51 protein-coding genes and 1 tRNA gene (2 of these 52 running past the window's edge) are annotated in these 55,143 nt (G+C 70.5%); 25 read left to right on the top strand and 27 right to left on the bottom strand.

Annotated elements, in window-relative coordinates; all coding sequences use genetic code 11:
- The 4 genes from AC06FP_RS11400 to AC06FP_RS11385 all read right to left on the bottom strand — a co-directional run.
- Positions 1 to 37: the 5' portion of a DUF1428 domain-containing protein gene (locus tag AC06FP_RS11400; RefSeq protein ID WP_456117977.1), read on the bottom strand. 320 nt of this gene lie to the left of the window's left edge; the window shows 37 of its 357 coding nt (coding positions 1–37); the start codon lies at positions 35 to 37; its stop codon lies off the left edge, out of view.
- Positions 38 to 100: 63 nt separating this feature from the next.
- On the bottom strand, positions 101 to 505 hold the full coding sequence (locus AC06FP_RS11395; RefSeq protein ID WP_478075568.1) for a VOC family protein: 405 nt from the start codon (positions 503 to 505) through the stop codon (positions 101 to 103).
- A 2-nt stretch (positions 506 to 507) separates the two neighbouring features.
- Positions 508 to 942: a VOC family protein gene (locus tag AC06FP_RS11390; protein ID WP_478075567.1), complete on the bottom strand. Its 435-nt coding sequence runs from the start codon at positions 940 to 942 to the stop codon at positions 508 to 510.
- A 22-nt stretch (positions 943 to 964) separates the two neighbouring features.
- Positions 965 to 1,396 (bottom strand): YciI family protein, encoded by a 432-nt coding sequence (locus tag AC06FP_RS11385; protein WP_478075566.1) that lies wholly within the window; start codon positions 1,394 to 1,396, stop codon positions 965 to 967.
- 169 nt (positions 1,397 to 1,565) lie between these two features.
- On the opposite strand from AC06FP_RS11385, the gene AC06FP_RS11380 reads away from it, so the two are divergent.
- Complete coding sequence (locus AC06FP_RS11380) at positions 1,566 to 1,940, top strand: YciI family protein (protein WP_456117973.1); 375 nt, start codon at positions 1,566 to 1,568, stop codon at positions 1,938 to 1,940.
- Between the two features lie 17 nt (positions 1,941 to 1,957).
- Here the strand turns inward: AC06FP_RS11380 and AC06FP_RS11375 are convergent, their stop codons facing one another.
- Positions 1,958 to 4,039, bottom strand: coding sequence for an NHL repeat-containing protein (locus tag AC06FP_RS11375; RefSeq protein WP_478075565.1), 2,082 nt, complete (start codon positions 4,037 to 4,039; stop codon positions 1,958 to 1,960).
- A gap of 92 nt (positions 4,040 to 4,131) precedes the next feature.
- Between AC06FP_RS11375 and AC06FP_RS11370 the strand changes: the two genes are divergently transcribed.
- Positions 4,132 to 4,596: a hypothetical protein gene (locus AC06FP_RS11370; protein WP_478075564.1), complete on the top strand. Its 465-nt coding sequence runs from the start codon at positions 4,132 to 4,134 to the stop codon at positions 4,594 to 4,596.
- Positions 4,597 to 4,675: 79 nt separating this feature from the next.
- Here the strand turns inward: AC06FP_RS11370 and AC06FP_RS11365 are convergent, their stop codons facing one another.
- Positions 4,676 to 5,749 (bottom strand): chitinase, encoded by a 1,074-nt coding sequence (locus tag AC06FP_RS11365; protein WP_478075563.1) that lies wholly within the window; start codon positions 5,747 to 5,749, stop codon positions 4,676 to 4,678.
- A 245-nt stretch (positions 5,750 to 5,994) separates the two neighbouring features.
- On the bottom strand, positions 5,995 to 6,924 hold the full coding sequence (locus AC06FP_RS11360; protein ID WP_478075562.1) for a hypothetical protein: 930 nt from the start codon (positions 6,922 to 6,924) through the stop codon (positions 5,995 to 5,997).
- A 184-nt stretch (positions 6,925 to 7,108) separates the two neighbouring features.
- Between AC06FP_RS11360 and AC06FP_RS11355 the strand changes: the two genes are divergently transcribed.
- Positions 7,109 to 7,951, top strand: a complete 843-nt coding sequence (locus AC06FP_RS11355) for a class I SAM-dependent methyltransferase (protein ID WP_478075561.1) — start codon at positions 7,109 to 7,111, stop codon at positions 7,949 to 7,951.
- Between the two features lie 8 nt (positions 7,952 to 7,959).
- Here AC06FP_RS11355 and AC06FP_RS11350 read toward each other — a convergent pair whose 3' ends face one another.
- Entirely contained in the window at positions 7,960 to 10,641 is a 2,682-nt protein-coding gene (locus AC06FP_RS11350) for a bifunctional diguanylate cyclase/phosphodiesterase (protein ID WP_478075560.1), read from the bottom strand.
- A gap of 738 nt (positions 10,642 to 11,379) precedes the next feature.
- On the opposite strand from AC06FP_RS11350, the gene AC06FP_RS11345 reads away from it, so the two are divergent.
- Entirely contained in the window at positions 11,380 to 11,625 is a 246-nt protein-coding gene (locus AC06FP_RS11345; protein ID WP_456117966.1) for a hypothetical protein, read from the top strand.
- Between the two features lie 64 nt (positions 11,626 to 11,689).
- On the opposite strand, the gene AC06FP_RS11340 is transcribed toward AC06FP_RS11345, so the two are convergent.
- Both AC06FP_RS11340 and AC06FP_RS11335 read right to left on the bottom strand, forming a co-directional pair.
- The gene (locus AC06FP_RS11340; protein WP_478075559.1) at positions 11,690 to 13,582 is read right to left on the bottom strand and encodes a S9 family peptidase; all 1,893 of its coding nucleotides are present in this window, start codon (positions 13,580 to 13,582) and stop codon (positions 11,690 to 11,692) included.
- A 71-nt stretch (positions 13,583 to 13,653) separates the two neighbouring features.
- The gene (locus AC06FP_RS11335; RefSeq protein ID WP_456117964.1) at positions 13,654 to 13,806 is read right to left on the bottom strand and encodes a hypothetical protein; all 153 of its coding nucleotides are present in this window, start codon (positions 13,804 to 13,806) and stop codon (positions 13,654 to 13,656) included.
- A gap of 353 nt (positions 13,807 to 14,159) precedes the next feature.
- Between AC06FP_RS11335 and AC06FP_RS11330 the strand changes: the two genes are divergently transcribed.
- Both AC06FP_RS11330 and AC06FP_RS11325 read left to right on the top strand, forming a co-directional pair.
- Positions 14,160 to 14,681 carry a BON domain-containing protein gene (locus tag AC06FP_RS11330; RefSeq protein ID WP_478075558.1) on the top strand — a complete coding sequence of 174 codons (522 nt, stop codon included), beginning with the start codon at positions 14,160 to 14,162 and terminating at the stop codon, positions 14,679 to 14,681.
- A gap of 81 nt (positions 14,682 to 14,762) precedes the next feature.
- The gene (locus tag AC06FP_RS11325; RefSeq protein WP_456117962.1) at positions 14,763 to 15,050 is read left to right on the top strand and encodes a hypothetical protein; all 288 of its coding nucleotides are present in this window, start codon (positions 14,763 to 14,765) and stop codon (positions 15,048 to 15,050) included.
- Between the two features lie 94 nt (positions 15,051 to 15,144).
- Here AC06FP_RS11325 and AC06FP_RS11320 read toward each other — a convergent pair whose 3' ends face one another.
- Positions 15,145 to 15,651, bottom strand: coding sequence for a YciE/YciF ferroxidase family protein (locus AC06FP_RS11320; protein ID WP_478075557.1), 507 nt, complete (start codon positions 15,649 to 15,651; stop codon positions 15,145 to 15,147).
- 217 nt (positions 15,652 to 15,868) lie between these two features.
- On the opposite strand from AC06FP_RS11320, the gene AC06FP_RS11315 reads away from it, so the two are divergent.
- Entirely contained in the window at positions 15,869 to 17,032 is a 1,164-nt protein-coding gene (locus AC06FP_RS11315; RefSeq protein ID WP_478075556.1) for a zinc-dependent alcohol dehydrogenase, read from the top strand.
- Between the two features lie 33 nt (positions 17,033 to 17,065).
- Here the strand turns inward: AC06FP_RS11315 and AC06FP_RS11310 are convergent.
- The 4 genes from AC06FP_RS11310 to dtd all read right to left on the bottom strand — a co-directional run bounded on the left by AC06FP_RS11310 (position 17,066) and on the right by dtd (position 22,069).
- Positions 17,066 to 17,141, bottom strand: a tRNA-Ile gene (locus AC06FP_RS11310).
- A 65-nt stretch (positions 17,142 to 17,206) separates the two neighbouring features.
- Positions 17,207 to 19,513 carry a GH92 family glycosyl hydrolase gene (locus tag AC06FP_RS11305; RefSeq protein ID WP_478075622.1) on the bottom strand — a complete coding sequence of 769 codons (2,307 nt, stop codon included), beginning with the start codon at positions 19,511 to 19,513 and terminating at the stop codon, positions 17,207 to 17,209.
- A gap of 170 nt (positions 19,514 to 19,683) precedes the next feature.
- Positions 19,684 to 21,537, bottom strand: a complete 1,854-nt coding sequence (gene rpoD, locus AC06FP_RS11300; protein WP_456117951.1) for an RNA polymerase sigma factor RpoD — start codon at positions 21,535 to 21,537, stop codon at positions 19,684 to 19,686.
- Between the two features lie 91 nt (positions 21,538 to 21,628).
- Positions 21,629 to 22,069: a D-aminoacyl-tRNA deacylase gene (dtd, locus tag AC06FP_RS11295; RefSeq protein WP_478075555.1), complete on the bottom strand. Its 441-nt coding sequence runs from the start codon at positions 22,067 to 22,069 to the stop codon at positions 21,629 to 21,631.
- 125 nt (positions 22,070 to 22,194) lie between these two features.
- Between dtd and AC06FP_RS11290 the strand changes: the two genes are divergently transcribed.
- The 4 genes from AC06FP_RS11290 (at position 22,195) to AC06FP_RS11275 (ending at position 26,384) form a co-directional block, all read left to right on the top strand.
- The gene (locus tag AC06FP_RS11290) at positions 22,195 to 23,115 is read left to right on the top strand and encodes a lauroyl acyltransferase (protein WP_478075554.1); all 921 of its coding nucleotides are present in this window, start codon (positions 22,195 to 22,197) and stop codon (positions 23,113 to 23,115) included.
- Positions 23,116 to 23,198: 83 nt separating this feature from the next.
- The gene (gene ribA, locus AC06FP_RS11285) at positions 23,199 to 24,323 is read left to right on the top strand and encodes a GTP cyclohydrolase II RibA (protein WP_478075553.1); all 1,125 of its coding nucleotides are present in this window, start codon (positions 23,199 to 23,201) and stop codon (positions 24,321 to 24,323) included.
- A 55-nt stretch (positions 24,324 to 24,378) separates the two neighbouring features.
- The gene (locus tag AC06FP_RS11280; RefSeq protein ID WP_478075552.1) at positions 24,379 to 24,888 is read left to right on the top strand and encodes a PH domain-containing protein; all 510 of its coding nucleotides are present in this window, start codon (positions 24,379 to 24,381) and stop codon (positions 24,886 to 24,888) included.
- A gap of 11 nt (positions 24,889 to 24,899) precedes the next feature.
- A complete protein-coding gene (locus AC06FP_RS11275; protein ID WP_478075551.1) occupies positions 24,900 to 26,384 on the top strand; it encodes a PH domain-containing protein in 1,485 nt (494 codons plus the stop codon).
- 31 nt (positions 26,385 to 26,415) lie between these two features.
- Here AC06FP_RS11275 and AC06FP_RS11270 read toward each other — a convergent pair whose 3' ends face one another.
- The gene (locus AC06FP_RS11270) at positions 26,416 to 27,474 is read right to left on the bottom strand and encodes a CDP-glycerol glycerophosphotransferase family protein (RefSeq protein ID WP_478075621.1); all 1,059 of its coding nucleotides are present in this window, start codon (positions 27,472 to 27,474) and stop codon (positions 26,416 to 26,418) included.
- Between the two features lies 1 nt (position 27,475).
- On the opposite strand from AC06FP_RS11270, the gene AC06FP_RS11265 reads away from it, so the two are divergent.
- A complete protein-coding gene (locus tag AC06FP_RS11265) occupies positions 27,476 to 28,285 on the top strand; it encodes a glycosyltransferase family 2 protein (protein WP_478075550.1) in 810 nt (269 codons plus the stop codon).
- On the opposite strand, the gene AC06FP_RS11260 is transcribed toward AC06FP_RS11265, so the two are convergent.
- A complete protein-coding gene (locus tag AC06FP_RS11260; RefSeq protein WP_478075549.1) occupies positions 28,276 to 29,541 on the bottom strand; it encodes an O-antigen ligase family protein in 1,266 nt (421 codons plus the stop codon). The genes AC06FP_RS11265 and AC06FP_RS11260 overlap by 10 nt on opposite strands.
- 166 nt (positions 29,542 to 29,707) lie before the next feature.
- Here AC06FP_RS11260 and AC06FP_RS11255 point away from each other — a divergent pair, with 166 nt between their 5' ends.
- Positions 29,708 to 30,646, top strand: coding sequence for a UDP-glucuronic acid decarboxylase family protein (locus tag AC06FP_RS11255; protein WP_456117943.1), 939 nt, complete (start codon positions 29,708 to 29,710; stop codon positions 30,644 to 30,646).
- The gene (locus tag AC06FP_RS11250; RefSeq protein WP_478075548.1) at positions 30,643 to 31,572 is read left to right on the top strand and encodes a glycosyltransferase family 2 protein; all 930 of its coding nucleotides are present in this window, start codon (positions 30,643 to 30,645) and stop codon (positions 31,570 to 31,572) included. Before AC06FP_RS11255 ends, AC06FP_RS11250 begins: the two co-directional genes overlap by 4 nt.
- A 40-nt stretch (positions 31,573 to 31,612) precedes the next feature.
- Here AC06FP_RS11250 and AC06FP_RS11245 read toward each other — a convergent pair whose 3' ends face one another.
- The 4 genes from AC06FP_RS11245 to def form a co-directional block, all read right to left on the bottom strand.
- A complete protein-coding gene (locus AC06FP_RS11245) occupies positions 31,613 to 32,344 on the bottom strand; it encodes a glycosyltransferase family 25 protein (RefSeq protein WP_456117941.1) in 732 nt (243 codons plus the stop codon).
- 223 nt (positions 32,345 to 32,567) lie between these two features.
- The gene (rsmB, locus tag AC06FP_RS11240; RefSeq protein ID WP_478075547.1) at positions 32,568 to 33,905 is read right to left on the bottom strand and encodes a 16S rRNA (cytosine(967)-C(5))-methyltransferase RsmB; all 1,338 of its coding nucleotides are present in this window, start codon (positions 33,903 to 33,905) and stop codon (positions 32,568 to 32,570) included.
- Between the two features lie 3 nt (positions 33,906 to 33,908).
- Positions 33,909 to 34,832: a methionyl-tRNA formyltransferase gene (gene fmt / locus AC06FP_RS11235; protein ID WP_478075546.1), complete on the bottom strand. Its 924-nt coding sequence runs from the start codon at positions 34,830 to 34,832 to the stop codon at positions 33,909 to 33,911.
- A 94-nt stretch (positions 34,833 to 34,926) separates the two neighbouring features.
- Positions 34,927 to 35,442 carry a peptide deformylase gene (gene def, locus AC06FP_RS11230; RefSeq protein ID WP_456117938.1) on the bottom strand — a complete coding sequence of 172 codons (516 nt, stop codon included), beginning with the start codon at positions 35,440 to 35,442 and terminating at the stop codon, positions 34,927 to 34,929.
- Between the two features lie 129 nt (positions 35,443 to 35,571).
- Here def and AC06FP_RS11225 point away from each other — a divergent pair, with 129 nt between their 5' ends.
- The 9 genes from AC06FP_RS11225 to AC06FP_RS11185 all read left to right on the top strand — a co-directional run bounded on the left by AC06FP_RS11225 (position 35,572) and on the right by AC06FP_RS11185 (position 45,486).
- On the top strand, positions 35,572 to 36,702 hold the full coding sequence (locus AC06FP_RS11225; RefSeq protein ID WP_456117937.1) for a LysM peptidoglycan-binding domain-containing protein: 1,131 nt from the start codon (positions 35,572 to 35,574) through the stop codon (positions 36,700 to 36,702).
- Between the two features lie 77 nt (positions 36,703 to 36,779).
- Positions 36,780 to 37,931: a DNA-processing protein DprA gene (gene dprA / locus AC06FP_RS11220; protein ID WP_478075545.1), complete on the top strand. Its 1,152-nt coding sequence runs from the start codon at positions 36,780 to 36,782 to the stop codon at positions 37,929 to 37,931.
- A 44-nt stretch (positions 37,932 to 37,975) separates the two neighbouring features.
- Positions 37,976 to 38,449, top strand: a complete 474-nt coding sequence (locus AC06FP_RS11215; RefSeq protein WP_054668528.1) for a DUF494 family protein — start codon at positions 37,976 to 37,978, stop codon at positions 38,447 to 38,449.
- A 255-nt stretch (positions 38,450 to 38,704) separates the two neighbouring features.
- The gene (locus AC06FP_RS11210; RefSeq protein ID WP_478075544.1) at positions 38,705 to 39,415 is read left to right on the top strand and encodes a GYF domain-containing protein; all 711 of its coding nucleotides are present in this window, start codon (positions 38,705 to 38,707) and stop codon (positions 39,413 to 39,415) included.
- Between the two features lie 33 nt (positions 39,416 to 39,448).
- The gene (locus AC06FP_RS11205; protein WP_478075543.1) at positions 39,449 to 40,378 is read left to right on the top strand and encodes an RDD family protein; all 930 of its coding nucleotides are present in this window, start codon (positions 39,449 to 39,451) and stop codon (positions 40,376 to 40,378) included.
- A gap of 184 nt (positions 40,379 to 40,562) precedes the next feature.
- Complete coding sequence (locus AC06FP_RS11200) at positions 40,563 to 43,070, top strand: DNA topoisomerase I (protein WP_478075542.1); 2,508 nt, start codon at positions 40,563 to 40,565, stop codon at positions 43,068 to 43,070.
- A 134-nt stretch (positions 43,071 to 43,204) separates the two neighbouring features.
- Positions 43,205 to 43,765, top strand: coding sequence for an L-threonylcarbamoyladenylate synthase type 1 TsaC (gene tsaC / locus AC06FP_RS11195; RefSeq protein ID WP_478075541.1), 561 nt, complete (start codon positions 43,205 to 43,207; stop codon positions 43,763 to 43,765).
- A 117-nt stretch (positions 43,766 to 43,882) separates the two neighbouring features.
- Positions 43,883 to 44,575: a DUF4124 domain-containing protein gene (locus AC06FP_RS11190; RefSeq protein WP_478075540.1), complete on the top strand. Its 693-nt coding sequence runs from the start codon at positions 43,883 to 43,885 to the stop codon at positions 44,573 to 44,575.
- A 116-nt stretch (positions 44,576 to 44,691) separates the two neighbouring features.
- Positions 44,692 to 45,486, top strand: coding sequence for a hypothetical protein (locus tag AC06FP_RS11185; protein ID WP_478075539.1), 795 nt, complete (start codon positions 44,692 to 44,694; stop codon positions 45,484 to 45,486).
- Between the two features lie 119 nt (positions 45,487 to 45,605).
- Here the strand turns inward: AC06FP_RS11185 and AC06FP_RS11180 are convergent, their stop codons facing one another.
- Positions 45,606 to 46,379, bottom strand: coding sequence for an SDR family oxidoreductase (locus AC06FP_RS11180; protein WP_456117928.1), 774 nt, complete (start codon positions 46,377 to 46,379; stop codon positions 45,606 to 45,608).
- Between the two features lie 89 nt (positions 46,380 to 46,468).
- Between AC06FP_RS11180 and AC06FP_RS11175 the strand changes: the two genes are divergently transcribed.
- Entirely contained in the window at positions 46,469 to 46,696 is a 228-nt protein-coding gene (locus AC06FP_RS11175; protein ID WP_478075538.1) for a hypothetical protein, read from the top strand.
- Positions 46,697 to 46,795: 99 nt separating this feature from the next.
- Here AC06FP_RS11175 and sppA read toward each other — a convergent pair whose 3' ends face one another.
- From sppA to AC06FP_RS11155, 4 genes are all read right to left on the bottom strand, one after another.
- On the bottom strand, positions 46,796 to 48,703 hold the full coding sequence (gene sppA / locus AC06FP_RS11170) for a signal peptide peptidase SppA (RefSeq protein WP_478075537.1): 1,908 nt from the start codon (positions 48,701 to 48,703) through the stop codon (positions 46,796 to 46,798).
- Between the two features lie 69 nt (positions 48,704 to 48,772).
- The gene (locus AC06FP_RS11165; protein WP_478075536.1) at positions 48,773 to 50,137 is read right to left on the bottom strand and encodes an MATE family efflux transporter; all 1,365 of its coding nucleotides are present in this window, start codon (positions 50,135 to 50,137) and stop codon (positions 48,773 to 48,775) included.
- A gap of 153 nt (positions 50,138 to 50,290) precedes the next feature.
- Entirely contained in the window at positions 50,291 to 50,866 is a 576-nt protein-coding gene (locus tag AC06FP_RS11160; protein ID WP_478075535.1) for a DUF3106 domain-containing protein, read from the bottom strand.
- Positions 50,853 to 51,860 (bottom strand): hypothetical protein, encoded by a 1,008-nt coding sequence (locus AC06FP_RS11155; protein WP_478075534.1) that lies wholly within the window; start codon positions 51,858 to 51,860, stop codon positions 50,853 to 50,855. The genes AC06FP_RS11160 and AC06FP_RS11155 overlap by 14 nt, the downstream gene beginning before the upstream one ends.
- A gap of 498 nt (positions 51,861 to 52,358) precedes the next feature.
- Here AC06FP_RS11155 and AC06FP_RS11150 point away from each other — a divergent pair, with 498 nt between their 5' ends.
- A complete protein-coding gene (locus tag AC06FP_RS11150; protein ID WP_478075533.1) occupies positions 52,359 to 54,554 on the top strand; it encodes a primosomal protein N' in 2,196 nt (731 codons plus the stop codon).
- Positions 54,555 to 54,742: 188 nt separating this feature from the next.
- Here the strand turns inward: AC06FP_RS11150 and AC06FP_RS11145 are convergent, their stop codons facing one another.
- A protein-coding gene (locus AC06FP_RS11145) for a hypothetical protein (RefSeq protein WP_478075532.1) crosses the window boundary here: on the bottom strand, positions 54,743 to 55,143 show its final stretch. 1,735 nt of this gene lie beyond the right edge of the window; only the last 401 of its 2,136 coding nucleotides appear in the window; its start codon lies beyond the right edge, outside the window; the stop codon is at positions 54,743 to 54,745.

Raw genomic sequence — 55,143 nt, 5'->3', positions numbered from 1 at the left:
GCGGCACCGGCAGTACGAAACCATCGACATAACTCATCGTTGTCTCCTCCACACGGGATTACGAAGGAAGCGGCCGCGCGGGTCGGCGGCCGCCCGTGGCTCAGCCGGGTTCGCCGTCCATGTGGGCGATTTCCCACAGGTGACCGTCCAGGTCCTGGAAGCCGCGCTGGTACATGAAACCGTAGTCGCGCGCCGGCATCGGCTCGCTGGCGCCGGCGGCGAGTGCCTTGTCCACCAGCGCGTCCACCGCCGCGCGGCTGGCCGCCGACAGGCAGGTGATGACCTCGGTGTGGCCGCGCGCATCGCACAGCGGCTTCGGCGTGAACCCCTTGAAGAACGGCTCCGTCAGCAGCATCACGTAGATGGTGTCGCTGATGACCATGCAGGCCGCGTCCTGGTTGGTGAACTGCGGGTTGAAGGTGTAGCCGAGCGCGGCGAAGAACGCCTTGGAAGCGTCGAGATCGCGCACCGGCAGGTTGACGAAGATCATCTGCGGCGAAGCCATCGTCACTGCCCCCCGCCCATCGGCTTCATGCAGTTGACCATCCACGGCTTGCCGTAGCGGTCCACCAGCATGCCCCAGCGTCTGGCCCAGAACGTCTCGGCCAGCGGCATCTGCACCTGGCCACCCTCGGCCAGCGCGGCGAACACGCGCTCGGCCTCCTCGACGCTGTCCACGTCGACGTTGATGGTGGTCGCGCACGGCCCTTCGACCGGCGGGCCATCGGCCGCCATCAGGATCGCGCCGCCGGCCTCGACCTGGCAGTGCGCCACCTGGTCGGGGGTGGGGCTGAAGCCGCCGCAGCCTTCGCCGTCCATGTCGCCGGGCGGCATGTCGCCGTATTTCATTTCCGACACCACCTTGCCGCCCAGCGCCCCGGCGTAGAACGCCATCGCCTCGTGGGTGTCGCCGTTGAAGCCCAGGAAGGGAATCAGTTTCATCGTGCGTCTCCTCGTCGTTGGATCAATCGTTGTGTTCGATGCGGTCGCGCAGACGTTGCTCCTGCGCACGCAGTTCGGGGGTGAAGGCTTCGCCGAAGTCCTCGGCCTCGAAGAACGGGCGGATCTCCACCTCCACCGGCGTGCGGCCGTCGGCATTGAAGGGCGCGCGCTTGAGCCACTCCACCGCCTCGTCCATGGAGCGCACCTGCCACAGCCAGAAGCCGGCGATGAGTTCCCTGGTCTCGGCGAACGGCCCGTCGATGACGCTGCGCCGGGCGCCGTCGAACCGCACTCGCACGCCGCGGCTGCTCGGGTGCAGCCCCTCGCCGGCCAGCATGATGCCGGCCTCCACCAGCCGTTCGTTGAAGGCCCCCATGGCCGCCAGTTCGGCCTCGGTGGGCATGACGCCGGCCTCGGTATCGGCCGTCGCCTTCACGATCACCATCACTTTCATCGCAGTGCCTTTCCGGTTGCGGACCGGATGATCCGCTTCACACCCGGTACGACGAACCGGCGCCGGCGGAATCGACAACGCCGCCGATGTTTTTTATGAACGCGTTAATGATTTCCGCGCCAGCGGTTTCCTGCGCCATCATGACGGCTCACCCGGACCGGCCCCTGCCATGAAATTCCTGCTGCTGATCTACATCGACCCGGAACTGCTGCAGTCGCTGCCGCCCCAGGAGTACGACGCGCAGATGCGCGGCTGCCTGCTCCACGCCGACGCCCTGCAGGCGCAGGGCACCCTGCAGATGGCGCAGAAGCTGCGGCCGCCGGCCACCGCGCGCACCCTGCGCACCCGCAACGGCCAGCCGCGCATCACCGACGGCCCCTTCGCCGAGACCCGCGAGATCCTGGCCGGCTTCAACCTGATCGAAGCCGCCGACGCCGAGGAAGCCATGCGCATCGCCCGGCAGTTCCCCTGGGCGGCCTACGGCAGCATCGAGGTGCGGGAGGTGGAGGACCTGCAGGCGGAGCGGGCGCGGCTGGACGCCTGAGCGCGCGCCCGGCCCGTTCAAGGCACCGCGATCCGCAGTTCGCGGCGCTCGCCGGCTTCGTTGCCGCTGTAGTCCTTCGCGGTGATCCGGATCACGTACTCGCCGGGCGGCAGTTCCTCCACCGGCAGCGCGCCGCGCGCCAGCCGCCCGTCGCGCACGGTGTTGCTGAGCACGTAGCGGAAGCGCGTCACCGCGCTGCCGTGCACGGTGATGCCGCTGTCCTCGGCATACGCCACCCTGGCCGCTTCGGATTGCGGCGGCATGCGGTTGAATTCGATGTTCATGCGCGGCTGCTCATGGCCGGGCAGCGGCCGGCCCGCGGCATCGAGGATCTGGTAGCCCAGCGCGTACAGGCCGAGGCGGCGACGCGGCAGGTTGCCGTCCACCTGGTCCCAGGCTTCGACCACCAGTTGCAGGCCGCCGGCGCCGCGCGGCACCCGCAGGCGGCCGTCGCGGCTTTCGCGCAGGCGCTGGCCGTTGCCGTCCAGCAGGGCGATGTCGTCGATGCGCGGCGCCACGTGGTCGGCGTAGTTGGCGAAGCCCAGCCGCACGGCATTGCGTTCGTAACCGGAAGGGCCGACCGCCAGGTGCACGTGGGCCTGGTTGTTGATGCTGCCCAGCGCATCGCCGGGGTTGAAGCGCGTGCCGCGGCGCACGCGGATGCGTTCGAGCTGCCCGGCTTCGTCGCGCACCAGCTGGAATCGCGCCGGATCGAGCGGCCGGTTGGCCGGGTCGCGGCCGACCTTCATGTGGATGTAGTCCACGGTGTCCAGCGACAGGCCCTCGGCCTGCCCGCCCAGGCTCCAGGTCGCCATCGGGCTGCTGACCTTGGCGGCGGCGATGGCGAGCACGGTCTGGCCCACGTCGCCGCGCACGTCGAAGCCACCGTGCAGGTGGTGCCGGCTCTCGCCGCTGAAGTTGCCGCGCACTTCGCCGAGCGTGCCGACGACCTCGTGCCAGCCGTGTTGCGGCGCCAATGGCCAGCGGCCCTGGTTGCGCGGCAGCGGGTTGTCCATCGAAGGCCCGACCGGCGCTTCGGCCGCCGCCATTCCCGCCACCGGCGGCCGCAGGTGATGGAGGCGGTAGGCATCGGCATCGCCAAGCAGCAGGCTGCCATCGGGCGCCAGCGCGATGCCGGCCGGGCGCGCGAAGCGCTGCGCATCGCCCGCCACCGCCACCACATGCCCCATCGGCGACACCTGCACCACGCGCCCGGTGGCGCGCTCGCCGACATAGGCCACGCCATCGTGGGTGAGCGCCAGCGTCATCGGCCCCCACAGCACGCGCGCGCTCCCGGGACCGCCGGCGCGCGTCGTGACGCGGCCGCCGCGGGTCACGGTGCGCAGCGCGTCGTTGTACAGGTCCGCCACCCACAGCGTGCCGTCGGCGGCGAGCGCGAGGTCGGTGGGGGTGTCGAAGCGCGCCTGGCCGCCCTGCCCGTCGGCCCAGCCGGGGCGGTCGCCGCCGGCCAGCGTCCACACCCGTCCATCGGGTTCGATCACGCGGATGCGGTCGTTCCAGGTGTCGGCGACGTACACGCGTCCTTCCGCGTCCACCGCCACGCCCATCGGCCCGTCGAAACGCGCCTGCCGCCCGACGCCGTCGGCGAAGCCGGCCACGCCGTCGCCAGCCAGCGTGCTGACCTCGCCCTGCGGCGTGACCTTGCGGATCGCGTGGTTGCCGGTGTCGGCGACATACAGGTTGCCGTGCCGGTCCAGCGCCAGGCCGGAAGGCGTGTTGAAGGCGGCGGCCTCGCCGCGGCCATCGGCGAAGCCCTCGCGGCCGCCGGCCAGCACATGGAAATCGCCGTCCAGCCAGCGGTAGAGGATGCGGTTGTTGTCGCCGGCGTCGGCCACGTACAGGGTGCCGCCGGCATCCATCGCCACGCCCCAGGGATCGCTGAAGCGGCTGCGCGCGCCCGCGCCAGTGGCGTTGCCCTCGACACCATCGCCGGCCAGCAGGTCGACCTGCGCGCGCCAGCCCAGCGGCGTCGCCGCGGGCGCTTCCGCCTGTGGCGCGCGCGGCGCCCACAGGTAGCTGGCCGCCAACGCGGCGCCCGTCAGCAGCGCTACCCCCATCACCCAATGTCTGCGTTCCATGTACACCTGCCCCACCGCGGACCCGGCATCATGGACGCTTGCCGGCCCGCGCGGAACCACCTGCCGGGCCGGCGCCCGCCAAGGAGCCCCGCATGACCCTGCGACTGCATCTGCAGGAAGCCACCATCCGCCTGCAGGCGGCGCACGCCGCAGCGGTGGTGCTGCCGCTGTCGCTGGACGATCTGCTGGCCGCGGGACTGGAGCGCTTTCCGCCGCGCGCCGCCGCGCTCGAACAGGCGATCCAGCTCACCGAGGACGCGCTGATGCCCGCGATCCCGGCCCTGCGCCAGCCTCCGGCGACGCTGCTGGAATGCGCGGACCCGGTGCTGGCGCCGCTGCTGCCCGCCACAGGACGCGATGCGGGCGCGACGGCCACGCTTTCCATCGCCGAGGTCGAGGAGGTCTTCGACCGCCTCGCGCGGGTGGCGGCCGGCGTGCCCGCGCACAGTCTGGGCCTGCCCGCGCAACCCGGCTTCGCCGCCGCGCTGGTGGTGGTGCGCGAACTCCTGCACCACGTCGGGCTCGCGGCGCTGCGGGTGATGCCTGCGGCGGACTGAAGTGCGCCGCAGGCCGCGCGCATCGGCCGTGGCAGGGCAGGCAGACCACGCGCGCGGCGTCCGTGCCGCGCCCGCGAGGTCATTGCGCCGCGCGTGCCTGCCGCAGGTGCGTACCGACCGGAAGGGAGAACGCGCCCTTGTCCGCCACGTCCCAGTTGATCGACCAGGTCATCACGCCGCGGAAGTCCGGGTAAGCCTGCGCCGGCTTCACCTCGTCGCAGGCGGTGGCCGTGGTCAGGCAGTCGAAGGCACGGTTGATGTCGGCCGGCGTGGCGTAGCCGTTGCCGGCCGCGCGCGGGCCGGAAGGCAGGGCCAGCGCCACCTGGTCCGGGCGCAGGCCGGCGAAGCGGCCCTTGCCGCCGGCGAGTTCGAAGCCTTCGATCAGCATCTTCGCCGAGCCCACCATCATGTCCACGCTGCCGGCCGGCAGCCTGTCCGCGCGGTAGGGCGTGGGCAGGCCACCGTTGTTGTAGAGCTGCACGTGCAGCAGGTCCAGTTCCTCGCGCAGTCCGTCGATCAGCGGCAGGTAGGCGCCCCAGATGCCTTCCATCGACACCCAGCCGCCCTGCACGTAGGGATGCTCCGGCGCCATCGACACGTACAGGTTCGGATACAGGGCGTGCAGGCGCCTGACCGCGGAGACGAGGTGGCCGGTGACCGGCGCGCCGTGCACGACACCGGCGATCTTTTCCAGGTCGATGTCGATGCCGTCCAGCCCGTAGGCCTCGATGGCCTGCGCGGTGGTGCGCACGAAGTTGTCCTCCTCGCGCTGCGTCCGCAGGGTCACCGTGCCCAGCTCGCCGCCGAAGGACAGCGCCACGATGCCGCCGCGCGCGCGACGCGCGGCGATGTCGGCGACCAGGCGCTCCCGGTCCAGCCCCGGCGCCGGGTTGAACGCGATCCGGCCCTCGCCCATGTCGTCGGCGAAGGCCAGCACGACCACATCCCAGCGTTCGTCCACCTGCCCCAGCGGCAGCACGCCCGAACCGTTGTCGAAGTTGTGCAGGTAGCCGACCAGCGCATGCCGCGGCAGCGGATGGCTGTAGCCCGGGGTCACGCCGGCGCGCGGCACGGCGGCCGGTTCCGGCGCGGCCTGGCAGGCGAAGGAGGTGAGCAGGACAAGCGCGTACGACAACAGGCTGATCGGCTTCATCGCGATCCCATGCGGTGGAGGGAGCCCGATTCTAGACAGGCGCCGGCCGAAAAAATCCTTCCGGAACATGGATTTGGCGAAGTTGTCCGGCAATGGCCGGCGCGGTCCTCGCGTTGTCCGGTGGCAACGGCAGCAGGCTGTCGGCCGGTTGTCGCATCGCCTCCGTGGCGGCGGCGGAGTGGACAGCGCGCGGCCGCCACCGACAGCGCGGCCGGACCTGGGCGGCCGGACGCTGGCGCGCCCGGTCAGCCGCAGGTCTTCATGCGTCGCTCGGCATCCCACAAGGCGCGCCGCGCCAGGTCATAGGCGCTGTCGGCCGCCGAGGGCAGCGTGTGTTCGGCCTCGACCGGATCGGCGCCGTGGCGGTAGCGGTATTCCAGCCGCTCCAGCGCATCGAGGTGCTGCAGCGCGCTGGCGAACCAGCGGCCGCGCAGGTCGCTGCTGCAGCGCGGATAGCGCCGCTCCAGCTCGCCGATGGCGGCGCGGATGCGGCGGCTGGCCTCGCCGTCGAGGCCGGGCAGCGGCTCATGGCGGATCGGCGCGGCCTTGTAGGCATCGCCGGTCGCCTCGCTGCCCAGGTCGGAGGCGCGTTCGTGCAGGGACGGGTTGAACGCGACATCGGGCGGACGCCGCGCTTCCGCCGGCTGGATGTCCTCGCCATAGATCCAGCGCTGCACGCGCGACTGTTTCGTCCCTGCCCGCTGCTTCGCGAACAGGCCGGCGGTGGCGCGCTCGCCCACCCCCGTCGCCAGTTCGTCGCGGTGCTCGAACACCCGTTCGCCGTTTGCGCGCGTGCGGCCCTCGCCGGCGAGTTCCGCGGGCAGGGCGATCTCGCCGTGGCGGTCGTACAACCGCCGCGACCAGTCCGCGGAAGCCGCCGGTGCCTTCGGGGCAGGCGCGGCGACCTCCGGCCGCGCCGGCCGGATATCCGCTGCCGGTGGCACGGTGTCGCGGACCACGGGCGGCGCCGGCCGCGTCGCCGCCGCTGGCGATGGCCGTGGCGTTTCATCGCTTACGCGCGGCAGCCAGCGCACCTGCAGCCGCTGCATGCGGCCATCGGCATCGGCTTCCGGCACCTGCGACAGCACGCGCGCGAACAGGCAGAGGATCGCCGCGGTCGCCACGCCGGCGCCGATGCGGTGGGACAACGGTTCGCGACCACGTGAATCGTGCATGCCTCTCCATCACCGGGTATCTCGGCACGGCGCATCCGGGCCGCCGTGGTGCAGACAATGACAGCAACAGACCGGCCGCGGCGCGATGAGTTCCACGGCCCGCCTGCGCGCTCGCCGTCGCCTGCCACCGTCCGGGTTACGATGGCCGCCCTTTCCGTCACCGGCCCATGGGGCCGCTCCGCGCATGCCCCATTACGCCGGCCCCCTGCTCACTCGTCCGCTGCTGGAGGCCATGCGCGAGGCGCAGCGCGGCGGCAGGGCGGCATGGACAGGTTCGTTGGACCTGGGGCGCGGCCACGACGAAGTGCGGCTGGACGCGGACCACTGGCAATGGCGCGGCAGCGACTACCCCTGGCCCGGACGGCTGAAGGACCGCACCGTCTACTACTGGGACGGCGAGGACTTCGCGCCGGCCTCGCGGTTCGGCAACGGGCTGTACAAGCTGGTGCCGACAGACTGGGGGGTGCCGACCTTCGAGATCGACGGCATCAAGATGCTGGTCAGCGCGCAGCTGTCGCCGATGGAGGACGCGCGCCGCAAGGTCGCGCTGGTCGCGCCGCGCGGCAAGCAGGTGCTCGACACCTGCGGCGGCATGGGCTACTTCGCCGCCTGCTGCCTGGACGCCGGCGTGGCGGCGGTGCGTTCGTTCGAGAAGAGCCCGGAAGTGCTGTGGCTGCGCACGCTCAACCCGTGGTCGCCGGACCCGGAGTCGGAGGCTGCGGGTGGACGCCTGACGCTCACCCACGCAGACATCTCGCAGGCCATAGCGGACATCGCCGACGCCTCGGTCGATGCCGTGCTGCACGACCCGCCGCGCTTCGGCATCGCCGGCGAGCTGTATTCGCAGGCGTTCTATGACCACCTGGCGCGCGTGCTGCGCCGCGGCGGCCAGCTGTTCCACTACACCGGCAGCCCCAACAAACTCACCAGCGGCCGCGACGTGCCGCGCGAGGTCGCCACGCGCCTGGCCAAGGCCGGCTTCCGCGCGCGGCCGGAGCTGGACGGGGTATTCGCCGTGCGCGCCTGAGCGGCGCGCTACGCCTCGCGCCCTTCCGGCCGCTCGGGGTTCTCGCGCTGGAACACCACCCGCTCCGGCCGATGCAGGACGAAGCCCTGCGCGCTGTCCACGCCCAGGTCGCGCAGCAGGTCCAGAGTGTCCAGGTCGTCCACCCACTCGGCCACCACCTTGGCGCCGCGCTGGTGGCCGATGCGGGTGACGGCATCGACGATGGTCCGGCTCATCGGGTCGCGGCCGAGGTCGCGCACGAAACTGCCGTCGATCTTGATCACGTCCACCGGCAGATTCTTCAGGTAGCCGAACGAGGCCATGCCGGCGCCGAAATCGTCCAGCGCGATGCGGCAGCCGGCCGCGCGCAGCCGCTCGATCACCCGCACCACGCGCAGCAGGTCGCGCACCGCCACGGTCTCGGTGATCTCCAGGCACAGGCGCTGCGGCGGCACGCCATTGCGGGCGATGGCGTCGAGGATGAAATCGGCCAGCCCTTCGTCCTCGAGGCTGGCGCCGGAAAGATTGATGGCGCAGTTCTGCAGGCGGTCGCCGCAGGGGTGCAGCCTGGCGAAATTGGCCAGCGCGGTGCGGATCACCCAGCGGTCCACCGCCGGCATCAGCCCGTAGCGCTCAGCCGCCACCATGAACACGCCCGGCGCGATCACGCTGCCATCGTCGGCGCGCATGCGCAGCAGCAGTTCCACGCGCGTGACCGGGTTGGCGCCGGCCGACAGCGGCACGATCTCCTGGTAGTCCAGCAGCAGGCGGTCCTGTTCCAGCGCCCGGCGCAGCTGGCTGGCCCACTCCATTTCGCCCATGCGGCGGGTGGCATCGGCATCGTCGCGGTACACGCAGACGCGGTTGCGGCCGTCTTCCTTGGCCTGGTAGCAGGCGCTGTCGGCCCAGGCCAGCAGGTCCTTCAACGTGCAGCCGGGCCGGTCGACCAGCACCAGGCCGATGCTGGCGCTGACCGTGTAGCTGCGCCCCAGCCAGCAGAACGTCGAACGCTCGATGCAGGCGCGCACCTGCTCGGCCAGGCGCTCGGCCTGCGCCCGGTCCACGCCGGACGCCAGCAGGCCGAACTCGTCGCCGCCCAGGCGCGCCAGCAGGTCGCCGTCGCGGATGTGGCGGCGCATGGCCTGCGACAACTGCACCAGCAACTGGTCGCCCGCAGTATGCCCGGACAGGTCGTTGATCAGCTTGAACTGGTCCAGGTCGATGTACATCAGCGCGAACGACGCGACGCCGGCGTCGCCGCGGTCGAGCAGCGCCTGGCGCAGGCAGCGCTCGAACTCGCGGCGGTTGCACAGCCCGGTGAGCTCGTCGTGCGTGGCCTGGTAGCGCAGGCGCTCGGTCATCTCGCGCTGCGCGCTGGTGTCGCCGGCCACCATCAGCAGGTGCGGCACGTGGTCCATCTCCAGCAGGGCCAGCGATGCATTCACCCACAACGCCGCGTCGGCGCCACGCACCACGAACGCTTCCTGGCTGCTCCACGTCCCCTGCGCGGCGGTGGCGGCGACTGCCGCGCTGGCCTGCGCGGCATCGGCGAACAGGCCCTCCAGCGGCGCGCCGGCCACGTTGCCCAGCTGCGTCCGCGCCGCGCGGTTGGCATAGGTGATGCGCCCGTCGCGGGCGTCGGCCACCAGCACCAGCGCCGGCAGCATTTCGTTCAACGCCTGGAAGCGCGCTTCGCTTTCACCGAAGCGGGCGCTCATGCGCCGCGCGAGCTCGACCGCGCGGCGATGCAGGGTCGCCTGCGACCACAGGAACAGGGCCAGCAGCACGCTGATCGAGCCGCCGCCGATGACGATCAGGCGCAGCTGCCCCCACGCCGCCAGCGGCGCGCGCGGCCACAGGCGCAGCTCCCAGGTGCGCCCGCCGAACTCCATGCGCCGCACCTGCACCGCGCCGGCATCGGCCGGCAACGGCGCGCTGGCGAACACCCGCGCATGCGCGGGCAGGGCGCCCAGGTCGCGGATCTCCACGTCCATGTGGTCGAGGATGCGGCCATACAGCGCCTGGCGGACCATCGGCTCCAGCCGCACGCTGACCGCCAGCGCGCCCAGTTCGCGCGCGCGCCGTTCGTTGACCGTGGCCGGCATCGCGCCCGGCGTGTACGCGGGCAGGCGCACGGTGATGCCCAGGTCGCTGGTTCCCTGCTGGCCGCGGAACTGCAGCAGCGGGAACGGCGCGGACATGGCCGGCGCGTCGGCGTCGCGCGCACGCCGCAGCGCCTCCATGTTCTCCGGCTGCCGGGCGATGTCGAAGCCCACCAGCACCTGGTTGCCTTCCAGCGGCGCGACGTACTGGTAACGGTAGGTGGCCGCCGCATCGTTGCCGGCAGCGCCGCGCCGCTGCGCGAAGGCGATCAGCACATAGCCATGGATCCATTCCTGCGAGCGCAGGTTGCGCTGGTAGCTGTCAAACGTGCCCTGGTCCAGGTGCGGGGTGCCGGCCAGCAGCACGGTCTGCATCGCCCGCAGCCCCAGCGCGGCGCCGGCCAGCGGTTCGCGCAGGCGCGCGGGCGCGGCATCGGCCAGCGAACGCTGCAGGGACTGCACCCGGTCGCGCTCGCCCTGCCACTCGCCGAACGCCATCCAGCCGGTGAGCGCCAGGCCCGACACGAGCACCAGCAGCGCCCACAACGGCGTGGCGGACATGTAGCGCGGCATGGCGCCGTCATGTTCGACGGATGCGTCAGCCTGCATGCGCACATCCCCGGGGAACCACCACGGTGGCCCGCCCCGTTGCCGCTGCATCCGCGTCACCCGTCCTCGTCCCGCTGTCGTCCATACGGCCCCCTGCCCGATATCCGAACACCCGTTCGCCGGCAGCAGGAAGCCGCTCCGGCAATGCACACCACGAACGACCTTCGCCATCCCATCGCCGATCGCCGAAGCGACCCGGCGGGGTCCGCCAGGACGCCACGATTCTACCCACACCGGCCGCGCTGCCCGTCGTCGCTCTGCTGCCCGCCCCCGCGCCGCAGCACCCCACGGCCATGGAGGCCAGCGCACAGACGCACGATCTGCTTCAACCTTCCGCAGGCAGCCCCGGGGAGCCGGTCCACGGCTTCATCCCTTTCTCTTAACCTCGCCCTGTGTATACCTCGACGCAGGATCAAGCATCCCTGCAACCCTCGCGCTGACCTGACAGGCGCCGGGCCATTCCACCGCCGACTTCGGCAAGCAGACATCGCACCGACCTCCACGGGCATCTCCCCGCCCCGTGCCGGGCGGGTGCGCGCCCAGCACGGACACGTCACCGGCGCCCGCAGCAGCGACGCCGTGTCTGTCCCGCGTCCCCGAGACGGGTACGCAAACGGCAATACGTCCGCAGGTTCCGCTTGTTTCCGGAGCGATCGCCCGGCGACGCTGCGCCACGCCGGCGCGGAAGGGAAGCAGTGTTGTTCGCCACAACAGGGGCCATCGTCAAGGAGAGCAGTCTTGAAACAAGTGAACATGTTCCTGCAGGGACCAGGCGGGGAGCGGCGCGCCGTCACCCTGCTGGCGACCGAACAGGTCCCGCTGGAAACATTGGTCTTCCATGGGCCCAATACACGCCCCGGCGTGCTCGTCGACCTGCACATCCTGGTGGACGAGCACGGCAATCTCGCGCGCCAGATCGACCATGAAGGCCTTCGCTACCGTTTCAGCGGCTCGAATGCGTCCTGGGTACTGGTCATCAGCTGACACCGCGCCAGCGGTGCGCCTGCACCGCTGGCCTCGCATGCATGCGTCCCCGGGGCAGCACGGCTCAGCCGCGCGGATTGCCCGGCGCCCTGGCCCGCGCCCTTTCCAGCCAGTCCACCAGCCTGCGGAAGTACGTCGTGCGATGGCTGGGCCGGCCCGTGGAGGACACCTGGTGCGACCCTCCCGGGAACAGCAGCATCTCCACCTCGACGCCGCCCCTGCGGATCAATGCGGCCAGCAGTTCCTCCCCCTGCCCGACCGGGCAGCGTTCGTCGTCCTGCCCCTGCAGGATGAGCGTGGGCGCCTGGATGGCGGCGGCATGGCTGATCGGCGACAGCTCGCGGTAGCGCCCGCGCAGTTCGTCCAGTTCGCCGCACATCGAATAGGGCCCGACGTAATAGCCGCTGTCCGAGGTGCCGGTATGCGATTCGAGATTGATGATGCCGGCGGACACGATGCCCGCGATCAGCGAACGGTCGTGCGCCAGCGCCCACGCGCTCAGGTAGCCGCCATAGGAATGCCCGAAGCAGGCGACGCCGGTGCCGGCGATGCCCTCGCCGCGCAGTTGCTCCACCGCGGCCTGCCACTGCGGAAGATCCCGCTCTCCCCAGTGGCCGCACAGCCGGCTGGCGAAGGCGTCGCCATAGCTGCTCGACCCCACGCTGTTCAGCGCCAGGATCGCCCAGCCGCGGTGCAGCAGCAGCGGCCAGTGCACGCTGTGTTCGAAACCGAAGGACACCATGCTGTGCGGCCCACCGTGCATGTCCAGCAGCAGCGGGAACGGCCCCGACCCACCAGGCACCAGCAGCCAGCCATGGATGTCCTCTCCCCCACCCTCGCCGTCGGGCACCCGGAACGTCCGCTCCCTCACGTCCAGCGACGGGCGGTCGCCGCGCCAGGCGTTGAAGCGGCTGACGCAGGCGACGTGTCCGTTCGACGGATCTCGCACGTGGAACTCCGGCCCGTCGGCGATTCCCATGGCGAGGAAGCCGATCTCGCCGTCGCTGGCGGCCATGTCCGTCGCCTGGCGGCCGGCGCACTCCCAGAGCGGCGTCACCGTGCCGTGCAGGTCGGCCATGACGATGCGCTGCAGCCCGCGGTACGCCTCCAGGGTCAACAGGCGTTCGCCGGCCACGTCCCACTGGATGGCGGTGGGTATCGCCATCTCGATGTGGCCCACGGCTTCGACCGCGCCGGTGGCGAGGGTGAACAGATGCAGGTGGCTCACCGAATCGCCTTCGATCACCGAGGCGGCGAACGCGATCCTCGAACCGTCCGGAGCCCAGCTCAACCCGCTGAGCGAAGGCAGTGCATCGGTGACCTGGCGTGCGGGTTCGTCGCCCTGCTGGATCCACAGGTCCATCCAGTGCTGCTGGCGTCCCCCGCGGCGCCTGATATGGGCCAGCACCCTGCCGTCGGGCGACCAGCATGCCTCGAGCACATCGCCATCGCCACGGACCAGCGGTTCCGTCCTGCCCAAGCGCATGTCGATGCAATGCAGCTGCACTGTCCCTTCCAGGACACCCATCCCGTCCTGCTTGTAGGGAAGGCGCCTGATGGCCAGCGGTTCGTCCCGGTTGCCACCGGGCTTGTCGCGGATGCGCGCCAGCAAGCGGTGGCGACCCATGTCCCACTGTTCGAGGGACGCGATGCCGGACACGCCGTGCGTGACCTGGTGGATGGCGCCATCGACATCATCGTGAACGAACACCTGTGGCGCGCCGTCCACCGATCTGAGGAAGGCGATGCGCAGGCCATCGTCGCTGAGAAGGGGGCCGTAACCGTCGTCGGTGATCTGGCGGACACCGCTGCCCTGGTCGAACGCCCATATTTCGGACCCGGCCTCGTCCTTGTCCCGGTTGGCGGGGCTGGCCACCCAGGCCCAGCGCCGCGCGGCGGCGACCAGCGATGAAAGCGGAACATGCAGGTAAAGATCGTCCACCGATGGCGATGCCATGGTCACTCCCTTGATGGCCATTGAAACGAGAAGGGACCCGATGCCGGGCCCCTTCTCCACCCTGCCGCGCCTCAGCGGCCGCGCTGCTCTTCGCGGCGTTCCTGCTGCTGGTTCTGGTCGTTGCGATTCTGATCATTGCGGTTCTGATCGTTACGATTCTGATCGTTGCGGTTCTGATCATTGCGGTTCTGGTCGTTCTCACGCTGGTTCTGGTTCTGGCCCATTTCGTTTCTCCGTCGCCCAGGCGGGATGCCTCGGTCGACACCATCGTCGGCGGCGGCCTATGTGGAGGATGTGGATGGATGTGCGCGGGTTGTGCAGAAGGCATCGCGATCCACCTGCACCCTGCAGGAGCGGCACAAAGGCGCGCCTGCACCACCGCGCGGCCGGTGCATCGCAACCGGCTCCATGCCGTGCAGAAGTTGCCCGGTCGCGAACGAACTGCAGGCATCGGCCGGTGTACCCGGCCTCCAGGCTGTCGATTGCAGAGGCGCGGGCACTGGCATGTGGTTTGCTGCAGTTTTCCGCACACGCTCCTTCCGGCGACCGGAGGCGGGCGTCCGCATGCGGAGGACCCATGAACGGCAACAGGCGCAGTGACGACAAGCGGAGCGAAGAAAAGGCGGGCCACACGATCTCGGGCGGGCAGCATGAGGACGCGACGTCCAGCGCCAGCCCACGACAGGACGAATCGCAGGAACGCAAACCCGACCTCGACTACCACGGCCTGCTGCTCTACGGCCCGGCCGACCGCTCGCGCAATCCGCCCTCGCCTTTTGCCGGCTCCTCGACGGGCGCCGCGCACAAGGGCGGCAGCGGCAGCGCGGGAACCGAACCACATGAACCGGTGACGGATGCCACGCACCCGTTGCCAGGCGCACCCGCCGACCAGCGGATCGCGCGCGACCTGAACACGCGTCTCGCCGCCGATGCCGCATTCGCCGGCTCGCGCATCGACATCCAGGTAACGGAGGGCATCGTTATGCTCACAGGCACCGTCACCCGGCCCCGGCTGCGCCACCTGGCCGGCGACATCGCCGGCACCTGCGAAGGCGTCCGGGAAATCCGCAACGACATCGTGGTGGAACGGAGCGAATGACGCCGCGCATCGCGCGGCCCGCACCTGCCGTGGCGCGACCATGAAGCCGTGACGCCGCGGGTGCCACACGAGGAACACGCCATGACCAAGGCCGTCCCGAGCCGGCTGCCGCCCCCCTTCCACTGGATCGAGGAGCCCGACCGCAAACGCCTGTGCCTTGGGGGTGTCAGAGTGCTGGAAATCTGCAGGCGCAACCTCGGCTGGATCGTGGAGGTGTACCTGCACGAGCCGTCGCGCCCGCTGCCGATCATCGCCGTCCGCTCGGCCAGCGCCGGGATGCAGTGGGGCGCGCGCTGGGCCAAGCAGCACGTACGGATGCTGACCGCGCTGGCGCGCGACCAGATCGAACCCGGCCATCCCGCTTGCTGAGCCACGGTTCCGGCAGCGAAAGCGGAAATGGAAAACGGCCGCCCCGCGCATCACCACGGGACGGCCGGACGTTGCGTACCGGAATACGAAGGGCTCAGCCCCGCTCGTCCGCCTGGGCAGCCTGCTGGTTGCCGCCGCCTTCGGCGATCCGGGTCAGCTTCTCGTCGGTCATGCGCTCTTCCTCGAGCGTTTCGAGCAGCAGCTTCAGCGCGTCCTTGTAGCCCAGCTGCTTGGCGATGGCCGCCAGCGTGCCGTAGGACGCGATCTCGTAGTGCTCCACCTTCTGCGCCGCGCCGATCAGCGCGGCGTCGCGCACCGGTCCCTCGACCATCGAGTCGATGATTTCCTTGCCTTCCTCCACCAGCCCTTCCATCGCCGCGCACTTGATGCGCTTGAGCCGGATGCCGAGGATTTCGACGATCTGGTCGATCCGCTCGATCTGGCCCTGGGTTTCCTCCAGGTGCATGTCGAAGGCCTCGCCCAGGCCGGCGCTGGAAGCGGCGCGGGACAGTTTCGGCAGCGCCTTGGTCAACTGCTTCTCGGCGCTGTAGATATCCGAAAGCTCGTGGATGAACAGTTCCTCCATCGTCTTTATCGCCATCGTCTTCTCCTGCGGTGTTGGTGTGCGCCGCACCCTAGGACCCGCGCGATGGCGAGAAGGTGAAGCAACGCGAAGCCCGCATGCACACGCGCGGCGCACCTGCCCGCGGGTGTCATGGCGATGAAACGCATGTGATGCGCGCGGCCACGCAGGTCACGGCCGATTGACCCGCCCGGGTGCAGCGTGTCGGTCCGGATCGTCATCGGGAACACCCTGCATGAAAGCGCTGACCTACCAGGGCTCGAGGAACGTGAGCGTCCAGTCCGTGCCCGACCCCATCCTCGTCGCCGCCGACGACATCATCCTGCGGGTGACCGCCACCGCCATCTGCGGCTCGGACCTGCACATCTACCACGGCCGGATCCCCGGCATGCGCGACGGCGACATCCTCGGCCACGAGTTCATGGGCATCGTCGAGGAAGCCGGTACCGGTGTTACCCAGGTGAAACCCGGAGACCGCGTGGTCGTTCCGTTCGTCATCGCCTGCGGCATGTGCTTCCACTGCCTGCTGCGCGAATACGCCGCGTGCGAGACCACCAACAGCGGGCCGGGCGCGGCCATGAACAGCAAGACGATCCGGCCGCCGGCCGCGCTGTTCGGGTACAGCCACCTCTATGGCGGCGTCCCCGGCGGCCAGGCCGAACTGGTGCGCGTGCCGCAGGCCAACGTCGGCCCGCTGGTCATTCCCGACGTGCTGAGCGACGAACAGGTGCTGTTCCTGTCCGACATCCTGCCGACCGGCTACCAGGCGGTATTGAACGCCGGCGTGCAGCTGGGCTCCACGCTGGCCATCTTCGGCGCCGGCCCGGTCGGCTGCATGGCCGCCGCCTGCGCGCGCATGCTCGGCGCCGAGACCATCTTCATGGTCGACCACAACGCGTACCGCCTCGAATTCGCGCGCGATACCTATGGCGTGCTGCCGATCAACTTCGACCACGAAGACGACCCCGCCGCGACCATCATCGAATCCACCCATGGCCGCGGCGTGGACGCCAGCATCGACGCGGTCGGCTTCGAGGCCAAGGGCAGCGCCACCGAAACGCTGCTGACCTCGCTGAAACTGGAAGGCTCCAGCGGCAAGGCGCTGCGCCAGTGCATCGCCGCCACCCGCCGCGGCGGCACGGTCAGCGTGCCCGGCGTCTACGCCGGCTTCATCCACGCCTTCCTGTTCGGCGACGCCTTCGACAAGGGACTGACGTTCAGGATGGGCCAGACCCACGTGCAGCGGTACATGCCCGAACTGCTCGAAGCCATCGGCAACGGCCTGCTGCAGCCCGAGCTCATCATTTCGCACCGCATGAAACTGGACGACGCGGCGAAAGGCTACGAAATGTTCGACGCGCGCACGGACGAATGCCGTAAGGTGGTGCTGACGCCGTGATGCAATCGCCGGCCATGCACCTGGCAGTCGCTGTGGTGGGCCCACCAGGATTCGAACCTGGAACCAAAGGATTATGAGTCCTCTGCTCTAACCGTTGAGCTATAGGCCCGCTGCCGGTGCGCAAGTGTAGTGGAGGCCGGCGCGGGCGGCCACCGCCCGCGCGCGCTCCGCGCCTCAGTGCGTCGACTGCGAGTACGGCCTCGCGTCCGGGTGGCTGCCCCACTCGCGGTTGGGTTCGGCCTGCATGGCGAAGCGCAGTTCGCCGCCGGCCATGATTTCCTCGTGCCGCAGGAAGGCGCGGCGCAGCGGCTTGCCGTCGAGGGTGGCGCTGCCGATGTAGGGGTGGGCGTCGTCCAGGCCGTCGGCGACGATGCTGAAACGCTTGCCGTTGGGCAGGTTCAAGGTGGCGCGCGGCAGGAACGGGCGGCCGATGATGTACTCGTTGCTGCCCGGCGTGACCGGGTAGAAGCCCAGCGCGGTGAACACGTACCACGCCGACATCTGGCCCAGGTCGTCGTTGCCGGCCAGCCCGTCCGGGCGCGGCGCGTACTGGGTGTCCATGATCTGCTTGAGCCGCGCCTGGGTGCGCCAGGGCTGGCCGGCGTAGGCGTAGAGATAGGCGACGTGGTGGCTGGGTTCGTTGCCATGCGCATACCAGCCGATCAGGCCGGTGATGTCTTCCATGTGCGCGAACACCTTCGGGTCGACCTTTGCGTCGAATACGGCGTCGAGCCGGTCGAGCAGCCGGTCGGCGCCGCCGTGCGCGGCGGCCAGTCCGGCCACGTCCTGCGGCACGTACCACGAGTACTGCCAGGCATTGCCCTCGGTGTAGTCGCTGCCATAGCCGCTGGCGGCGGGATCGAACGGCTCGCGGAAGCTGCCGTCGCGCCGGCGCGCGCGCATGAAGCCGGTGGACGGATCGAAGGCGTGCTTCCAGTTGCCGGCGCGCCCGGCGAATTCCCTGGCGATGTCCTCTCGCCCCATCGCCTTGGCCATGCGCGCGATGCTCCAGTCGTCGTAGGCGTATTCCAGCGTCTTGCTCGCCGCCTCGCCCTCCTCGTCGATCGGCACCCAGCCGAGTTCGCGGTACTGCGCGATGCCGTCATAGGGGCCGTAGTTGGCGCTGGCGACCATCGCCTGCAGCGCTTCGTCGGCATCGAAGCCGCGGATGCCCTTCATGTAGGCGTCGGCGATCACCGGCACGCCGTGGTAGCCGATCATGCACCACGTCTCCAGGCCGTGGAACGACCACACCGGCAGGATGCCGTAGGGGCTTTCGCGGCGCGCGGCCAGCAGCGAGTTGACCATGTCGCTGCTGCGCTGCGGTGGCTGCAGCAGGGTCATCAGCGGATGCAGCGCGCGGTAGGTGTCCCACAGCGAGAAGGTCGAGTAGTGAGTCCAGCCCTTTGCCTGGTGCACGGCGTTGTCCGGGCCGCGGTAGCGGCCATCGCTGTCCATGAACAGCGTCGGGCCGAGCATGCTGTGGTACAGCGCGGTGTAGAAGCCGGTGCGCTGCGCCGGCGGCGCGTCCACGTCCACCGCCGCCAGGGCCTGCGCCCATTGCGCGCGTGCGGCGGCGCGCATGCCGTCGAAGTCCCAGCCGGGCGCCTCGGCGTCGAGGTTGGCGATGGCGTTGTCCTCGCTGACCGGCGAGATCGACACCTTCACCAGCAGCGGCGCGTCGCCTCCGGGGCCGAAATCGAAGCTGCCCACCAGCTGCCGGCCCTCGATCTGCGCACGCGCGCCCGGGTCCTTTTCCGCCGGCGGCGGGAAGCCGCGGTAGACCACGTCGGTCTCGGTGTCGTGGAAGGCATGCCCGCTGACCGGCCGCGAGAAGCGCATGGCGAAATACAGCTGGCGGCCGGGCGCCCAGCCGCGCGTTTCGCGGAAGCCGGTCACGGTGCCGTCCGCGCGCAGCCGCAGGCGCGACCACAGGATCTTGCCCGGGTAGTCGTACATGCTGGTGCGCAGGTCGATCAGCACGTGCGCCGGCTGGCCCGCCGGGAAGGCGTAGCGGTGCATGCCGACGCGCGCGCTGGCGGTCAGTTCGGCGCGCACGCCGTAGTCGTCCAGCGTCACCGCGTAGTACCCCGGCTCGGCGCGTTCGCTGCGGTGGTCGAAGCGCGAGGTGTAGCCGCTGCCGGGCTTGCCGACATCGCCGCGCTCGTACTTCACCTCGCCGGCGATCGGCATCAGCAGCACGTCGCCCAGGTCGGAATGGCCGGTGCCGGAGAAGTGCGTATGCGAGAAACCGACGATGGTGGTGTCGTCGTGGCGGTAACCGGCCGCCCAGCCATAGCCTTCCCTGCGCGACCTGATCTGCGTGTCGGGGCTGAGCTGGATCATGCCATGCGGCACCGTCGCGCCCGGATAGGTGTGGCCTTCGCCGCCGGTACCGATGAACGGATCCACCGCCGCCACCGCGCGCTCGCCGACGCTCTCGCCCGCCATCGCCGTGCCCGCCAGCAGCACCAGCGCCATCGCCCACTTCGCCTGTCCGACCGCCATCGCCCGCCCCTTTGGACCGATCCAATGCAGGCGTCGAAAATACCATCAGCATCGCCGCCGGGGGCGGCACGGGGCCGCAGAAAACGAAAAGGCCCCGCACTGCGGGGCCCTTTCTTGCGTGCCGCGATGGCGCTGCGGAACGGTCAGTCGATGTCGAGGAAGCTGCGCAGCTGCTCGGAGCGGCTCGGGTGGCGCAGCTTGCGCAGCGCCTTGGCCTCGATCTGGCGGATGCGCTCGCGGGTGACGTCGAACTGCTTGCCGACCTCTTCCAGGGTGTGGTCGGTGTTCATGTCGATGCCGAAGCGCATGCGCAGCACCTTGGCTTCCCTCGGGGTGAGGCCGGCCAGCACGTCGCGCACGGTTTCGGACAGGTTGATGTTGGTGGTGTTGTCGATCGGGGACTCCACGTTGGTGTCCTCGATGAAGTCGCCCAGATGCGAATCCTCGTCGTCGCCGATCGGGGTTTCCATCGAGATCGGCTCCTTGGCGATCTTCATCACCTTGCGGATCTTGTCTTCCGGCATGTCCATTTCCTTGGCCAGCTCCTCCGGCGTGGCCTCGCGGCCGTACTGCTGGAGCATCTGGCGGGAAATGCGGTTGAGCTTGTTGATCGTCTCGATCATGTGCACCGGGATGCGGATGGTGCGCGCCTGGTCGGCGATCGAACGGGTGATCGCCTGGCGGATCCACCAGGTGGCGTAGGTCGAGAACTTGTAGCCGCGGCGGTATTCGAACTTGTCCACGGCCTTCATAAGGCCGATGTTGCCTTCCTGGATCAGGTCCAGGAACTGCAGGCCGCGGTTGGTGTACTTCTTGGCGATGGAGATCACCAGGCGCAGGTTGGCCTCGACCATTTCCTTCTTGGCCTTGCGCGCCTTGGCTTCGCCGTAGGCCATGACGCGGCTGATTTCCTTTAGCTCGTCCAGGCTCAGGTGCGACTCCTTCTCCACGTCGAGCGTGGCCTGCTGCTCGGCGATGATCTGGTCCTTGACGTCGCGCAGCGCCGACGACCACTTCTGCTTGCGCTTGATCGCGTCCTCGACCCATTCCAGGTTGGTCTGGTTGCCTTCCCAGGAACGGATGAAGTCCTTGCGCGGCATGCGCGCGGTGACCGTGGCCAGGTGCAGCACGCGGCGCTCCTGGGCCTTGATCCGGCCCATGGTGTCGCGCAGCATGCGGACCAGCACGTCGGTCAGCGGCAGCGGCAGCTTCAGGGTCACGAAGGTCGCCGACAGCTCCTCGCGCAGCTTGGCCTGCGCCTTGAGGTCGCCCTTGGCGTGTGCCTTCTTGAACTTGGCCATGTCGCTGGCCAGCTGTTCCATGCGGTTGGCGACTTCGACCGGATCCGGGCCGGTGGGGCCGGCATCCTCGTCGCCGCCGACATCGTCCTCGTCCTCGTCGGCTTCGCTGTCGCTGTCGTCCGAGGCGTCGTCGCCCTCGGCGGCGGCCGGCGCCGGCTCTTCCTCGACCAGGTCGTTGAAGCCGACGATGATCTCGGCTAGGCGCTTCTTGCCTTCCTTGTGCAGCTCGTAGTCGGCCAGCACGGACTCGACGGCCGGCGGGAAGGTGCCCAGTGCGGCCTGCACCTGGCCCAGGCCTTCCTCGATGCGCTTGGCGATGGCGATTTCGCCTTCGCGGGTCAGCAACTCGACCGTGCCCATCTCGCGCATGTACATGCGCACCGGGTCGGTGGTGCGGCCACCTTCGGTGTCGAGCGCGGTCAGCGCGGCGGCGGCTTCCTCGGCGGCGGTATCATCCACCTCGCGGTTGCCGGTGTTGCCGTCGCTCAGGATCAGCGTGTCGGCATCGGGCGCCACTTCATGGACGTCGATGCCCATGCCGGTGATCAGGCCGATGATGTCCTCGATCTGCTCCGGGTCGACCATGTCGTCGGGCAGGTGATCGTTGACTTCGGCATAGGTCAGGTAGCCCTGTTCCAGGCCCTTGCTGATCAGTTGTTTGATATCGGATTGCTGGGCAGGACGTTCGTTGGCCATGTAGTGCTCGCGCCACCGGCAGGGAAAGATAGAGAACCTACTATTATACCAGCGCAGCATAACGCTTGCCGGGCGGTGGTTTCACGGCGCGTCAGGGTCTGAGCAGGAAGGTCACCGGTCCATCGTTGACCAGGCTGACGACCATATGGGCACCGAAGCGCCCGGTTTCCACCCCGCCAGCGTGTTTTTCACGGCAGATCGCCACCAATCGGTTGAATAGCCGTTCAGCCTCGGCCGGCGGCGCGGCGGTGCTGAAACTGGGGCGCATGCCGGAACGGGTGTCGGCGGCCAGGGTAAATTGGCTGACCAGCAGCAGGCCGCCGCCGGTATCGCGCAGGGAGCGGTTCATTTTGCCGGTATCGTCGGCGAAAACCCGATAACCCAGCAGGCGCTCGGCCATCCGCGCCAGCGCTGCCTCGTCGTCGCCCGGTTCGACCCCGACCAGCGCCAGCAGGCCCGGGCCGACCTGCCCGACCACCTCCCCTTCGACGGTGACCGAAGCCTGGGCGACGCGCTGGATGAGGGAAAGCATGGACACTCCTGGGACGGCGGAAGGCCGCACCATATACCGCCCCGCGTCCGCAAGGGACCGGGAGAATCGGCCCGGGGCAGGCACTGCCCCCAGGCCCGCCATCGCGGCGTACTAAACTTGCGCGGATGAAACCGGAACGCGCCGCCAAGCTCTACCACCGCCTCGCCACCCTGCTGACCGCCCTGCCCTGGCCGTGGCAGCGGACCCTGGCCGACAGCCTGGCCTGGCTGTGGGGCCGGCTGGACGCCCGCGAAAGCCGGGTCACGCGCCGCAACCTGGAGCTGGCCTACCCGGCGCTGCCCGCGCCCGAGCGCGCGCGCCTGCATCGCGAGGTCCTGCGCACCACCGCCCGCCAGGCGATGGAAACCCTGTACCTGTGGACCCACGACCCGGCCACCAACCTGGACCGTCACCTGCGCCAGCGCCATGGCCAGGCGCTGTACGACGCGGCGCTGGCCGCGGGCAGGGGCGTGATCGTGGTCGCCCCGCATTACGGCAACTGGGAACTGCTCAACCAGTGGCTGGCCTCGCGCGGGCCGATCGCCATCGTCTACGCGCCCCCGGACAACCCGACCGGCGATGAGTTCCTGCAGCTGGTGCGCGGCGGCGACAACGTGCGCCAGGTCCGCGCCGAGGGCCCGGCGGTGCGGCAGCTGTTCAAGGTGCTCAAGGACGGCGGCGCGGTCGGCATCCTGCCCGACCAGCAGCCGAAGAACGGCGATGGCGTGTTCGTTCCCTTCTTCGGCGTGCAGGCGCTGACCATGACCCTGGTCAACCGCCTGGCCGAGCGCACCGGCGCCACGGTGCTCTACGCCTGGTGCGAGCGGACCGGCGCGGACATCGAGTTCGCCCTGCATGTGGAACCGGCGCCGGCATCGATCGCCGATCCCGACCTGCAGGTCGCCGCCGGCGCGCTGAGCGCCGGCATCGAGCGCATCGCCCGGCGCGATCCGGCGCAGTACCAGTGGACCTACAAGCGCTACACCCTGCGTCCGCCCGGCAGCGGCGAAAGCGACCCCTACGCCACGGAGCGCCACCCGCATTGAGTGCGCATGCACAATGCCCCTGCAACACTGCGTCACCCCGGCGGTCGATTGAATCTGCGACCGCCGGCCTCATTAGGTTGCCGATGAACGCCACGTCCCCCACTCCTGTTTCCCCCTGCTTCGGCGAGACCGCGGCGATCCGCTGCGAGCGCGCCGCGGCCGAACTGCGCGCCGGGCGGCCGGTGGTGATCACCGATGGCGACCGCCGCCTGGCCACGATGGCGCTGGACAGCGCCTCGCCGGCGGGCTTCGCCAGCTTCGCCCGGGCCGCGGACGACCGCCATTACCTGTTCCTGACCACGCCGCGCGCGCGGACCTTGGGCATCGACTCGGCCCATGGCATCCGCATCGCCCTGGCCGGGCAGGGCTTCGAGAGCCTGCCGGCGCTGGCCTACCTGCGCGACACGCCGTCGCCGGCCGGCATTCCCACCGAAGGCGACCCTCTGGACGCCGCCGCCGTGGAGGTCGCCCGCCTGGGCCTGCTGCTGCCGGCGCTGGTGTCGGCGACGCTGCACGCCGGCGACACGCCGTTCGACGACTGCCTGCACCTGGCCCTGGACGATCTGCGCTGCGGCGCCGCCCAGGCCGGCCAGGACTACGAGCTGGTGACGCGTTCGCCGGTGCCGCTGCGCGACGTGGGCATGACCGAGTTCGCGGTGTTCCGCGGCGGCGTGGCGCAACGCGACCAGGTCGCGGTGATCGTCGGCACGCCCGACCTGCAGGGCGTGGTGCCGGTGCGGGTGCATTCCTCGTGCCTGACCGGCGACCTGTTCGGCTCGCTCAAGTGCGACTGCGGCGACCAGCTGCGGCGCGGCCTGCGCACGCTGAAGGAACTGGGCGGCGGCATCCTGCTGTACCTGGACCAGGAGGGGCGCGGCACCGGCATCGCCGCCAAGATGCGCGCCTACGGCTACCAGCACGAAGGGCTGGACACCATCGACGCCGACGCGCAGCTGGGCTTCGGCGCCGACGAACGCCGCTACGGCAGCGCGATCGCCATGCTGCGCGGCCTGGGCGTGCAGCGCATCCAGCTGCTGACCAACAACCCCACCAAGGTGCAGCACCTGCGCAATGCCGGCATCGAAGTGCTGGGCAGCATCCCGGTGACCGGCGAGATCACGCCCGAGAATGAGCAGTACCTGCGCACCAAGGCCGCGCGTGCCGGCCACCACCTGGATGTCGACGCGCTGATCATGTCCGCGCAGTGATCGCCGGCGCGCCGCACGGATGACGGAAGTCCCGGCGTCCCTGTATGGTCGCGCCATGATCGAACCTCCCCGCCTTCCCGCCGCGCCGTCCGCCACCGCGGACGACTGGCAGCCCCTGCCGCGCCGCGGCGCGCCTTTCGCCGCGATCGGCGCCGGGCTGGCATCGATGTTCACCCTGCTGCTGGCGGGCGGCGCGCTGTCGCTGGTGCTGCGCAACCCCTGGTGGCTGCCGACCGCGCTGATCGCCGCCGCCGTGGGCCTGCTCGGCGGCGCCTGGATCGGCTGGCGCCGCCATCGCCGCACCTTCTGGCGGCTGGACGCGCAGGCGCTGGGCGTGCGCCGCGGCCACCTGTGGCAGAGCGAGAGCCACGTGCCGGTATCGCGCGTGCAGCACCTGGACCTGCGCCGCGGGCCGTTGCAGCGGTCCGCCAACCTGGCGACGCTGGTCGTGCATACCGCCGGCACGCGCATGAACACCGTCGCCATCGCCGGCCTTGCCCAGGACGACGCCGAGCGCCTGCGCGACCGGCTGGCCCGCCAGCTCGACCTCGACGACGCGCTGTGAGCCCGGCCGGAATGCCAGCAACGTCGCAGGAGCAGCGCCTGCACCCGTGGTCGTGGCTGTTCGAACTGCTGCAGCAGCTGCAGCAGTTCCTGTTGCCGCTGGTGGCGCTGCTGTTCTTCGGCAGCCGCCGCCAGGACAGCGAATGGCCGTTCCACCTGGTGACGCTGGCAATGATCGTGGCCTTGGCCGCCACCGCGCTGCTGCAGTACCTGACCTACCGCTACCGGATCGGCGATGACGCGCTGACCGTGCGCAGCGGCATCCTCGAGCGCACCCGCCGCGAAATTCCGTTCGCGCGCATCCACAACGTGGTGGTCCACCAGAACCTGCTGCACCGCCTGTTCGGCGTGGCCGAGCTGCGCCTGGAATCGGCCGCCGGCGACAAGCCCGAAGCGCGGATGCGCGTACTGCGCCTGGAACAGGCGCTGGAGCTGGAGCGGCTGATCCGCCAAGGCGGCAGCACCACCCCCGCCACGGCGGAGAATCCGCAGTCCGTCGCGCTGCTCGAACTGCCGCTGCCGGAACTGGTGCGGCTGGGCCTGATCTCCAACCGCGCGCTGGTGGTGGCCGCGGCCGCCCTCGGCGCGCTCTGGCAGATGTTCCCGCGCGAGGTCGCCGAGGACTTCGTCCGCGAGCAGGGACGGCAGGCGTTCGGCTATGCCAGCCAGCTGCAGCTGGGCACGTTCCCGCTGCTCGGCACCATCGCCCTGCTCCTGCTGCTGGCCCTGCTGCTGATGTGGCTGCTGTCCATCGCCCTGGCAATCGTGCAGTACCACGGCTTCCGCCTGGGCGAGGCCGAGCGCCGCCTCACCGTCGAGCGCGGCCTGTTCACCCGGCTGCGCAGCAGCGTCGCGCGCCGCCGCATCCAGGCCTGGACCCTGCGCGAGGGCGTGCTGCACCGCCTGTTCCGGCGCCGCCAGCTGCGCGTGGACATCGCCAGTGGTGGCGCCCAGGAGCAGGATGGGCGCGCGCTGAAGGAGCTGGCGCCGCTGGCCACGCCGGCCGCCTGCGACGACCTGCTGCGGCATCTGCTGCCCGGGGCGCAGTGGCCGCCGCCGCAGTGGCAGGCGGTGTCGATGCGCGGCTGGTGGCGGCTGTGCCTGCCGGCGCTGTTCGTCGTCGGCGCGGCGGCGACGCTGGGCTGGCGCGAGTTCGGCGCCTGGGGCCTGCTGCCCCTGCTGTGGCTGCCCTGGTCCGCGCTCAAGGCGCACCGCCAGGTCGCGCGCATGGGTTACAGCATCGACCCGCGGCGCGTGGCGATACGCGGCGGCTGGTGGAACCGCTGGTGGCGCGTGGCCGAGCTGGACAAGCTGCAGGCGCTGCGCCTGGACCGCTCGCCGCTGGACCACCACTTCGGCACCGCCACGCTCACCCTGGATACCGCCGGCGCCTCCGGTTCGCCACCGCTGCGGCTGCGTTTCCTCGACGAAGCCCGCGCCCACGAGCTGATGGAACAACTCGGGCGCGAGATGGCGCGGCGCAGGTTGCGCTGGTAAGCGCGCCGCCGGTGCGCGCCTGCGACCGCGACTACGACCGCGATGGCCCCCAATAGCCGAGATCGCGGCGGATCTGCAGCCCACGCCACATCGCGCCGAGCGGCTTGCGCTTGAGCGCTCCCAGCCGGCCGGCGATGAAATCCTCGGTGGCGGCGACCACCCGCTCGGACGAACGTCCGTCCCGGTACGGGTGGATCGAATCGGCATAGCGGATGATCTCCGCCATCAGTGCCGGTTCCGGCGACAGCGCGCGCGCCAGCATGGCCGGCAGTTGCTGCGGATCGTCGAAATCGAGCATGTGCGGCTGCGGCACGCGGTTGCGGAAGGTCACCACCGGCTTGTGCTGGACGATGAACTCCGAAACGATCGACGAGGTATCGGAAACCAGCACGTCGGCGGCGCGCTGCGCGGCCATCACCTGCTCCGGCTCGACGAAACGGGCGTTGCCGCCGGCCAGCGCGCGGTAGCGTGCGAACAGTTCCGGCGCGCACTTGGGGTGCAGGGTCAGCAGCCAGTAACGCTCGCCCTGGGCGATGTCCGCGGCGATGCTGTCGTACAGATGCGGCGCCGCGCTCAGGCGCTCGGTGAAGGTGGAGCCGAACAGCACCACCGGCCGGCCAGCGGCCGGCGCGCGCAGGGCGGCGGCCTGCCCGCCATCGTCGCGGAACAGCGGATCGAGCTTCGGCCAGCCGGTTTCCTTCACCGCGAAATGGCCTTCGCGCGCGGCCAGTTCCTGGAACGGCCGCGTCGTCGCCGGGCCCTGCGTGCAGTACAGGTCGAACAGGCCCCGTACCCGGAAATGGCCGCGGGCATCCTCGCGCTTCTGCACGTTGAAGCCATGGAACAGCTGCACCTTGGCGCCGGCGATGAACGGCGGCACCCAGTTGGCCGCGCTCAGCACCGCGCGCGGACGCATCGCCAGCGCCTGCTGCAGCCCGATCGACGGCACGCCTTCCAGGGCGGCCCCGGCCGCGCCGCCCTCGAACCAGGCCGCGACCTCGTGGCCGACCGCGTGCAACGCCTGCGCCAGAGGCGCGAGAATAGGCAGCGCATAGCGCTCCGTCGCAAACAGCAGGTATCCGGCCATCACCATGTCCTCTTCGACCGCTCCCACCGAACGGCCTCGCATCACGGCCTGCATTATCGCGTTCAACGAAGCCGCGCGCATCGGCGACTGCCTGGCCTCGCTGGCGTTCTGCGACGAGATCGTGGTGGTGGACTCGTATTCCAGCGACGCCACCGTGGCCATCGCCGAAGCCGCCGGCGCGCGCGTGCTGCAGCGCGCCTTCGACGGGTTCCGCAGCCAGAAGGCGTATTGCGTCGAACAGGCCAGCCACGACTGGGTGCTGTGCCTGGACGCCGACGAACGCGTGAGCGCGGAACTGCGCCGGAGCATCGAGCAGGCGCGCGACGCGGGTTTCGCCGCCGCCGGCTACCGCTTCGCCCGGCTGTCGGAGTACTTCGGCCGCTTCCTGCGCCACGGCAACGCCTATCCCGACCGTGTGCTGCGCCTGTTCGACCGCCGCCGCGGCGGCTGGCGCGGCAAGCGCGAGATCCACGAGGCCGCCAGCGTCGACGGCACCGTGCGCACGCTCCGCGGCGACCTGGTCCACTACCCGTACCGGTCCTTCGAGCAGCAGCTGGCCAAGACCCAGCGCTATGCGCGGATGATGGCCGAGCACGAATTCGCCCGCGGCAAACGCGCCACGCTCGGCAAGCTGGTGCTGGCGCCGGCCTGGCGCTTCTGGCGCGGCTGGCTGCTGCGCGGCGGCTTCCGCGACGGCTGGCACGGCCTGGTCTACGCCTATGTGCGCGCCAACTACGTGCGGCAGAAGACCATCATGCTGTGGCTGCTGCAGAACGGCCGGAACGTGGCCGACCCACCCCGCGATCAGCCCTGAGCGGCGACGGGCCGGGAACGCCCGGGCGCCGTGACCAGCGACAGGCCGGCAAGCACCCCGACCAGCGTGGCGTAGGTGCTCACGGTTATCTGGTGGGCGAACATCGACTGGGTCACGCCGCAGAGGAGGTAGGCGAGCACCACCATCACCCCGGCCGCGGCGGGGCCGCGGAATCCATCCGCGCCGCTGCGGCGGTGCAGGTGGACGAAAAGCCAAAGCGGCAGGCCATAGATGCACAGCAGCAGCAGCAGGCCCGGGATTCCCTGGGTCGCGCCCCACTCGGCGACGTCGTTGTGCGCATGCCCCAGATGGCAGCGCGCCTCCACTGCCTGCGGCACGCGGCAATCCGGCAGGCGCTGCATGGCGGTGTCGAAATTGCCGATGCCCACCCCGGTCCACGGGTGCTCGCGGAAAGTGTCCCATGCCACCTGCAGCCGCTCCAGGCGCGCGCCCGCGGACGAATCCACGTCACCGGCCTCGATGCGCTGCACATCGCTGTGCAGCTCGCTCAGGCGGGTAAGCTCGCGCAACTGCGGGACCGTCAGCACCAGCGTGGCGGCGACCAGCAGCAGCCCGGCCAGCGAGGCCAGGCGGAGGCGCCCGCTGCCCCGGCGTATCGACAGCGCCATCGCGACCAGCAGGGCAAGCAGCGCCGGCCATACGCCGCGGCTGCCGCTGAGCAGGATCACCCCGCCACCGGCCGCCATGCCCAGCGCGATCCAGCCCCAGCGCCCCGGCGGCCGGCAGAACACCAGCAGGATCATGAGCACCAGGGTGACATCGGCCAGCACGATGGCATTGGTCCAGGCCTCCGCACGCGGCCAGCCGTGGGCGACCTGGTAACCGGCGATGGCCAACGTCGCGAACAGGCCGGACAGCGCGCCCCACCACAGCGCCTCCAGGCGGGGGCGGAACGCGCATACCCAGAGCAGCACCCAGGGTGTCGCCAGGAACCGGGTGCGATACCCCTCGTCCCTGAATCCGTCGGCGAGCTGCCACGACGACGCCAGCGCCGAAGCCAACGCGGCCACGGCCAGGGCCAGCAGCAGGCATCCGACGACACCGCCGCGCGCGCGCGCCAGGCGCGGGAACCCCCAGAGACTGGTCACGAGCAGCACCACCGCAAAGGGAAGCGCATTGAACGGCGTGCTCACCATCGCGGCAGGCAGCAGGAACAGCCCTGCCGACGCCAGCATGCCCAAGGCGTCCTTCCGCTCGAGATCAGCGGTTGCGCTATACGTCGGATTGCGTGCCATCCCTGCCACTCTGGTGTCGAAGCCATGAACCATTCCCTACCGGCCAGACACCGGGAAACGGACCCTCCCAAGCTCCCGGAAACCACTCCCGCCCGGCAGCCGGCGGACGATACCACGCCTGTATAATTCCCCACCGGCCGTATCCCTCCGGCGTCCTTTCTTTCCCATGAAACGAATCCTGGTAACCGGCGGCGCCGGCTTTCTCGGCTCGCATCTGTGCGACCGCCTGCTCGACAACGGCCACGACGTCCTCTGCGTGGACAATTTCTTCACCGGCAGCAAGCGCAACGTGGCGCACCTGCTGGGGAACCCCGGCTTCGAGCTGATGCGCCACGACGTGACCTTTCCGCTCTACGTCGAAGTGGACCGCATCTTCAACCTCGCCTGCCCGGCCTCGCCCGTCCATTACCAGCACGATCCGGTGCAGACCACCAAGACCAGCGTGCACGGTGCGATCAACATGCTCGGCCTGGCCAAGCGCCTGGACGCCCGCATCCTGCAGGCCTCCACCAGCGAGGTGTACGGGGATCCGGAAGTGCATCCCCAGCAGGAGGGCTATTGGGGCCGGGTCAACCCGATCGGGCTGCGCAGCTGCTACGACGAAGGCAAGCGCTGCGCGGAGACGCTGTTCTTCGATTACTTCCGCCAGCACGGGCTGGACATCAAGGTGGTGCGCATCTTCAACACCTACGGCCCGCGCATGCATCCCAACGACGGCCGCGTGGTCAGCAACTTCATCGTGCAGGCGCTCAAGGGCGAGGACATCACCATCTATGGCGACGGCAGCCAGACCCGCAGCTTCTGCTACGTGGACGACCTGATCGACGCCATGGTCCGCATGATGGACAGCGAGCGCGGCTTCACCGGGCCGGTCAACATCGGCAACCCGGGCGAGTTCACCATGCTGGAGCTGGCCGAAAAGGTGATCACGCTGGTGGGAGGCGGCTCCAGGCTGGTCTTCCAGCCGCTGCCGGAGGACGACCCGAAGCAGCGGCAGCCGGACATCGCGCTTGCGCGCTCGGCCCTGGACTGGGAGCCGAAGGTGGCGCTGGACGACGGCCTCAGGGAGACCATCGCCTACTTCCGCCGGGTGCTGGCGGCATGAGCACCATGGCCACCACCTTCTCCGTCGTCATCACCAGCTACAACTACCTCCAGTTCGTCGTGGAGGCCGTGGAAAGCGCGCTTGCGCAGACGCGGCCCGCCGCGCAGGTCATCGTCGTGGACGACGGCTCCACCGATGGCTCGCCGGCCATGCTGCAGGAGCGCTACGGCGCCGACCCGCGCGTGACCCTGCTGTTCGGCGAGAACGAGGGGCAGCTGGCGGCCTTCCAGCGCGGCGCGGCGGCCGCCACCGCCGACGTGGTCTGTTTCCTGGACGCCGACGACCGCTGGAAACCGCAGTACCTGGAGAAGATCGGCGCGGTCTACGACGAGCGCCGCGATGTCGATTTCGTGTTCAGCGACCTGCAGACCTTCGGCATCGACAACCAGGACATCCTCTACGAGGACAGCAAGGCGCCGATCGACCTGGGCTACACCGCGATCAGCACCTATTTCTTCGTCACCTGGTATGGCGCCCCCACCTCGGCGCTGTCCCTGCGCCGGCGCTGGGCGGACACCGTGCTGGACCTGCCGCACAGCTTCCGCAGGCAGTGGAAGCTGTGCGCCGACGCCTGCCTGGTCCATGGCGCCAGCATCCTCGGCGCGCGCAAGTTCTACCTGCCCACCGGCTGCGTCGAATACCGCACCCACGGCAGCAATGGCTGGTGGGCGACGCGGCAGCAGCCCGCCTCCCTGTACCTGAACGGCCTGCGCAACTACGGCATCGTCCGCCACTACGCCTGGCGCAGCGGGCTGGACGACAACTGCAGCGTCCACAGCAAGAACGAGTACCGCACCAAGCCCGCGCCGACGCGCAAGGAAAGGAAGCGCTACGCGTCGCTGGCCCTGCGCGGCGATGGCCCCTGGTGGAAACGCTACGAACGCGCCGTCGGCATCCTGCTGGGCCGCAGGCGCGGCCGCCGCTGACGGGCGGAAACCCCGGCGTCGCCGGGCGGCGCCAGGCAGCTCAGGGGCAGGATACGGCCCGGGTACGGAAGCGCCCGGGCAGGTTGTGCAGGAACCAGCGCACGTCGAGCTTGAGGCGGTAGCCTTCCCGCGCCAGCCAGCGCCACGGCCCGACGGACTCCTTCTGTCCCTGGCGCGACCGGATGATCGACTCGAAGCTTTCGTCGCTGCTCACCAGGCCGGGCCTCAGCCCCAGGCACTCCACGCCATGCAGCCAGGCCAGGTCCATGTAATCGTCGACCGGCAGGATCCATTCGTCCGCATGCCTGAGCAGCCGCTCCGCCGCCGCGGGGGCCAGGTAATAGCCGAACGTGCACAGCGGGCTGCGCCAGTAGCGGTGGAGCACGAAATCGCCGAAGCAGCACCAGGGCTCGCTGGGCCGGTCGGCCGCATGCAGGCGGAAATACCCGATTTCCTGCGGCAATTGCCGCAGGTCTGCCAGAAGCCCGGGCAGGCGCGGGTCGATGACGATATCGTCTTCCAGGACGATCATCGGCTGCCCGCTTTCCAGACAACGCTGCCAGAGCAGGTAGTGGCTCGCCCAGCAGCCGATCTCCCCGGGGCGGAACGGCCTGCCCTTGCGCAGCAGCCGCTTCCTTTCGGCCACGTGGCCGAACAGCGGATGGGGCTCGCGCCCGTTCACCGCTTCGAAGAACTGGAACCGCAACCCCAGCGCGGCTGCCTGGCGCTCCATCGAAAGCCGCCGGTCGGCCGACGCCGGCAGGTTGATCACGTATATCGGCAGTTCGCTCGTGGGCCGAGGCATGGGAACACTTCAGGATGGGGGGAATGACGACGCGGACCAGACAGCCGGCTGTCTGCGATCCATCACGCCAGCGGTCCAGCTGGCGGCTTCACATGGCCCGCAGCTTTCTTCACAAGCATTGCACAGGCGCCGGGACGCCGACGTGAATGGACGGGCAAACGCTCCATCCGCGCCTGCCTGGCAGGACCAGCTACCGGACCTTCACCAGTCGCGCCTGGAAGAAGCCATCGGCCTCCTCTTCGCCGGGCAGGCGCTGGCGGGTTCCCGCATCGCCATGGCCGAAGGCTTCCGGCAACGCTTCGATGCGCGCGTCCGCCGTGCGCGCGAGGAAGGCGGCGATCTGCTGCTGGTTCTCGCGGCGCAGGATCGAGCAGGTGGCGTACAGCAGCACGCCTCCCGGCGCCAGCACCTGCCACAGGGCGTCGAGCAGGCGTGCCTGCTGGGCGACCAGCGCATCGATGTCGCCGGGACGGCGGTGCAGCAGCACGTCCGGCTGGCGGCGGACGACGCCGGTGGCCGAACACGGCGCGTCCAGCAGCACCGCCTCGAAGGGCGCCCCGTCCCACCAGGTGTCCAGATCGGCCGCGTCCGCCGCGCGTACCTGCGCCGACGCGCCCACGCCGGTACGGTCGAAAGTCTCGCGGATGCGCTGCAGGCGCCGCGCGTCCACATCCAGCGCCAGCAGGCTCAGGGTCGGGTCGCGCTCGAGCAGGTGCGCTGCCTTGCCGCCGGGAGCGGCGCAGGCGTCAAGCACCCGCGCACCCGGCTTCGGCGCCAGCGCGTCGGCCACCTGCTGCGCCGACAGGTCCTGCACCGACACCGCGCCCTCGCCGAAACCGGGCAGGCTGGCGACCGGCACCGCGACCGGCAGGCGGATCGCATCGGCGGCCAGGGCCGAGGCCTCGGCGCCGATGCCGGCATCGCGCAGCTGTTCGAGGTAGGCCTCGCGCGCCTGCCGCTGCCGGTTGATCCGCAGCCACAGCGGCGCCGGCTGCAGGCTGGCCGCGAACACCGCGTCGGCCTGCGCCGGCCAGTCCCGGCGTACCTGTTCGCGCAGCCACACCGGCCATGCATCTTCGGCGCGGGCGGCGGGGAAGCCCTCGCGCTGCGCCCGGCGCAGTACCGCGTTGACCAGGCCGGCCTGGCGCTCGCGCCCCAGCGCGCGCGCCGCGTCGACCGTGGCCGACAGCGCGGCATGGGCCGGCAGTTCCAGCGCGTCGAGCTGGGCGAAGCCGGCCAGCAGCAAGCCCTTCAGGGCGCCGTCGCGCGGCCCCAGCGGCTTCTGCAGCCACTGCCGCAGCGCCTGCTCGTACACCGCGCGGCGCCGCAGGGTGGCGAAGCAGATGGCCTCCAGCAGGGCGCGGTCGCGGCCGTCGTCCAGCTTCGGCAGCGTGGCCGCCAGTTCCGCCTTCAGCGAACGGCCACGGCCGATGACCGCCGCCAGCACCTTGGCGGCCAGCAGGCGGGTCTGCACGCCCGGTTGCTGCGCGGCGCCGCCGTTCCACGGCCCGGATGCCGAAACCGCCATCCGTCAGCCCTCGACCGGCAGGTCGCGGCGGGCATTGAGGTAATCGGCGGCGGTGATCGCCTTGCCGCCCTCGCGCTGCACCACGCGCAGGCGCAGCGCGCCCCGGCCGCAGGCGATGTCGATGCCCTCGCGGGACGCGCCGATCACCGTGCCCGGCGCCCTGCCGCGGTTGTCGTCGATGACCACCGCGCCGTGGATGCGCACGCGCTCGCCCGCCAGCGTGGCCTCGGCCACCGGCCACGGATTGAAGGCGCGCACCCGCCGCGCCAGCGCGGCCGCGTCCTGGCCCCAGTCCAGCCGCGCCTCGGCCTTGTCGAGCTTGTGCGCGTAGGTCACGCCCGCTTCCGGCTGTACCTGCGGCACCGGCTTGAGCCCGGCCCGCAGCAGGCCCAGGCCGTCGGACAGTACCCGCGCGCCCATCTCGGCCAGGCGGTCGTGCAGCAGGCCGCCGGTGTCGGTGTCGGCGATGGCGGTGCGCTGGCTCAGCAGCACCGGCCCGGTATCCAGTCCGGCTTCCATCTGCATCAGGCACACGCCGGTCTCGCTGTCGCCGGCCTCGATGGCGCGCTGGATCGGCGCGGCGCCGCGCCAGCGCGGCAGCAGCGAAGCATGCACGTTCCAGCAGCCGTGGGTGGGGATGGCAAGCACCGCCCTGGGCAGGATCAGGCCATAGGCGACCACGATCATCAGGTCCGGCTGCAGGTCGCGCAGCTGCTGCTGGGCCTCGGCGGTCTTCAGGCTCTCCGGCTGGAATACCGGGATGCCGCGGGCGATGGCGTCGAGCTTGACAGGCGACGGCATCAGGCCACGGCCGCGGCCGGCCGGGCGGTCGGGCTGGGTGTAGACCGCGACCACCTCATGGTGGCGCGCGGCCGCGCCGAGCGAGGCGACGGCGAACTCCGGCGTACCGGCAAAAACGATTCTCATGGCATTCCAACTCCCGGAAAGAACGACGGCGCCGGAGGTCGGCGCCGTGCGATGCGCAGGTGCGCGATCCCGGCCACGCCGGGACGGCGACGGCTCAGGCGACGTGCTTGCGCTGCTTGGCCAGCTTCTTGCGCACCATCTCGCGCTTGAGCGGCGAGAGGTAGTCGATGAACAGCTTGCCGTCCAGGTGGTCCATTTCGTGCTGGATGCAGGTGGCCAGCAGGCCGTCGGCGGCCAGTTCCTGCTCGCGGCCCTCGCGGTCGAGGAAACGCACGACGATGCTGTCGGCGCGGGTCACGTCGGCATAGATGCCGGGCACCGACAGGCAGCCTTCCTGGTAGACGCGGCCGCTTTCGCTGGCGCTGGCGATCTGCGGGTTGATGAACACCTGCGGCGCGTCGTGCTCCTCGCTGACGTCGATGACCATGAAACGCTTGTGCACGTCCACCTGGCTGGCGGCCAGGCCGATGCCGGGGGCGTCGTACATGGTCTGGAACATGTCGTCGAGCAGCTGCTGGAAGGCCGGCGTGGTGACTTCGGCGGCGTCGACCGGGGCCGCCTTGGTGCGCAACCGCGGGTCGGGGAATTCGAGAATGGGCAGGAGGGCCATGGGTGCTCCGGATGGCAGATGCCGCACAATTCGGCAGGACGTCCCAATTCTAGCGCCTGCGCTTGCCCGGCGCCCCGTGTTCTGCACTATAGTGCGCGGACCTGTTGGGGAATCAGGCAGATTGCAGCCATGCTGAAACAATTACGTACGGTCGCCGCCGTCGCGTTGCTGACCGTGACGACCTATGCCGTGGCGGTGGAGACGGGCGCCACCCATCCCGACACCTATGTGGTGCGCAAGGGCGACACGCTCTGGGACATCGCCGCCCGTTTCCTGAAGAAACCCTGGCTTTGGCCGGAAATCTGGCAGGCCAACCCGCAGGTCAAGAATCCGCACCTGATCTACCCGGGCGACGTCCTGAGCCTGGCCTATCTGGACCGGGTGCAGGGCACGATCCAGCCGGGCAGGCGCGACGAGGCGCCGATCAATGCGATCCCGCTGGCCGAGGTTGAACCGTTCCTGAAGAACCTGACCGTCATGGACAGCTTCAAGGAGCTGCCCTACGTGGTCGGCCTGGAAGACAGCCGCATGCGCGGCAGCGCCGGGCAGCAGGTCTATGTCCGTGGCCTGCAGAACGGCCAGCCGGGCCAGCGCTATGCCGTGCTGCGGCCCACGGTCCGCTATGGCCAGCCCAGGCCCAGCGACGACCTGGACGAGCGCGGCAACACCACGCCGTTCACCGGCGACCTGTGGAAGAGCTACGTCGCCAGCAGCGACCGCCACGAACTGCTGGGCTATGAGCTGGCCCAGGTCGCGGTCGGCACGCTGAGCCGCGTCGGCGGCGGCGAGCACGAAGCCTCGACCCTGCTGCTGCAGGACAGCGGCCGCGAAGTCCGCGCCGGCGACCGCCTGGTGCCGGTGCAGGCCAACCCCTACGACCTGCAGTTCGTGCCGCACGCGCCCCGCACCACGGTCGCCGACGGCTACCTGCGCGTGCTGGCCGTCGCCGACACGTTCACCTCGGGGGGACCGCGCGACGTCATCGCCATCTCCGGCGGCGCCCGCGACGGCATCGACAACGGCACCGTGTTCTCGGTCTGGCGCAGCGGCCGCCATGTCAACGACCGCGTGGCCGGCATGGCGACCTCGCGCGCGGACGACGCGCTGAAGCCCGGCGCCGGCCGCGTATCGCTGCCGGCCGAATACGCCGCGCATGCGATGGTGTTCCGTACCTTCGACAAGGTCAGCTATGCGCTGGTGATGGAAGGCACCAAGCCGGCCCGCGTCGGTTACGAACTCAGGCATCCGGACGCCCAGTAAGCGTCGCGGCGCAGTCCTACGCGGCAACACGACGGCGCCCCAGGGCGCCGTCGTCGTTTCCGGGCCAGCATGTACGCATGCCAGCCCTTCCTGACGCCGCCGGCGGACGTGGCCACGAGGCCGAAGCCCTGCTGGCGCTGGTCCTGGCCGGCGGCCCGGCGCGGCCACTGCGCGATCTGCTCGACCACCTTGGCAACGCCCGCGACGCGCTGGCGGCCGGCCCTTCCGCATGGCGTGGCGCCGGCCTCGACCCGAACCAGATGCGGGCCCTTGCCGCTCCGGCGTCCGCGCGCATGGAGCAGGCCTGCCGCTGGCTGGAGCATCCGCGGCACCACCTGCTCGGCTGGCGCGATGCCGACTACCCGCCCCTGCTGCGCAACTGCCCGAATCCACCGCTGGCCGTGTTCGTCGACGGCGACCCGGCGCAGCTGTGGCAGCCCGCCATCGCCGTCGTCGGCAGCCGCAACCCCAGCGCGGCCGGGCGCGACACCGCCTACGCGTTCGCCCGCGCGCTGTCGGCCAGCGGCCTGCGCATCGGCAGCGGCCTGGCCGCGGGCATCGATGCGGCCGCCCATCGCGCCGCGCTGGACGGGGGCGGCGGCACGTTCGCGGTGATAGGCACCGGCCCGGACCTGGCCTACCCGCGCCGGCACGCCCCGCTCCAGGCGCAGATCGCCACCAGCGGCGCGGTGGTCAGCGAATACCCGCCCGGCACGCCGCCGCGCAACGGCCAGTTTCCCGCCCGCAACCGGCTGCTGGCCGCGCTGTGCCTGGGCACGGTGGTGATCGAGGCCGCCGAGCGCTCCGGCGCCCTGATCACCGCGCGGCTGGCGGCCGAGGCCGGGCGCGAGGTGTTCGCGGTGCCCGGTTCGATCCACAACCCCATGGCGCGCGGCTGCCATCGCCTGATACGCGACGGTGCAATATTGGTGACACAGCCCGCCGACATTCTTGAAGGCGTGGCCAATCTGGCCGGCGAACTGGCAGGCGCCTTGCAAAACCGGTTGCTGACCCCCATTCCGGATGCGCCGGGCGCCCCTTGCCCGGCCCCCACCCCACCGGACCCGGACTACCAGCGCTTGTGGAATGCGCTGGGCCACGACCCAACCGGTATGGATTCGCTGATCACACGCACTGGATTGACGGCCAGCAGGCTGTCCTCCATGCTGCTGGTCATGGAACTGGAGGGAAAGGTGTCGTCCGCATACGGCTGCTACACCCGCACCTGAGGTTCCTTCACCTCCACAGCGCCGCATGGCGCAGGCCGAGGGCAATGAAAGAGAGCATCCTGGACGTCCTGCTGTATCTGTTCGAACACTATTTCAGCGAGGACGCCGATCTCATAAGAGACCGCGACTCCCTGCAGAACGGCCTGATCCAGGCCGGTTTCAGCCCCACCGAAATCAGCAAGGCCTTCGACTGGCTCGATGCGCTGGCCGAGCAGCGGCCGGCCGTGGGCCAGGCGCGCGTGGACGGGCCGGTGCGCATCTTCCATGGCCCGGAGCTGGACAAGCTGGACGTGGAGAGCCGCGGTTTCCTGTTGTTCCTCGAACAGCACGGCATCCTCGACGCCGACCAGCGCGAACTGGTGCTGGACCGGGCGATGGCGCTGGACCAGGACGAACTGGACCTGGACGACCTCAAGTGGGTGGTGCTGATGGTGCTGTTCAACCAGCCGGGCGCGGAAGCCGCCTATGCCTGGATGGAAACGCAGATGTTCGTCGACGAACCCGAGCCGCTGCACTGAAGCAGGCGCGGTAACACCCTGCCCCTCCTCCGTGGGGAGGGGCGGAGCGCGCTGCAGGAATCACCCGCAATCCCGACGGGGGGAACGCGACGCCACGCGTCAGGGCGGAAACCGGAGCGCGGCTGCCTGGCAGACTGCATGTAACCCGCCCCATCCCCTCATCCGCCCGCGGTGCATCGTTCCGCGGCGGCGGCAGAAGGGAAAACCGTCGCGCACCCGGTGCGCTCCTACGTGGATGAGCACAAGGAATCTTCCATGAGCCAGTGGTTCTATGCCGAGGGCAACCGCGAACGCCGCGGCCCGCTGCCTGCGGCGAACATCGCCGAACTGTTCCGCTCCGGCCGCATCGCCGCCGACACCCTGGTCTGGCGCGAGGGCGCCACCGACTGGCGGCCGCTGCGCGACTTCGCCGCCGAACTGGGGCTGGACATGCCGGCAGGCGCGCCGCCGCCCTCCGCGCCGCCGCTGCCGCCCGCGGTGCAGCACGTGCACGTCGTCGCGCCGGCACCACCGCCGCGGCCCGGGCTGTCCGGCTGCGCCATCGTCGGCATCATCGCCGCGGTGGCGGGCATCGCGCTGCTGGCGATCGTCGGCATCCTCGCCGCGATCGCGGTGCCGGCCTACAACAGTTACCTGCTGCGCTCGAAAACGGCGATCGCGTGGGGGCAGCTGCAGCCGCTGACCCACGAGGTGGCCCGATTCGCCACCGCCAACGGGCACTGCCCGGTCAACGGCGACGATGGCTTCGACAGCCCCGGGAGCTATGCCGCCGGCGATGTCGCGGAGGTGCGCATCGGCCGGTTCGACAATGGCCACTGCGGCCTGGAAGCGCGTTTCCGGGCGCCAGGCAAACAGGCGCTTGACGGCAAGCACCTCTGGCTCGACTACGATATGCAGACCGCCACCTGGGCCTGCAGCTCCGACGTGGCGGACAAACAGCATCTGCCAGCCAGCTGCCGCGGCTGAGCCGGAACGAACAGAACCTTACGGGGAATATTGATGAGTCAGTGGTATTACGCCGATGCCCGGCGCGAGCGGCATGGGCCGGTCGAAGCCGACACCCTCCGCGACAAGTTCCGCAGGAACGAACTGGACCTGTCCACGCTGGTCTGGCGCGAGGGCATGCCGCAGTGGCAGCCGCTCTCGGCGATGGCCGAGGAACTGCAGCTGCTGGTGCAGCCCGACGCCGGCAACGGCATCGACCTGCGCGCCGACTACCAGGCCATCGAGGACGGCACCGCCGTGGCGAAGGCCAGCGCGGCCGCGGCCATTGCCGAATCGCCCTATGCGGCGCCCGGCAGCACCATGGCGGGCGAGACGGTGATCAACGGCGGCGAGATCGTCTATGCCGGCTTCTGGAAGCGCGTTGCGGCCTATTTCATCGACAGCCTGGTCGTCGGCATGGTCGGCGGCGTGATCGCCATGGTCATCGGCATGGTGCTGGGCATCGGCATGGCCGGCCTGGGCGGCGGCAGCGATGCCATGGGCGCGGGCTTCATCGCGATCCAGCTGCTGACCAACCTCATTTCCATCGGCCTGTCCGCCGCCTACTACGCCGGTTTCCACGCCTCGTCCGGCAAGGCCACGCTGGGCAAGATGGCGGTGGGCATCAAGGTGGTACGCAGCAACGGCGAGCGGATCAGCATCGCGCGCGGCATCGGCCGCTATTTCGCCGCGATGCTCAGCGGCCTGATCCTGTGCATCGGCTACCTGATGGCCGCCTTCACCGAGCGCAAGCAGGGCCTGCACGACATGATCTGCGACACTTTGGTGGTGGATAAATGGGCGTTCACCGACCACCCGGAATGGCAGCAGCGCGGCCTGGGCACGGTAACCATCGTGATCCTGTCGCTGTTCGGCGTGCTGGTCCTGGTGGGCACCGTCGCGCTCCTGGCGGTGATCGGCATTGCCGCCTCCCGGTTCAGCTGAGTCACGGGCTGCCGCTTGACAACGGCGGCCTCTCCGTGATTTCTCTGGACAAGGAAAGCTGAACGCCCGGGCCCTGCCCGGGCGTTGCGCATATCCGGATCGGCCGTCTCGGCTTCACTAAAGGGCGCGTTTGCGCCACCCTAGCGCCCCCACCGGGGCCCTCCCCCCGCAAGAATCCACTGACATGCCCAAGCACCTGCTCATCGTCGAATCGCCCGCCAAGGCCAAGACGATCAACAAATACCTCGGCAAGGACTTCACCGTCCTGGCCTCGTATGGGCACGTGCGCGACCTGGTCCCCAAGGAAGGCGCGGTCGATCCGGAGCGTGGCTTCGCCATGCGCTACGACCTGATCGAGAAGAACGAAAAGCACGTCGAGGCCATCGCCAAGGCCGCCAAGGGCGCCGATGACATCTACCTGGCGACCGACCCGGACCGCGAGGGCGAGGCGATCAGCTGGCATATCGCGGAAATCCTGAAGGAACGCGGGCTGCTGAAGGACAAATCGATGCAGCGCGTGGTGTTCACCGAGATCACCCCGCGCGCGATCAAGGAAGCGATGGCGCAGCCGCGCGCCATCGCCGACGACCTGGTCGACGCCCAGCAGGCGCGGCGCGCGCTGGACTACCTGGTCGGCTTCAACCTCTCCCCGGTGCTGTGGCGCAAGGTGCAGCGCGGCCTGTCGGCCGGCCGCGTGCAGAGCCCGGCGCTGCGCATGATCGTCGAGCGCGAGGAGGAGATCGAGGCGTTCAAGGCGCGCGAGTACTGGTCCATCGAGGCCGACTGCGCGCATCCGACCCAGCATTTCTCGGCCAAGCTGATCAAGCTGGACGGGCAGAAATTCGAGCAGTTCACCATCACCGACGGCGACACCGCCGAGGCCGCGCGCCTGCGCATCCAGCAGGCCGCGCAGGGCCGCCTGCACGTCACCGACGTCGCCAGCAAGGAACGCAAGCGCCGCCCGGCGCCGCCGTTCACCACCTCCACCCTGCAGCAGGAAGCCTCGCGCAAGCTCGGCTTCACCACGCGCAAGACCATGCAGGTGGCGCAGAAGCTGTACGAGGGCGTGGCGATCGGCGAGGAAGGCACGGTCGGCCTGATTTCCTACATGCGTACCGACTCGGTGAATCTGTCGCAGGACGCGCTGGTCGAGATCCGCGACGTGATCGCCCGCGACTACGGCACCGCCTCGCTGCCGGACAAGCCCAACACCTACACCACCAAGAGCAAGAACGCCCAGGAAGCGCACGAAGCGGTGCGCCCGACCTCGGCGCTGCGCACCCCGGCGCAGGTCGGCAAATATCTGACCGACGACGAGCGCAGGCTGTACGAACTGATCTGGAAGCGCGCGGTGGCCTGCCAGATGATCCCGGCCACGCTCAACACCGTCAGCGTCGACCTGTCCGCCGGCAGCGAGCACGTGTTCCGCGCCAGCGGCACCACCGTGGTGGTGCCCGGCTTCCTGGCCGTCTACGAGGAAGGCAAGGACAGCAGGAATGCGGAAGACGAGGACGAAGGCCGCAAGCTGCCGGCGATGAAACCCGGCGACAACGTGCCGCTGGAACGCATCGCCGCCGAGCAGCACTTCACCCAGCCGCCGCCGCGCTTCACCGAAGCGGCGCTGGTCAAGGCGCTGGAGGAATACGGCATCGGCCGGCCCTCGACCTACGCCTCGATCATCCAGACCCTGCTGTTCCGCAAGTACACCGAAATGGAAGGCCGCAGCTTCAAGCCCACCGACGTGGGCCGTGCGGTGAGCAAGTTCCTGTCCAGCCACTTCACCCGCTACGTCGACTACGACTTCACCGCCAGGCTCGAGGACGAGCTGGATGCGGTGTCGCGCGGCGAGGAAGAATGGGTGCCGCTGATGGAGCGCTTCTGGGGCCCGTTCAAGGAGCTGGTCAGCGACAAGAGCGAATCGCTGGACCGCACCGATGCCGGCAGCGCGCGCGTGCTCGGCACCGACCCGAAGAGCGGCAAGGAAGTGAGCGCGCGCATCGGCCGCTTCGGCCCGATGGTGCAGATCGGCACCGTCGACGACGAGGAAAAGCCGAAGTTCGCCTCGCTGCAGCCGGGCCAGAGCATCTATTCCATCTCGCTGGACGACGCGCTGAAGCTGTTCGACATGCCGCGCAGGCTCGGCGTGGATGCCAACGGCGAGGAAGTGAGCGTGGGCATCGGCCGCTTCGGCCCGTTCGCCAAGCGCGGCAGCACCTACGCCTCGCTGAAGAAGGAGGACGATCCGTACAAGATCGACCTGGCCCGCGCCATCTTCCTGATCGAGGAGAAGGAAGAGATCGCGCGCAACCGCATCATCAAGGAATTCGAGGGTTCGGACATCCAGGTGCTCAATGGCCGCTTCGGCCCCTACATCAGCGACGGCACCCTCAACGGCAAGATCCCGAAGGACCGCGAGCCGGCCTCGCTGACCCTGGCCGAGGTGCAGCAGCTGATGGCCGAGACCGGCAAGCCGGCGCGCAAGGGCTTCGGCGCGAAGAAGGCCGCGGCCAAGAAGACCGTGGTGAAGAAGACGTCGGTCAAGAAGGAGGCTGCGCCGAAGAAGGCGGCCGCCAGGAAAGCGCCGGCCAAGAAGGCCGCGACCAAGAAGACCGCAACCAAGAAGGCCGCCAAGAAAACCGTCGTCAAGAAGGTCGCCAGGAAGCCGGCGGCCGACGACGCGCCCCCGTTCTGAAACAGGCGATCCCCCGCTGCCGGCCCGGCAGGGGGATAATCGCTGTCCCCGCACCAGGCCGCCACCGGGCGGCCTGATGCGTCTGGCCTCCCTGCAAACCCGCGCCTGCCGCCGCGGGAACGAACGGTGTCCCGATGCTTGAACTCGATCTGCAGAACGTCGTCCCCGCGCTGCGCGCCGGCGGCGTCATCGCCTACCCGACCGAAGCGGTCTGGGGCCTGGGCTGCGACCCGGCCAACGAAGCGGCGGTGATGAAGCTGCTGGCGCTCAAGCAGCGGCCGGTCGAGAAGGGCATGATCCTGGTCGCCGCCACGGTGGCGCAGCTGGACGGCTGGGTGCGGCTCGATGCCCTGGCCGAAGACCGCCGCCAGGCCGTGCTCGACAGCTGGCCCGGGGCCAATACCTGGATCGTCCCGGCCGGCCCGCTCGCCCCACGCTGGATCACCGGCGAGCACACCGGCATCGCCGTGCGGGTCAGCGCGCATCCGCGGGTGCGCGCCCTCTGCGAAGCCTGGGGCGGCCCGCTGGTCTCGACCAGCGCCAACCTCGCCGGCCAGCCGCCGGCGCGCGCGCGCGACCAGCTCGACCCGGCCCTGCTCGACCGTCTCGACGGCCTGCTCGACGGCGCCACCGGCGGCCTGGCGCAGCCCACCCGCATCCGCATCGCCGCCACCGGCCAGGTGCTGCGCGACTGAGGCCAACTCACCGTCGGTGCGGGACTCGCCCCGCACGGAGCCTCACCGGCAAAGCCCACCGCGCCCTGCAACGCGCTCCTACACGCCGCCGTCCACCATATGCGGCACCATGGCGCCATGCGCGCCTGCCTGCTCCTGCTTGGCATCCTGGTCCTGCCGCCCGCCGCCGGGCTGGCCGCCGGGCCGCCTGCAGCCGACAACGTGCGCGTTTACCGCTGCGTGGCCAGCAATGGCGCGGTGGCACTGCAATCCACACCCTGCGACGACAACCACCGCCAGCAGGTGCTGGACATGCAGCGTCCGCAGGATCCGCCGCCGCGGCCACCGCCGGCGCCTGCCGCGCCAGCACCCGCACCGGTCGAGCGCGAGGTCCGCATCGTCACCGTGCAGCCGCCACAACCCCTGTACGAGTGCATCTCACCGGACGGCGAGCGCTATACCAGCGAGGACGGCGTGGGCAATCCGCGCTGGGTGCCGCTGTGGGTCGGCGGCTACGCCCCGCGCACGCGCATCGGCGGCAGCATTTCGGGCAGCGCCACCGTGGGCTCCGGCAGCCTCTCCATCCAGGGCGGGCGGCCGGGCCACGGCCACCCCCATCCCCACCCCGGCGGCGCCGCGGTCGCCACCGGCACCTGGGTGCGCGATACCTGTCATCCACTGCCGCAGCAGGAGGTGTGCGCGCGCCTGCGCGACCGCCGCTGGGAACTGGTGCGCCGCTACAACAGCGCCCTGCAGAGCGAGCGCCAGGCGCTCACCCGCGAGCAGCGCGGCATCGAGGCGCGCATGGACCGCGATTGCGGCGGCCATTGAGCGCGGCCGTCGCCGGCATTGATCTGCCGTGACCGCTCTTCGTGGTAGAGAATCGGGCATGGGGGGGGCAACGGCTGCGGCACGCGGCATCGCGGGCAGCCACCGGAGAAGGGACGATGAGAATCCACCTGATCGCAGCAGCCCTGCTGGCCTCCGGCGCCTCCGCGCCGGCATGGGCACAATGCCTCGAATGCGCCCAGCAGATGTTCCAGGCCACCCTGACCAGCAACGTCTGGTACAACATCAACCAGGACCAGATCGACCAGACCCGGAGTGGGGACGCCCGCAACGGCCTCTGTTATGACGCCAACCGCCATCTCGCCGGCTGCCGGGAAACGGCGGCGGCGGGCGTTCCAGGGCCGGTCGCCGACCAGGCCGAAGGCGCCGTCATGGCCGTGCTCGGCGCCGAGTACCAGCGACGCGTCCGGTCCGTGGGCGCCGGCAATGCCAACGCCTGGTTCAACAAGGCCGCCGGCGATGTCGGCAGGCAGGTAGCGGCGTTGAACGCGGATTACCGGCAGCGCGCCGCGGCGGACGAGCGCGCAGCCGGCGCCTGGTACATCGGCAGTGCGCGCCGGATCGCGCAGGACCAGGTCGCCGCCAGGCCGGGGACCGGGCCCGGCGACAACACCCGGGTCGATGGCATCCCTGCGGCGACGCGCGAACGCGCCGAGAACGCGACCTTCGCCGTACTCGAGCCCGGGATCGCCCGCCTGGAAAAGACCCAGGGGAAGGCGAAGGCGATCGAATGGGCGCGCGCCATGGGCACGGCGGTCGGCAGCGGCGTCAGGAACCTCGCGCCCGAGTACGCGCAGCGCGAACGTGCCGACGGACGCGCCCGCGCCGACGAGTGGTACGTCGACCAGGCACGGCGCCTGGCCCTGCACCAGGTCGCCCACGACGGCCGTTGAGCGCTGGTTTCATGCGGCGGACCCTACGGCGGCGATGGAGCACCCGCCTGTCCTGGTGCCTTCCCTCAAGGCGTGCGCGCAAGCCCGAGGCGATGATCCGGGCGTGGTGCCGCTCTGCGTCAGAACCCGTAGCGCAGGAAGCCGCCGTCCACCGCGATGCACTCGCCGGTGACGTAGCTCGACGCCGGCAGGCACAGGAACCCCACCGCCGCGGCGACTTCCTCCGGCTCGCCGATGCGGCGCATCGGGGTGCGCGCGATCACCTCGTCGTAGTAGTCCGCGTCGGACAGCGGCCCGGAGGTACGGCGGGTGCGGATGTACCACGGCGCCACCGAATTCACGCGGATGCCGTCCTCGGCCCATTCGCAGGCGAGGTTGCGGGTCATCTGCTGCAGCGCCGCCTTGGTCATGCCGTAGACCACGCCGCTGCGCACGTGGGTGATGCCGGAGACGCTGCCGACGTTGACGATGGCCGACGCGGCGTGGCGCGTGAGCAGCGGGTAGGCGTAACGCGACAGCTCGAACGCCGAGAACAGGTTGGTCTCGAAGATGCCGCGCCACTCGTCCTCGCTGTAGTCGTTGGCCGGCTTGGTGATGTTGCCGCCGGCATTGTTGACCAGCAGGTTCAGGCCGCCGTGGTCCTCGACCCAGTCCAGGATCGCCTGGCGGTCCTCGTCGTCGGCCACGTCGGCGGACAGGCCATGGATCTCGCGGTCGGGGAATTCGTCAGCCAGGTCGTCGCGCGCCTGTTCCAGCGCATCGGCGTCGCGCGCCACCATCAACAGATCGGCGCCGAAACCGAGCAGTTCGCGCGCGATCGCCAGGCCGATGCCGGCACTGGCGCCGGTGATCAGTGCGGTCTGTCCGTCCAGCCGCCAGCGGTTCGTGTTCATGCGCGAAGGATACCGCCGCACCGGCCGCGGGTCAGGTTCCGGCGGCCGCCCTGTGTCAGGATGTCGCCAGCCTGCACTGGAGCATGTCGATGGATGTCCGTCATTGCCTGTTGCTGTTGCCGTTGATCCTGGCCCTGCCCGCCGGCTGCAGCAATCCGCAGCCGCCGGAGACCGAACGCCGGCCCGATCCGCAGGCCGCGGCGATGCGCAAGGCCATCGCGCAGCCGCTGGCGGAAGCCAGGGCCGCCGCGGCGGCGACCGAAGACGCGGCCAGGACCGGGCAGAAGGCCCTCCAGACGGCGGACAGCGCCCCGTAGATTGCCCCCTGTGCGCGTTCGGACGCACCGGGAAAACCGCCTCCCACGAACGACAACGCCGCCCGGGGGCGGCGTTGCCAGGTCACGCGGCGGTGCTGATCACAGTCCGCAGAAGCAGTAGGCCAGCGCCTTCACCGGCGCGCCGTTGCGGTCCTTCACCGCGTCCTCGACGAAGCGCAGCTGGGTGTCCATTTCCGGCAGCGTGCGCGCCAGCATCATCCGCGCCAGGCCCGAATCGGACAGCATCCAAGCGCCGGCGCGGCTGCCGGCGAAGCCGGTCATGAACTGCGCGAACGGCGTGGCCGCCTTCTCGATGTAGTTCACGCGGTACTTGTCCGGCCCGCCCAGCTTGGCGCGCGTGGCGGCGTCGGCCACCGCGGCCTTCAGGCCGCCGAACTCGTCCACCAGCCCGCGTTCCTTCGCCTGCGCACCGCTCCACACACGGCCGCGCGCCACTTCGTCGATGGCCTCCACGCTGCGGTCGCGCGCCTGCGCCACCTTGCCGGTGAAGTCGGCGTAGCCCTTGTCGATGACCGACTGGATCACCCGGCCCACGGCCGGGTCCATCGGCCGGGTGACGTCGAACGCGCCGGCGAAGCGGGTGGTGCCCACGCCATCGGTGTGCACGCCGATCCTGTCCAGGCTGCGCGCGAAGTTGGGGATCATGCCGAAGATGCCGATCGAGCCGGTGATGGTCGATTCATCGGCATAGATGCGGTCGGCGTTCATGCTGATCCAGTAACCGCCGGAGGCGGCCATGTCGCCCATCGACACCACCACCGGCTTGCCGGCGGCCTTGAGCGCGTCCACCTCGCGGCGGATCTGCTCGGAGGCGAACACCTCGCCGCCGGGCGAATCCACGCGCAGCACCACGGCCTTGACGTCATCGTCGTCGCGCGCGGCGCGCAGCAGGGCCGAGGTGGAGACGCCGCCGATGCGGCCGGCCGGCAGGTCGCCGCCGGCGATCTCGCCCTCGGCCACCACCACCGCCACCTGCGGGCGGCTGTCGATCGGCGAACGGCGCGCATCGACCTGGGTCAGGTAATCGCCCAGCGCGATCTGGCGGAAGCCGCCATCGGCATCGCTGTCGGCCACGCCGCGGTCGGCGAGCAGCGTTTCCACTTCCTCGCGGGTCTTGAGCCCGTCCACCAGCTTCTGCTGCAGGGCGAAGCGCGCCAGGTCGCCGCCGGCGGCGGCGATGCCCTCCGGCAGGGTATCGATGCCGGCGGCCAGCTGCGCGGCATCGAGCTTGCGTGCCTTGGCGACATCGCCCAGGTAGCGCTGCCACACGTCGTTCATCCAGAACAGGTCGGCTTCCTTGGCCTGCGGCGAAGCGGCGTCGAGCACGTAGGGCTCGGCGGCGGACTTGTACTCGCCCACCTTGAACAGGTGCACGTCCACGCCCAGCTTGTCCTGCAGGCCGCTGCGGAAATACTGGCGGTAGCGGCCCAGGCCCTCCAGCAGCAGGCTGCCCATCGGGTCCAGGTAGACCTCGTCGGCCTGCGCGGCCAGCAGGTACTGCGACTGGCTCATGTTCTCGCCGAAGGCGACCAGCTGCTTGCCGGAAGCGCGCAGCTCCCGCAGCGCCACGGCCACTTCGCGCATCGAGGCGAAGCCCGAGGGCTGCAGCTTGTCCAGCTCCAGCACCACGCGCTCGATCTTGCTGTCCTCGCGCGCGGCGTCGATGGCGCGGACCAGGTCGCGCAGCTGGATTTCCTCGGCGTTGTTGTCGCCCACCAGCTTGGCCAGCGCGCGGCTGACCGGGTCGGTGCTGTACTGCTCGACCAGCCGGCCTTCCGGCGCGATCACCAGGGTGGTGCGGTCCTGCAGCACCTTGGCCGACGAGGCGCCCTTGCCCATCGCCACCATGAGCACGATCAGCACCAGGAACAGCAGGCCGAAGAACAGCAGGTTGAGGATCAGCCGCCGGGTGAAGTTCATCACGTCCCACAGCCCGACGAAGAAGCTGGCGATGGGGTTGCGGCGGGGCAGCGGTGGGGGATTCATGGACGCTCCATAAGGGGCTTGTTGCAACGCAGGATACCCATAAGCGGCGGGGCCGGCATGGGCTTCAAGTCAGGGTGCCGCGCGGTGGAAAAGGCGCTGGCTGCTGACCCGCAGGCGCCAGCCCATCAGCACGGCGGCGGCGGTCAGGCCCATGATCAGGCCGATCCACATGCCCTGCGGCCCCCAGCCCAGGCCCAGGCCCAGCCCGGCGCCGAGCGGCATGCCGACGCCCCAGTACGCGAACATGGCGATGAACATCGGCACGCGCGTGTCCTTGAGCCCGCGCAGCGCGCCGGCCGACAGCACCTGGATGCCGTCGGGGAACTGGAAGGTGGCCGCGTACAGCAGCAGGGTGGAGGCCAGCGCGGCCACGGCCAGGTCGTCGGTGTACAGCCGCACCACCGCGTCGTGGCCGAGCAGCAGCACGGTGATGGACAGCATCTGGGTGACCAGCACGATGGCATAGCCGGCCCAGGTGGCGCGGCGCACGCCCAGCGGATCGTTGCTGCCCACCGCGTGGCCGACGCGCACGGTGGTGGCCTCGGCCACGCCCATCGGGATCATGAAGCACAGCTGGGCGACGTTGATGGCGATCTGGTGCGCGCTGGCCTCGACCGCGCCGATGCGGCCGATCAGCAGCGCGGTGATGATGAACAGACCGCCCTCCATCAGCACGGTGATGCCGATCGGCAGGCCGGTGCGCAGCAGGTCCCAGATCGCGCGCCAGCGCGGCGGTTCGAAATGCCCGAACAGCCGCAGGTGAGCGAAGCGCCGGGTCTTCCACAGGTAGGCGGCGAAGCACAGCGCCTGCACCCACATCGTCACCGACGAGGCGATGCCCAGGCCTTCGGCGCCCAGTTCGGGAAAACCGAACCGGCCGTTGCACAGCACATAGCCCAGCGGCCCCAGCACCAGCAGCCCGCCGAAGCCGAGCAGCATGGTCGGCAGCGTCCAGTGCATGCCTTCGCTCAGGTAGCGCATGCAGAAGTACAGCGTCAGCGCCGGCACGCCCCAGCGGATGGCGTGCAGGAAGCTCGTGGCGCCGGGCACGATCTCCGGCGCGATGCCGAAGGCCGGCAGGAACGCCGGCACCACGCTGAGGAAGGCGAACATCAGCACGCTCAGGCCCACGCCCAGCCACAGCGCCTGGCGGAACAGCGGGCCGATGTCGCGCTCGCGGCCGGCGCCGTGCAGCTGCGACACCGAGGCGGTGAGCGAGATCAGGGTGCCGATCGGCACCAGCATCGGCAGCCACAGCAGGGCGGTGCCGATGCTGACCGCGGCGAAGGTATCGGTGCCGTGGTGGCCGGCGATGGTGTTGTCGACGAAGGCGATCAGGCCGGTGGATACATGGCCCAGGACCAGAGGCAGGGCAAGCAGCCCGGTGGCGCGCACTTCCTGGCGGAAGCGCGGCGTGGCGGAGAGGGTGGACATATGGGGAAGAACGCGGACTGCGGCCGGCGCGGATGCGCTGTTGCCGGGTCGCGGAAGCCGCGCATTGTAAAGGCAGCGGATGAAGGCGGGTGAAAGGCCGCCCCCGCGCGGCGTTGCCCCGGGCGCGACCGCCCTGGCCGGATGCGGGGCGCGTTACCGGGACTCGGTCTTCCGTCGCAGCCAGTCGCCGCGCCCGGCTGCCGGCACCGCCAGCAGCTGCTCGCGCAGCGCGTCGCGTTCCTGCGGCGGCGTGCGCTGCGACAGCACGCCCAGCTGCGCCAGCTGCGCGGCGTCGAGCTGGCGCAGCAGCGCCAGCATCGGCTCGCGCTGGTGTTCCGGCAGATAGCCCAGCAACGGCTGCAGCTTCGGATACTGCGCGCCCAGCTGCGGGCCCAGCCGCCAGCCGTCGCGGTGCAGGCGGTCCAGCGCGAGGAAACGGTCGCGCAGGGCCTCGCGCTCGCCCGCCGGCAGCGCGGCCATGTCGGACGCGGCGCGGCGTATGCGCTGGCGCTCGGACTCGGGCAGCGCGCGCCACGCCGCATAGCGCGCGCGCAGTTCGCGCTGCTGCGCCGGCGCCAGCGCCGCCCAGTGCGACTGCGGGTCGCTGCCGGGCTGTGCGCTGGCCGCCTGCGCGGCCGGCGGAAGGGGCGCGGCGGCCGGTGTCGCCAGCGACGGGGTGGCCGGCAGCAGCGCCAGCATCACCGGCAACAGCCGCTCAATCCTCCGCATCGACCGTCTCCAGCGCGGTGCCGGCCGGTTCGGCGCGACCGGGCTGCGCCTGCGATTCGTCCACCGGCACCGGGCCACCGGCCGCATACCAGGCATGGAAGTCGGCGTCCTGCGCCAGCGCCAGTTCCGGATCGGCCAGCATCGCGGCATCGTCCGCCGCGTGACTGCCGCCAGTTGGCGGCGTGGCGGGAAGATCGTCGTCCGGCAGGGCCTCCACCTGTACCGGGCCGTTGTCCGATACGGCGCCCTCGGCGGCCGGCGCGGCGGCGCCGGGCAGCGCCCCGTGCCCGCGCCACCACCAGACCGCTACCACGGCGAGCAGCAGCAGGGGCAGGCACAGCAGCAGCCAGGTGCGCCAACGCCAGCGCGCTCCTGCGCGGCGCGGTGGGCGGGCAACGCGGGGGGCGGCCTCGACCCGGGGCGCCGGCGCGGCCTTGCGGGCCGGCGCGGCCTCGGCCGCCATCGACCCGCGCAGGTGTTCCAGCTGCTGCACGCGGCCGGCCGGGAGGTCACGCACCTGCGCCTGCACCTGCTCGGCCAGGCTGCGCCAGGCCGCCGCGTCCGGACGGCCCTGCGCATCCAGCGGGCAGGCACCGGCCAACGCGTGCCGGTACGCCTCCGCTGTCACGCCCAGGACCGCCGAAGCGGCATCCTCGTCCAGCCCACCACCGATACGCAGCAGCAGCGCCAGCCGCTCGGCCGGTGCCAGGGCCTGCAGGTGCGCCAGCGCGGGCGGCCAGTATCCATCCGGGGACGGCGCCCGCAGCTGCGGGTTGCCGCACAGCAGGCTCCAGAAACGGGCGGGCCAGTCGGCCATCGGCATGCCCGCGGCCGGGCCGGCAAAGGCGCGCATGGCGGCCGCCACGGCGCGGCCGGCGGCGTCCTCGTCGCCCCCCTGCAGGCCGGCGACGACCAGGGCGCGCCGTTCGACACCCTTCAGGAAAGCGGACAGGGCGCTGGCTGCGGCCGGTGCGGAAGAGGCGGGTGCAGCCATCAGGTGGACTCCTTCATCGCCGGGAATGATACCCAGCGCATGCCGCCCTGCAGATAGCCCCGGGCGGCGGCCTGCACATTGTTTTAACGCTCTTCGGGGGCGCCATGCCGCAACTTGTGCACAGCGTCAATAGCCGCGTCACGATCCGTCGCGATTTCCCTCCGGCCGCCGTGTTTCGCTTTTGTTTCACGGACAAGTAATTGATTTTAAAAGAATTGATCGTGTGGCGATTTTTTGACCAAGTTGAGGGAAAGGCTTCAACCACCGCTCTGGACGCGTGGAGCACAGCGCTGATGCACAGAGTTATCCACATGTTGTGTGGATAAGCCCAAATCTCCAACCGCGGCCTGCGTTTACGCGGTGTTTATGCTCCCGGCGGCAACAAACGTGCGCAAGTGGTCAGCGCACGGAGGGCGTGCCGCCGCGGCCGGTTTCCCGACCGGGCCGGCCGCCGTGCGGGGGTGTGCCCGTCCGCGGTCCGCACCTACACTGCCGCCCATGCCCACCTGCCCCACCCTGCGCATCGCCCTGCCGGTTCCGTTGCCGCAGACCTTCGACTACCTGCCTCCACCCGGCAGCCCGGCCCCGGCCGCCAGCGACACCGGGCGCCGGGTGCGGGTTCCGTTCGGCAACCGCGAACTGGTCGGCATGGTCGAGGGTGTCGGCGCGGTGGAGGACCCGGCGGCGCTGCGGGAAGCGCTGCAATGGCTGGACGACGCGCCGCTGCTGGGCGGCGAACTGCATGCCTCGCTGCGCTGGCTGGCGCGCTATACCCACGCGCCGCTGGGCGAGGTGGTCGCCACCGCGCTGCCGGCGCCGCTGCGGCGTGGCGAGCCCCTGCCCGACACCCATGGCTGGGGCTGGGAACTGACCGGCGCCGGCCGCGAGGGCCGGCCGCGGCTGCGCGAGGGCACCCGCCCGCGGCGCCTGGCCGAGCTGCTGGGCGACGGCACGCTGGCCGAGGAGGTCCTCGCCGCGCGCATGGACGGCTGGCGCGAGGCCAGCCGTGCCCTGCTCAAGCGCGGTTTCGCCCGGCGCGTGGCGATGGCCGCGGCGATCCCGGCGGCCCATCCGCTGCCGGGGCCGGAGCCCAACCCGCAGCAGCAGGCCGCGATCGCGGCGATCACCGCGGCCGACGGCTTCCAGCCCTTCCTGCTCGATGGCGTCACCGGCAGCGGCAAGACCGAGGTCTACCTGCAGGCCATCGCCCGTTGCCTGGAACAGGGCCGGCAGGCGCTGGTGCTGGTGCCGGAGATCGGCCTGACCCCGCAGATGCTCGCCCGCTTCCGCGGCCGCCTGGGCATCGCGGTGCACGCGCTGCATTCGGGCCTGAACGACAACGAGCGCGCGCGGGTGTGGGCGGCGGCCTCGCGCGGCGAGGCGCGGGTGATCGTCGGCACCCGCTCGGCGGTGTTCACGCCGCTGCCGCAGGCCGGGCTGCTGATCGTCGACGAGGAACACGACGGCAGCTACAAGCAGCAGGACGGCATCCGCTACCACGCCCGCGATTTCGCCCTGGTGCGCGGCAAGGCGCTGGACGTGCCGGTGGTGCTGGGCAGCGCCACGCCGTCGCTGGAGTCGCTGCACAACGCACACGCCGCCCGCTACACCCACCTGCGCCTGCAGCAGCGCGCCGGCGATGCGCGGCCGCCGGCGGTGCGGGTGTTCGACGTGCGCAAGCGGCCGCTGCAGGACGGCCTGTCGCCGGAAGTGCTGGCCGGCATCGAGCAGCACCTGCGCGCCGGCAACCAGGTGCTGGTATTCAAGAACCGCCGCGGCTACGCGCCGGTGCTGCTGTGCCACGACTGCGGCTGGACCGCGCCCTGCCGGCGCTGCAGCACGCCCCTGCATGCCACGCCGATGACCGTGCACGGCGCCGGGCGGCGCCTGCAGTGCCACCACTGCGGCGCGCGCGCGCCGGTGCCGCTGGCCTGCCCGGACTGCGGCAGCCTGGCGCTGCAGCCGCAGGGCATCGGCACCGAGCGGCTGGAGGAACGGCTGCTGCAGCTGTTTCCCGATGTCCCGGTGCTGCGCATCGACCGCGGCACCACCGCGCGGCGCGACGCGCTGGAGCAGACCCTGGCCGCGCTCGGCGAGCGGCCCGGCATCCTGGTCGGCACGCAGATCCTGGCCAAAGGCCACGACCTGCCACGGCTGACCCTGGTGGTGGTGGTCGGCATCGACGAGGGCCTGTTCTCGGCCGATTTCCGCGCCAGCGAGAAGCTGGCCCAGCAGCTGATCCAGGTCGCCGGCCGCGCCGGCCGCGCCGACCGCCCCGGCGAGGTCTGGCTGCAGACCCACCACCCGGACAACGCGCTGCTGCACACGCTGGTCAATGGCGGCTACCACGCCTTCGCCGACGCCGAACTGGCGCAGCGCGAGGCCGCCGGCTTCCCGCCGTTCGCGCATCTGGCGCTGCTGCGCGCCGAGGCCAGGCAGGTGGAACAGGCCAACGAATTCCTGGGCGCGGCCAAGCACCTGATCCCCGCGGAAAGCGTTGTCGAACGCTACGGCCCGATGCCGGCGCCGATGCCACGCCGCGCCGGTTTCCAGCGCACCCAGCTGCTGCTGTCGGCCACGCAGCGCCGCGCCCTGCACGGCCTGCTCGATGGGCTGATGCCGCAGGTGCATGCGCTGCCGCAGGCGCGGCGCGTGCGCTGGTCGCTGGACGTGGACCCGATGGACCTGTACTGACGCCGCAGCGTTCAACCGCCAAGGGTGAACGCCGCTGTCACGCCCATGCGCGTGACGGCGAGGCGGACGCCGGCTGCTGCGCGGTCGCCGTTCACCCGCATGTCGGCCCGCATCGCACTCGATGCATCGCCGCAGGTCCGGGTCGTGGGCCCGCCATGCGCCTGCAACGCCAGGGCGGATCCAACGGCCTACAGATCCACGCCGAAGCCGATGCCGCCCGATTTTTCACCGCCGCTGAACGCACCGCCCAGCGAGAACGAGCCACGCGCGCCGAGCTTGCGGCTGTAGCCGATCGACAGGGCCTTCTCGCTCCCCTGGAAGCCCGCGCCGACCGAAACGCGCCCACCAGTGCTCTGCGGACCGGCGGCATTCACCGCCATGTTGAGCATCGCGCTGCTCATCGCGCCCATCCTGTCGATGCGACGGTCCTGGCGGATGAAGCGGTCATCCATTTCCCGGCGCAGCCCCTCGAACTGCAGGTCCACGGCCTGGAAACGGCTGTCGGTGTAGCGGTTCGCCGAAGCGACGGCCTGGCTGGCGGTGTCGTCGGCATAACGGCGGGCCGACTGCAGCGTGCTGGCATCGCCAC

This window comes from Stenotrophomonas sp. Steno-Z2 (genome assembly GCF_056393235.1).
This window is presented reverse-complemented; position numbering and strand designations above follow the sequence as displayed.

What these genes read in the sequence shown, in the direction of transcription:
- AC06FP_RS11255 (WP_456117943.1), top strand. Translation starts at nt 29,708, where the DNA reads ATGAAACGAATCCTGGTAACCGGCGGCGCCGGCTTTCTCGGCTCGCAT.
- dprA (WP_478075545.1), top strand. Translation starts at nt 36,780, where the DNA reads ATGCCAGCCCTTCCTGACGCCGCCGGCGGACGTGGCCACGAGGCCGAA.
- AC06FP_RS11380 (WP_456117973.1), top strand. Translation starts at nt 1,566, where the DNA reads ATGAAATTCCTGCTGCTGATCTACATCGACCCGGAACTGCTGCAGTCG.
- AC06FP_RS11375 (WP_478075565.1), bottom strand. Translation starts at nt 4,039, where the DNA reads ATGGAACGCAGACATTGGGTGATGGGGGTAGCGCTGCTGACGGGCGCC.
- AC06FP_RS11290 (WP_478075554.1), top strand. Translation starts at nt 22,195, where the DNA reads ATGAAACCGGAACGCGCCGCCAAGCTCTACCACCGCCTCGCCACCCTG.
- AC06FP_RS11355 (WP_478075561.1), top strand. Translation starts at nt 7,109, where the DNA reads ATGCCCCATTACGCCGGCCCCCTGCTCACTCGTCCGCTGCTGGAGGCC.
- AC06FP_RS11205 (WP_478075543.1), top strand. Translation starts at nt 39,449, where the DNA reads ATGAGTCAGTGGTATTACGCCGATGCCCGGCGCGAGCGGCATGGGCCG.
- AC06FP_RS11165 (WP_478075536.1), bottom strand. Translation starts at nt 50,137, where the DNA reads ATGTCCACCCTCTCCGCCACGCCGCGCTTCCGCCAGGAAGTGCGCGCC.
- AC06FP_RS11190 (WP_478075540.1), top strand. Translation starts at nt 43,883, where the DNA reads ATGCGCGCCTGCCTGCTCCTGCTTGGCATCCTGGTCCTGCCGCCCGCC.
- AC06FP_RS11160 (WP_478075535.1), bottom strand. Translation starts at nt 50,866, where the DNA reads ATGCGGAGGATTGAGCGGCTGTTGCCGGTGATGCTGGCGCTGCTGCCG.
- AC06FP_RS11260 (WP_478075549.1), bottom strand. Translation starts at nt 29,541, where the DNA reads ATGGCACGCAATCCGACGTATAGCGCAACCGCTGATCTCGAGCGGAAG.
- AC06FP_RS11305 (WP_478075622.1), bottom strand. Translation starts at nt 19,513, where the DNA reads ATGGCGCTGGTGCTGCTGGCGGGCACGGCGATGGCGGGCGAGAGCGTC.
- AC06FP_RS11330 (WP_478075558.1), top strand. Translation starts at nt 14,160, where the DNA reads ATGAACGGCAACAGGCGCAGTGACGACAAGCGGAGCGAAGAAAAGGCG.
- AC06FP_RS11360 (WP_478075562.1), bottom strand. Translation starts at nt 6,924, where the DNA reads ATGCACGATTCACGTGGTCGCGAACCGTTGTCCCACCGCATCGGCGCC.
- rpoD (WP_456117951.1), bottom strand. Translation starts at nt 21,537, where the DNA reads ATGGCCAACGAACGTCCTGCCCAGCAATCCGATATCAAACAACTGATC.
- AC06FP_RS11225 (WP_456117937.1), top strand. Translation starts at nt 35,572, where the DNA reads ATGCTGAAACAATTACGTACGGTCGCCGCCGTCGCGTTGCTGACCGTG.
- AC06FP_RS11390 (WP_478075567.1), bottom strand. Translation starts at nt 942, where the DNA reads ATGAAACTGATTCCCTTCCTGGGCTTCAACGGCGACACCCACGAGGCG.
- AC06FP_RS11320 (WP_478075557.1), bottom strand. Translation starts at nt 15,651, where the DNA reads ATGGCGATAAAGACGATGGAGGAACTGTTCATCCACGAGCTTTCGGAT.
- dtd (WP_478075555.1), bottom strand. Translation starts at nt 22,069, where the DNA reads ATGCTTTCCCTCATCCAGCGCGTCGCCCAGGCTTCGGTCACCGTCGAA.
- AC06FP_RS11150 (WP_478075533.1), top strand. Translation starts at nt 52,359, where the DNA reads ATGCCCACCTGCCCCACCCTGCGCATCGCCCTGCCGGTTCCGTTGCCG.
- AC06FP_RS11180 (WP_456117928.1), bottom strand. Translation starts at nt 46,379, where the DNA reads ATGAACACGAACCGCTGGCGGCTGGACGGACAGACCGCACTGATCACC.
- AC06FP_RS11335 (WP_456117964.1), bottom strand. Translation starts at nt 13,806, where the DNA reads ATGGGCCAGAACCAGAACCAGCGTGAGAACGACCAGAACCGCAATGAT.
- tsaC (WP_478075541.1), top strand. Translation starts at nt 43,205, where the DNA reads ATGCTTGAACTCGATCTGCAGAACGTCGTCCCCGCGCTGCGCGCCGGC.
- AC06FP_RS11155 (WP_478075534.1), bottom strand. Translation starts at nt 51,860, where the DNA reads ATGGCTGCACCCGCCTCTTCCGCACCGGCCGCAGCCAGCGCCCTGTCC.
- AC06FP_RS11275 (WP_478075551.1), top strand. Translation starts at nt 24,900, where the DNA reads ATGCCAGCAACGTCGCAGGAGCAGCGCCTGCACCCGTGGTCGTGGCTG.
- AC06FP_RS11200 (WP_478075542.1), top strand. Translation starts at nt 40,563, where the DNA reads ATGCCCAAGCACCTGCTCATCGTCGAATCGCCCGCCAAGGCCAAGACG.
- AC06FP_RS11215 (WP_054668528.1), top strand. Translation starts at nt 37,976, where the DNA reads ATGAAAGAGAGCATCCTGGACGTCCTGCTGTATCTGTTCGAACACTAT.
- AC06FP_RS11315 (WP_478075556.1), top strand. Translation starts at nt 15,869, where the DNA reads ATGAAAGCGCTGACCTACCAGGGCTCGAGGAACGTGAGCGTCCAGTCC.
- rsmB (WP_478075547.1), bottom strand. Translation starts at nt 33,905, where the DNA reads ATGGCGGTTTCGGCATCCGGGCCGTGGAACGGCGGCGCCGCGCAGCAA.
- AC06FP_RS11265 (WP_478075550.1), top strand. Translation starts at nt 27,476, where the DNA reads ATGTCCTCTTCGACCGCTCCCACCGAACGGCCTCGCATCACGGCCTGC.
- AC06FP_RS11385 (WP_478075566.1), bottom strand. Translation starts at nt 1,396, where the DNA reads ATGAAAGTGATGGTGATCGTGAAGGCGACGGCCGATACCGAGGCCGGC.
- AC06FP_RS11175 (WP_478075538.1), top strand. Translation starts at nt 46,469, where the DNA reads ATGGATGTCCGTCATTGCCTGTTGCTGTTGCCGTTGATCCTGGCCCTG.
- AC06FP_RS11370 (WP_478075564.1), top strand. Translation starts at nt 4,132, where the DNA reads ATGACCCTGCGACTGCATCTGCAGGAAGCCACCATCCGCCTGCAGGCG.
- AC06FP_RS11280 (WP_478075552.1), top strand. Translation starts at nt 24,379, where the DNA reads ATGATCGAACCTCCCCGCCTTCCCGCCGCGCCGTCCGCCACCGCGGAC.
- fmt (WP_478075546.1), bottom strand. Translation starts at nt 34,832, where the DNA reads ATGAGAATCGTTTTTGCCGGTACGCCGGAGTTCGCCGTCGCCTCGCTC.
- sppA (WP_478075537.1), bottom strand. Translation starts at nt 48,703, where the DNA reads ATGAATCCCCCACCGCTGCCCCGCCGCAACCCCATCGCCAGCTTCTTC.
- AC06FP_RS11210 (WP_478075544.1), top strand. Translation starts at nt 38,705, where the DNA reads ATGAGCCAGTGGTTCTATGCCGAGGGCAACCGCGAACGCCGCGGCCCG.
- ribA (WP_478075553.1), top strand. Translation starts at nt 23,199, where the DNA reads ATGAACGCCACGTCCCCCACTCCTGTTTCCCCCTGCTTCGGCGAGACC.
- def (WP_456117938.1), bottom strand. Translation starts at nt 35,442, where the DNA reads ATGGCCCTCCTGCCCATTCTCGAATTCCCCGACCCGCGGTTGCGCACC.
- AC06FP_RS11395 (WP_478075568.1), bottom strand. Translation starts at nt 505, where the DNA reads ATGGCTTCGCCGCAGATGATCTTCGTCAACCTGCCGGTGCGCGATCTC.
- AC06FP_RS11185 (WP_478075539.1), top strand. Translation starts at nt 44,692, where the DNA reads ATGAGAATCCACCTGATCGCAGCAGCCCTGCTGGCCTCCGGCGCCTCC.
- AC06FP_RS11250 (WP_478075548.1), top strand. Translation starts at nt 30,643, where the DNA reads ATGAGCACCATGGCCACCACCTTCTCCGTCGTCATCACCAGCTACAAC.
- AC06FP_RS11325 (WP_456117962.1), top strand. Translation starts at nt 14,763, where the DNA reads ATGACCAAGGCCGTCCCGAGCCGGCTGCCGCCCCCCTTCCACTGGATC.
- AC06FP_RS11340 (WP_478075559.1), bottom strand. Translation starts at nt 13,582, where the DNA reads ATGGCATCGCCATCGGTGGACGATCTTTACCTGCATGTTCCGCTTTCA.
- AC06FP_RS11350 (WP_478075560.1), bottom strand. Translation starts at nt 10,641, where the DNA reads ATGCAGGCTGACGCATCCGTCGAACATGACGGCGCCATGCCGCGCTAC.
- AC06FP_RS11365 (WP_478075563.1), bottom strand. Translation starts at nt 5,749, where the DNA reads ATGAAGCCGATCAGCCTGTTGTCGTACGCGCTTGTCCTGCTCACCTCC.